General features: G+C 64.1%; 51 protein-coding genes and 1 other RNA gene (2 of these 52 only partly in view). 37 read left to right on the forward strand and 15 right to left on the reverse strand.

Annotated elements, in window-relative coordinates:
• Window positions 1–231, reverse strand: partial view of a DMT family transporter gene (locus LB553_RS22105; RefSeq protein ID WP_224516422.1) — the start only. 690 nt of this gene lie to the left of the window's left edge; 231 of the gene's 921 nt are visible here — the first part of the coding sequence; it begins with the start codon at window positions 229–231; the stop codon falls past the left edge of the window.
• A 211-nt stretch (window positions 232–442) separates the two neighbouring features.
• On the opposite strand from LB553_RS22105, the gene LB553_RS22110 reads away from it, so the two are divergent.
• Window positions 443–1663, forward strand: coding sequence for an alanine racemase (locus tag LB553_RS22110; RefSeq protein ID WP_224516423.1), 1221 nt, complete (start codon window positions 443–445; stop codon window positions 1661–1663).
• Window positions 1664–1808: 145 nt separating this feature from the next.
• Here LB553_RS22110 and LB553_RS22115 read toward each other — a convergent pair whose 3' ends face one another.
• Together LB553_RS22115 and LB553_RS22120 are read right to left on the reverse strand one after the other, a co-directional pair.
• Complete coding sequence (locus LB553_RS22115) at window positions 1809–2987, reverse strand: lytic murein transglycosylase (RefSeq protein ID WP_224516424.1); 1179 nt, start codon at window positions 2985–2987, stop codon at window positions 1809–1811.
• Between the two features lie 183 nt (window positions 2988–3170).
• Window positions 3171–3962, reverse strand: a complete 792-nt coding sequence (locus LB553_RS22120; protein WP_224516425.1) for a GH25 family lysozyme — start codon at window positions 3960–3962, stop codon at window positions 3171–3173.
• Window positions 3963–4253: 291 nt separating this feature from the next.
• Here LB553_RS22120 and LB553_RS22125 point away from each other — a divergent pair, with 291 nt between their 5' ends.
• Complete coding sequence (locus LB553_RS22125; protein WP_224516426.1) at window positions 4254–5636, forward strand: serine hydrolase domain-containing protein; 1383 nt, start codon at window positions 4254–4256, stop codon at window positions 5634–5636.
• Between the two features lie 9 nt (window positions 5637–5645).
• On the opposite strand, the gene LB553_RS22130 is transcribed toward LB553_RS22125, so the two are convergent.
• From LB553_RS22130 to LB553_RS22140, 3 genes are read right to left on the reverse strand one after another with little or no spacing between them, the layout of a single operon-like run.
• Window positions 5646–6311, reverse strand: a complete 666-nt coding sequence (locus LB553_RS22130; RefSeq protein ID WP_224516427.1) for a class I SAM-dependent methyltransferase — start codon at window positions 6309–6311, stop codon at window positions 5646–5648.
• Window positions 6308–7606 (reverse strand): DUF3419 family protein, encoded by a 1299-nt coding sequence (locus LB553_RS22135; RefSeq protein WP_224516428.1) that lies wholly within the window; start codon window positions 7604–7606, stop codon window positions 6308–6310. The genes LB553_RS22130 and LB553_RS22135 overlap by 4 nt, the downstream gene beginning before the upstream one ends.
• Before the next feature lie 32 nt (window positions 7607–7638).
• Window positions 7639–11271: a hydantoinase B/oxoprolinase family protein gene (locus LB553_RS22140; RefSeq protein WP_224516429.1), complete on the reverse strand. Its 3633-nt coding sequence runs from the start codon at window positions 11269–11271 to the stop codon at window positions 7639–7641.
• A 177-nt stretch (window positions 11272–11448) separates the two neighbouring features.
• On the opposite strand from LB553_RS22140, the gene LB553_RS22145 reads away from it, so the two are divergent.
• The 7 genes from LB553_RS22145 to LB553_RS22175 all read left to right on the forward strand — a co-directional run bounded on the left by LB553_RS22145 (window position 11449) and on the right by LB553_RS22175 (window position 15407).
• Window positions 11449–11655, forward strand: a complete 207-nt coding sequence (locus tag LB553_RS22145; RefSeq protein WP_224516430.1) for a hypothetical protein — start codon at window positions 11449–11451, stop codon at window positions 11653–11655.
• A 132-nt stretch (window positions 11656–11787) separates the two neighbouring features.
• Window positions 11788–12507, forward strand: coding sequence for a J domain-containing protein (locus LB553_RS22150; protein WP_224516431.1), 720 nt, complete (start codon window positions 11788–11790; stop codon window positions 12505–12507).
• Entirely contained in the window at window positions 12504–13271 is a 768-nt protein-coding gene (locus LB553_RS22155; RefSeq protein ID WP_224516432.1) for an N-acetylmuramoyl-L-alanine amidase, read from the forward strand. Before LB553_RS22150 ends, LB553_RS22155 begins: the two co-directional genes overlap by 4 nt.
• 185 nt (window positions 13272–13456) lie before the next feature.
• Complete coding sequence (locus LB553_RS22160; RefSeq protein WP_224516433.1) at window positions 13457–14161, forward strand: lytic transglycosylase domain-containing protein; 705 nt, start codon at window positions 13457–13459, stop codon at window positions 14159–14161.
• Window positions 14162–14283: 122 nt separating this feature from the next.
• An RNA gene (gene rnpB / locus LB553_RS22165) (RNase P RNA component class A) lies at window positions 14284–14679 on the forward strand.
• 156 nt (window positions 14680–14835) lie between these two features.
• Window positions 14836–15120 (forward strand): type II toxin-antitoxin system ParD family antitoxin, encoded by a 285-nt coding sequence (locus tag LB553_RS22170; RefSeq protein WP_140839687.1) that lies wholly within the window; start codon window positions 14836–14838, stop codon window positions 15118–15120.
• Window positions 15117–15407 (forward strand): type II toxin-antitoxin system RelE/ParE family toxin, encoded by a 291-nt coding sequence (locus LB553_RS22175; protein WP_224516434.1) that lies wholly within the window; start codon window positions 15117–15119, stop codon window positions 15405–15407. Before LB553_RS22170 ends, LB553_RS22175 begins: the two co-directional genes overlap by 4 nt.
• Window positions 15408–15411: 4 nt before the next feature.
• Here LB553_RS22175 and LB553_RS22180 read toward each other — a convergent pair whose 3' ends face one another.
• Window positions 15412–16527 (reverse strand): cystathionine gamma-lyase, encoded by a 1116-nt coding sequence (locus LB553_RS22180; RefSeq protein WP_224516435.1) that lies wholly within the window; start codon window positions 16525–16527, stop codon window positions 15412–15414.
• A 391-nt stretch (window positions 16528–16918) separates the two neighbouring features.
• Here LB553_RS22180 and mraZ point away from each other — a divergent pair, with 391 nt between their 5' ends.
• The 23 genes from mraZ to LB553_RS22295 all read left to right on the forward strand — a co-directional run bounded on the left by mraZ (window position 16919) and on the right by LB553_RS22295 (window position 44016).
• Window positions 16919–17377: a division/cell wall cluster transcriptional repressor MraZ gene (mraZ, locus tag LB553_RS22185; protein ID WP_224516436.1), complete on the forward strand. Its 459-nt coding sequence runs from the start codon at window positions 16919–16921 to the stop codon at window positions 17375–17377.
• Window positions 17374–18390, forward strand: a complete 1017-nt coding sequence (rsmH, locus tag LB553_RS22190) for a 16S rRNA (cytosine(1402)-N(4))-methyltransferase RsmH (RefSeq protein WP_224516437.1) — start codon at window positions 17374–17376, stop codon at window positions 18388–18390. Before mraZ ends, rsmH begins: the two co-directional genes overlap by 4 nt.
• Before the next feature lie 4 nt (window positions 18391–18394).
• Window positions 18395–18790, forward strand: coding sequence for a hypothetical protein (locus tag LB553_RS22195; protein ID WP_224516438.1), 396 nt, complete (start codon window positions 18395–18397; stop codon window positions 18788–18790).
• Entirely contained in the window at window positions 18787–20511 is a 1725-nt protein-coding gene (locus LB553_RS22200) for a peptidoglycan D,D-transpeptidase FtsI family protein (protein ID WP_224516439.1), read from the forward strand. Before LB553_RS22195 ends, LB553_RS22200 begins: the two co-directional genes overlap by 4 nt.
• 54 nt (window positions 20512–20565) lie before the next feature.
• Window positions 20566–22020, forward strand: coding sequence for a UDP-N-acetylmuramoyl-L-alanyl-D-glutamate--2,6-diaminopimelate ligase (locus LB553_RS22205; protein ID WP_224516440.1), 1455 nt, complete (start codon window positions 20566–20568; stop codon window positions 22018–22020).
• A complete protein-coding gene (locus LB553_RS22210; RefSeq protein ID WP_224516441.1) occupies window positions 22017–23450 on the forward strand; it encodes a UDP-N-acetylmuramoylalanyl-D-glutamyl-2,6-diaminopimelate--D-alanyl-D-alanine ligase in 1434 nt (477 codons plus the stop codon). The genes LB553_RS22205 and LB553_RS22210 overlap by 4 nt, the downstream gene beginning before the upstream one ends.
• A 24-nt stretch (window positions 23451–23474) precedes the next feature.
• Window positions 23475–24557 (forward strand): phospho-N-acetylmuramoyl-pentapeptide-transferase, encoded by a 1083-nt coding sequence (gene mraY / locus LB553_RS22215; RefSeq protein WP_224516442.1) that lies wholly within the window; start codon window positions 23475–23477, stop codon window positions 24555–24557.
• 9 nt (window positions 24558–24566) lie between these two features.
• Complete coding sequence (gene murD, locus LB553_RS22220; protein WP_224516443.1) at window positions 24567–25970, forward strand: UDP-N-acetylmuramoyl-L-alanine--D-glutamate ligase; 1404 nt, start codon at window positions 24567–24569, stop codon at window positions 25968–25970.
• Window positions 25970–27121, forward strand: a complete 1152-nt coding sequence (ftsW, locus tag LB553_RS22225; RefSeq protein ID WP_224516444.1) for a putative lipid II flippase FtsW — start codon at window positions 25970–25972, stop codon at window positions 27119–27121. The genes murD and ftsW overlap by 1 nt, the downstream gene beginning before the upstream one ends.
• A 6-nt stretch (window positions 27122–27127) precedes the next feature.
• On the forward strand, window positions 27128–28252 hold the full coding sequence (murG, locus tag LB553_RS22230; RefSeq protein WP_224516445.1) for an undecaprenyldiphospho-muramoylpentapeptide beta-N-acetylglucosaminyltransferase: 1125 nt from the start codon (window positions 27128–27130) through the stop codon (window positions 28250–28252).
• A complete protein-coding gene (gene murC, locus LB553_RS22235; RefSeq protein WP_224516446.1) occupies window positions 28249–29655 on the forward strand; it encodes a UDP-N-acetylmuramate--L-alanine ligase in 1407 nt (468 codons plus the stop codon). Before murG ends, murC begins: the two co-directional genes overlap by 4 nt.
• Complete coding sequence (gene murB, locus LB553_RS22240; protein ID WP_224516447.1) at window positions 29652–30617, forward strand: UDP-N-acetylmuramate dehydrogenase; 966 nt, start codon at window positions 29652–29654, stop codon at window positions 30615–30617. The genes murC and murB overlap by 4 nt, the downstream gene beginning before the upstream one ends.
• A gap of 311 nt (window positions 30618–30928) precedes the next feature.
• Window positions 30929–31855, forward strand: a complete 927-nt coding sequence (locus LB553_RS22245) for a D-alanine--D-alanine ligase (RefSeq protein ID WP_224516448.1) — start codon at window positions 30929–30931, stop codon at window positions 31853–31855.
• Window positions 31843–32787, forward strand: a complete 945-nt coding sequence (locus tag LB553_RS22250) for a cell division protein FtsQ/DivIB (protein ID WP_224516449.1) — start codon at window positions 31843–31845, stop codon at window positions 32785–32787. The genes LB553_RS22245 and LB553_RS22250 overlap by 13 nt, the downstream gene beginning before the upstream one ends.
• Window positions 32784–34091, forward strand: a complete 1308-nt coding sequence (gene ftsA, locus LB553_RS22255; RefSeq protein ID WP_224516450.1) for a cell division protein FtsA — start codon at window positions 32784–32786, stop codon at window positions 34089–34091. The genes LB553_RS22250 and ftsA overlap by 4 nt, the downstream gene beginning before the upstream one ends.
• Window positions 34092–34158: 67 nt before the next feature.
• Window positions 34159–35811, forward strand: a complete 1653-nt coding sequence (ftsZ, locus tag LB553_RS22260) for a cell division protein FtsZ (RefSeq protein WP_224516451.1) — start codon at window positions 34159–34161, stop codon at window positions 35809–35811.
• A gap of 353 nt (window positions 35812–36164) precedes the next feature.
• Window positions 36165–37112, forward strand: coding sequence for a UDP-3-O-acyl-N-acetylglucosamine deacetylase (gene lpxC / locus LB553_RS22265; protein ID WP_224516452.1), 948 nt, complete (start codon window positions 36165–36167; stop codon window positions 37110–37112).
• Between the two features lie 201 nt (window positions 37113–37313).
• Complete coding sequence (locus LB553_RS22270; RefSeq protein WP_224516453.1) at window positions 37314–38183, forward strand: outer membrane protein assembly factor BamD; 870 nt, start codon at window positions 37314–37316, stop codon at window positions 38181–38183.
• 8 nt (window positions 38184–38191) lie between these two features.
• Window positions 38192–39865 (forward strand): DNA repair protein RecN, encoded by a 1674-nt coding sequence (gene recN / locus LB553_RS22275; RefSeq protein ID WP_224516454.1) that lies wholly within the window; start codon window positions 38192–38194, stop codon window positions 39863–39865.
• 134 nt (window positions 39866–39999) lie between these two features.
• Entirely contained in the window at window positions 40000–42207 is a 2208-nt protein-coding gene (gene ligA, locus LB553_RS22280; protein ID WP_224516455.1) for an NAD-dependent DNA ligase LigA, read from the forward strand.
• Complete coding sequence (locus LB553_RS22285) at window positions 42207–42899, forward strand: DUF2461 domain-containing protein (protein WP_224516456.1); 693 nt, start codon at window positions 42207–42209, stop codon at window positions 42897–42899. Before ligA ends, LB553_RS22285 begins: the two co-directional genes overlap by 1 nt.
• Window positions 42900–42994: 95 nt before the next feature.
• The gene (locus LB553_RS22290) at window positions 42995–43723 is read left to right on the forward strand and encodes an AzlC family ABC transporter permease (RefSeq protein ID WP_224516457.1); all 729 of its coding nucleotides are present in this window, start codon (window positions 42995–42997) and stop codon (window positions 43721–43723) included.
• Complete coding sequence (locus tag LB553_RS22295) at window positions 43720–44016, forward strand: AzlD family protein (RefSeq protein ID WP_224516458.1); 297 nt, start codon at window positions 43720–43722, stop codon at window positions 44014–44016. The genes LB553_RS22290 and LB553_RS22295 overlap by 4 nt, the downstream gene beginning before the upstream one ends.
• Before the next feature lie 69 nt (window positions 44017–44085).
• On the opposite strand, the gene LB553_RS22300 is transcribed toward LB553_RS22295, so the two are convergent.
• The 3 genes from LB553_RS22300 to LB553_RS22310 form a co-directional block, all read right to left on the reverse strand.
• The gene (locus LB553_RS22300; protein WP_224516459.1) at window positions 44086–45930 is read right to left on the reverse strand and encodes an aminopeptidase P family protein; all 1845 of its coding nucleotides are present in this window, start codon (window positions 45928–45930) and stop codon (window positions 44086–44088) included.
• Window positions 45931–46030: 100 nt separating this feature from the next.
• On the reverse strand, window positions 46031–46903 hold the full coding sequence (locus tag LB553_RS22305) for a 50S ribosomal protein L11 methyltransferase (protein WP_224516460.1): 873 nt from the start codon (window positions 46901–46903) through the stop codon (window positions 46031–46033).
• Window positions 46904–46982: 79 nt separating this feature from the next.
• Window positions 46983–47567, reverse strand: a complete 585-nt coding sequence (locus LB553_RS22310) for an SCO family protein (RefSeq protein WP_318011517.1) — start codon at window positions 47565–47567, stop codon at window positions 46983–46985.
• Window positions 47568–47745: 178 nt separating this feature from the next.
• On the opposite strand from LB553_RS22310, the gene LB553_RS22315 reads away from it, so the two are divergent.
• From LB553_RS22315 to LB553_RS22325, 3 genes are all read left to right on the forward strand, one after another.
• Window positions 47746–48231, forward strand: coding sequence for a CreA family protein (locus tag LB553_RS22315; protein WP_224516461.1), 486 nt, complete (start codon window positions 47746–47748; stop codon window positions 48229–48231).
• Window positions 48232–48298: 67 nt separating this feature from the next.
• On the forward strand, window positions 48299–48967 hold the full coding sequence (locus tag LB553_RS22320) for a DapH/DapD/GlmU-related protein (RefSeq protein ID WP_224516462.1): 669 nt from the start codon (window positions 48299–48301) through the stop codon (window positions 48965–48967).
• Window positions 48968–49264: 297 nt separating this feature from the next.
• The gene (locus LB553_RS22325) at window positions 49265–49759 is read left to right on the forward strand and encodes a low affinity iron permease family protein (protein WP_224516463.1); all 495 of its coding nucleotides are present in this window, start codon (window positions 49265–49267) and stop codon (window positions 49757–49759) included.
• 8 nt (window positions 49760–49767) lie between these two features.
• Here LB553_RS22325 and LB553_RS22330 read toward each other — a convergent pair whose 3' ends face one another.
• Window positions 49768–50634 carry an SDR family NAD(P)-dependent oxidoreductase gene (locus LB553_RS22330; protein ID WP_224516464.1) on the reverse strand — a complete coding sequence of 289 codons (867 nt, stop codon included), beginning with the start codon at window positions 50632–50634 and terminating at the stop codon, window positions 49768–49770.
• 187 nt (window positions 50635–50821) lie between these two features.
• On the opposite strand from LB553_RS22330, the gene LB553_RS22335 reads away from it, so the two are divergent.
• Window positions 50822–51103 (forward strand): hypothetical protein, encoded by a 282-nt coding sequence (locus tag LB553_RS22335; RefSeq protein ID WP_224516465.1) that lies wholly within the window; start codon window positions 50822–50824, stop codon window positions 51101–51103.
• 3 nt (window positions 51104–51106) lie between these two features.
• Here the strand turns inward: LB553_RS22335 and LB553_RS22340 are convergent, their stop codons facing one another.
• Window positions 51107–51682, reverse strand: coding sequence for a TMEM175 family protein (locus LB553_RS22340; protein WP_224516466.1), 576 nt, complete (start codon window positions 51680–51682; stop codon window positions 51107–51109).
• 135 nt (window positions 51683–51817) lie between these two features.
• On the opposite strand from LB553_RS22340, the gene LB553_RS22345 reads away from it, so the two are divergent.
• Entirely contained in the window at window positions 51818–53026 is a 1209-nt protein-coding gene (locus LB553_RS22345; RefSeq protein WP_224516467.1) for an MFS transporter, read from the forward strand.
• Window positions 53027–53057: 31 nt separating this feature from the next.
• Here LB553_RS22345 and LB553_RS22350 read toward each other — a convergent pair whose 3' ends face one another.
• The 3 genes from LB553_RS22350 to LB553_RS22360 all read right to left on the reverse strand — a co-directional run.
• The gene (locus LB553_RS22350; RefSeq protein WP_224516468.1) at window positions 53058–54530 is read right to left on the reverse strand and encodes an MATE family efflux transporter; all 1473 of its coding nucleotides are present in this window, start codon (window positions 54528–54530) and stop codon (window positions 53058–53060) included.
• A 119-nt stretch (window positions 54531–54649) separates the two neighbouring features.
• A complete protein-coding gene (locus LB553_RS22355) occupies window positions 54650–56074 on the reverse strand; it encodes an esterase-like activity of phytase family protein (protein ID WP_224516478.1) in 1425 nt (474 codons plus the stop codon).
• Between the two features lie 331 nt (window positions 56075–56405).
• On the reverse strand, window positions 56406–57153 hold the 3' portion of the coding sequence (locus LB553_RS22360) for a LacI family DNA-binding transcriptional regulator (protein ID WP_224516469.1). It continues 278 nt past the right edge of the window; 748 of the gene's 1026 nt are visible here — the last part of the coding sequence; the start codon falls outside the window, past its right edge — the gene reads right to left on this strand; its stop codon occupies window positions 56406–56408.

Below are 57153 nucleotides of genomic sequence, written 5' to 3' on the forward strand. Positions count from 1 at the left end.
ATGCGGGAAGGCGAGCCGGAACGAGGGGCCGCGGACCGCCAGATAGAGCTGGAGTGCGATCGCGGCGATGGCGACGCGAAACAGCACCAGCGCCAGCGGGTGGATTTCGGAAACGGCAATGCGGGCAAAGAAGAACGAGCCGCCCCAGATCGCGCCGAGCAAGAGAAGCTGCGCCCAATCCTTGAGCGTCATCGGTCCGCGCGTCGGCGCGGCGGCGGCCGTAATGGACATGTCCTGTTCCTCCCCGGGCCGATTTCAATTTCAGCCGTTACACCTCACCAACCGATATCGCGTCCGCAGGCAAGGGCCACCCGAAACCTGACTGGTGGTTTAGCGTCGCCAAAATGTGCAACAGGCCGCTCCGGGTCGCCAGACACAGAACTGTTTTCTTTGGCGGTTAGCTAGGATTAATTGTGCGCGCTCCAGACCTGAGGATTCGTCGATGCAGCGATTCGGAAATGCCCGTGATGCGGCACTGGCGCTTCGTCCCGACGATCCGGTCTATTGTTTTCGCCCGCAGGTGCTGAAGGAGGATGCCCTGCAGTTCATGGGCATGTTTCCCGGCAAGACCGCTTATGCGGTCAAGACCAATGGCGAGCAGATCGTGCTGAAGACGCTGGTCGAGGCCGGCGTCGGCACATTCGACGTCGCGTCACCCGGCGAGTTCGCCGCCGTGCGCGCGGTCTCGGCGGATGCCGAGATGCTCTACATGCATCCGGTCAAGGCGCAGTCGGACATCAAGCTGGCCCTGGAGAAATACGGCATCCGGGTGATCTCGCTCGACCATGAGGACGAGATCACCAAGCTGACGCGGGTGGTGCGGGCGCTCGATATCGACCCGGGCGCCATCACCGTCTTCGTCCGCATTCAGACCAAGGGCCATGCGGCTTACGAATTGTCGAAGAAATTCGGCGCCGGGCCGGCCAATGCGGTCGAGCTTGCCGAGCGGCTGAACCGCACCGGCTACAAGGTAGGGCTCTGCTTCCACGTCGGCAGCCAGATCGAGGATCCCGACACCTATGAGAGGGCGCTGGCCTCGGCCGACTGGGTGCGCAACCGTCTGACCTTCGACATTGCCGGGCTGGATGTCGGCGGCGGCTTTCCCGCCGAATATGGTCACGACCCCAACCGCAGGCAGGTCGAGATGCCTTCGCTCGGCCAGCTTATGTCGCGGCTGGCCGGCGACCTGAAAGAATATCAGTTCGACCAGATGCCGCTGGTGGCCGAGCCCGGCCGGGTGATCGTGGCGCGGTGCCTGTCGCTGATCGTGCGGGTGCTGTTGCGCAAGGGCAAGCGGCTCTACATCAATGACGGCATCTGGGCGTCGCTGTCGGATTCATGGACCGGCAAGATCACGCTGCCGGCACGCTTCATCCCCGATCCCGCGATCCGCACGCGCAACGGCGACGAGAAGACCATCGTGCCGTTCAAGGTCTGCGGCGCGACCTGCGATTCCGTCGATATCCTGTCCAGACCGTTCTGGCTGCCGGAAACGGTCGACACCGGCGACTGGATCGAGATCGGCCATATCGGCGCCTACTCGCTGTCGCTGAGGACCCGCTTCAACGGCTTCTTTCCCGACACATTCGTCGAGGTGACGACGCCCTTCGACGAAGGCGACGCGCCGCAAGGGTTGGCCAGCCTGGAGACGATGGCGGATTGAGCTCCCCTTCTCCCCTTGTGGGTGTCGCCGAAGACGACCGATGAGGGGTGCTCCAGGGAAAGCCAACGTCTCACTCCGCTGGAACATCCGTCTCGGCGCTTGCGCGCCGATCCACCTTCCCCCGCAAGGGGAGAAGGGAAGGGCGCTACAGCTTCGCCAAAAGCTCCGGCGTCGGCCAGCCATCGACCGGCAACCCGAGCCGCGTCTGCTCCTTGCGGACCGCTTCGCGCGTGTTGGTGCCGAGGATGCCGTCGACCGTGCCGACGTCGTAGCCCTTGGCTTCGAGCTTGGTCTGCAAGGCCTTCATCTGGTCGCCGCTCAGGCCTTGCTCGGGCGTGCGCGGATCGAATTGCGGCGCGCCGGCAAGGCGGGTCGCAAGCACGGCCGCCGTCAGCGCGTAGGTGAAGGACTGATTCCATTCCAGATAGACGTCGAAATTGTCGTAGGTCAGGAAGGCGGGACCCTTGCGACCCATCGGCAGCGCCAGACCAGCCCTGAGACCATTGTCGATAAGCGGGTTGCCGTTGGGTTCGGTGACACCCCATTGCGCCCATTGCGACAGCGGCAGCTTGTTGGTGCGGCCGGTCTGGTCCCATGGCATCTCGTCGGGAACGCGCACTTCCTGGACCCAGGGCTGATCGCGCTTCCAGCCGCGCGACATGATCTTATTGGCCGTGGTCATGATGACGTCCGGCACGCTGTTCCTGAGGTCGACCTTGCCGTCGCCGTCGCCGTCCAGGCCCTTGGCAAGATAGTCGGTCGGCAGGATCTGCGTCTGGCCGATCTCGCCGGCCCAGGCGCCTTTGACGTCGGCCGGCAGCACGCCGCGGTCGATCAAGATGAGCAGCGGCACCAATTGCTGCCGGAAGAGCTGAGGGCGGCGGCAATCATGCGAAAGCGTCACCAGCGCATTCAGCGTATGGAAGTCGCCCTGGACGGCGCCGAAGTCGGTCTCCAGGCCCCAAAAAGCAGCGATGATGGCCGGCTGAACGCCGAACTCCTTGTCGGCGCGGGCGAAAACATCGGCATATTTCTTTAGATTGGCCGCGCCCTGCTTCAGGCGGTAGGCCGAGATCATGCGATTGGCGAATTCGGTGAAGGTCTGGGTGAACACGCCCTGGGCACGGTCGCGCGCCAGCGCCCGCTGGTCGATGGTGGCGTCCTCCAGCGCGTCGAGCCCGACGGCGCCGACGCCGGCCGCCTTGGCTTCGGCCGCGACGCCCTGCTTCCAGGCCTCGAAATCGCCGCCGCATTCCTGTGCCGCGGCAGGCAGCGCAAACACGCCGACAAAGAGCGCCGCCAGGATTTCAACGCGCAATCGCATCGCTTTCCTTTCGAGACCGACGCATGACACCATCGCGATCCGGACCGGGATCGGAAAGGCGCATGCGAGGATTTCAAAGTTCGGGAGCCGCGCCAGGCACTCGCACGAGTGCGCCGCTCCGGATTACCAGCGGTTGCATGTTTCGCCGCCCGCCGTGTCGAAAAGCAGGCGGGACGGCCGATGTCAACGGGTGTTCTGCCGCAGCCACTTCTTCCAGGCGGCTTCCGAGCCGTTGAAGACGTTGATGTCGGACTTGCCGATCATGCCGGGCACGATGCCGGTGCCGGTGTACTGCCAGAAGGTGAAGGGGTGGCTGCCGTATTTCTCGCGCGGATGGCCGGCGACCGAGCGCAGCCAATAGGGATAGCCGCGGAAGGTCGCCAACTGGTTGTCGTCGAAGAAATCGACCGAGGTGTAGATGATCGGCTTCTTGCCGTAGTAGCGCTCGACCATTTGGAGGAAGACGGTCATTTCGCTGCGCACGGTGGCCGGATCGGGGCGCAGCCTGCAGGTCGGCGATTTCGGGTTCCATTCCATGTCGAGCACCGGCGGCAGCGCCGACGGGTCTCGCGGGACATTGGCGATGAACCAGCGCGCCTGGGTTTCCGCCGGGGTGCAGAAATAGAAGAAATGATAGGCGGCGCGCGGAACTCCGGCCGCTCTTGTGCGCGCCCAGTGCTCGTTGAAATAGTCGTCGAAACGGTCGCCGCCCTCGGTCGCCTTGATGAAGGCGAAGGAGATGCCGCTGGCCTTGGCGGTCGGCCAGTCGACCGAGGTCTGGTATTTGGAAACATCGGTGCCGTGGATGGCGTATGTCCACGGCGCGCCGCTGTCCCACTCATGCGGATTGGAGTCCTCGAATTTGGGTGCGCGCACGGCAACGGTCTGCGACGACGGCGACAATGGTGAGAGGTCCTCCACGGTCGAGCAGGCGCCCAGCAGCGTAAGCATCAGGATGGCCGCAAAACGGCGCATGATATCCCCCGAGCCGGGTTCAGCCGGCCGCTGGTGGGTCCTTTAATGATGGCGGTCGCTTACGCAGGCCCCCTCCGGACGATCGCCCCACATGACCGTCCTAAGTCTCGTTTGTCTGTCCATGTCGTTGTCCCAAAACCGCTGCGCACTTTTGGGCGACATGGAGCATTTGATCGCCGAACATGGTTGATAATCCATTGACGGCGCTCGACGATGCCGGCGATTTTGCGGAAGCAATGGCGGCAAATCGATGACATAAATCGAGCCGGCGAATCCGAAAGGCGGGGGACGATGCGGGCTGTGGTGAAGTTCATCAAATGGCTGCTTGGGCTTGTGGTCCTGGCGGTGGCGGCACTCTTCGCCTGGCTCTATCTCGCGCCACCGGAGCTGATCCGCGTCGGCTCCGGCTATGCGGCCAAGATCGTCTGCTCGAATGTCTTCATCGCCGGCCGCGACGCCAAAGAGGTTCTTGCCGTCGACGTGCAGGCGCCCGGCCATCCGTTGCTCAAGCTGATGAAGGTCTCCGTCGACAAGGAAAGAGGACTCGTTTCGGCGGGCTTGCTTGGGTTTTTCGGCAAGAGCGTTGCCGTCGAGCGCGATGGCGTCGGCTGCGCGTCGGTTCCGGACGGCGACACCGGCAAGGCAAGGCAGATATCGCTGCGTGCCGCGCCGCCGGCGGCGGCGCAGCCCGACGCGCTCTGGCCCGATGGTGAGCGTGTGGATGCTTCGCAGAACCCCGAAGTCGCGAAGATCGTCGACGATGCCGCTATGGCCGGCATTGGCATGCGCGCCATCGTGGTCGTGAAGAACGGCCGCATCGTCGCCGAGCGTTATGGCGAGGGCTTTTCGGCCAAGACGCCGCTGCTCGGCTGGTCGATGACCAAGACGGTGAATGCCGCGATCGTCGGCACGCTGATCAAGGACGGCAAGCTGGCGCTCGACAACAAGGGCCTGTTCAAGCCGTGGAAGGCCGACGGACGCGCCGCCGTCAGCCTTGCCGACATGATGGCAATGTCGAGCGGGCTGGCGTTCAACGAGGACTATGGCGACGTCGCCGACGTGACGCGCATGCTTTATCTCGAGCCGGACATGGCTCGCTTCGCCGAGGCTCAACCGCTGACCGGCGAGGTGGGAAAAGTGTTTTCCTATTCGAGCGGCACGGCGGTGATGCTGTCGCGGCTGTGGCAGGACGCGATCGGCGACAAGGCGAAGGCGCTGGCATGGCCGCGCACGGCGCTGTTCGAGCCGCTCGGTATGCACAGCGCGGTGCTCGAGACCGACGAGCAAGGCACGTTCGTCGGCTCCTCCTACCTCTATGCCACGGCGCATGACTGGGCGCGCTTCGGTCAATTCCTGCTGCAGGGCGGCGTCTGGAACGGAAACCAGATACTGCCTGCCGGTTTCGTCGACTGGATGCGCGAGCCCGTGCCGGCCTCGAAGGTCTACGGCAAGGGACAAGTCTGGATTGAAGGCCCGGGCGATGAGGAAAATCCCGGCGCAGGCGTCGCTGCAGGCCTGCCCAAAGACACCTACTGGATGGAGGGCCATGACGGCCAGACGGTGGCAATCATTCCGTCGGAGCAGTTGGTGGTGGTGCGGCTTGGGCTGACGCCGGGCAAGTTCGGATATCGACCACAGAGGATGGTTGGGGCGCTGGTGAAGGCGCTGCACTGATCGCGTTTGCTATTTGCAGGATCCGATCACGGCCAGCCAGGCATAGCCGCGATAAAGCGTTCTGAAACGGAAGGTTGCGCCGGTGCGCTGCGATTCCGATTCAAGCACGTCGCGCAGTGAAGCGCGCGGCGCGACATGGAATTTCCGCAGCCAGCCGCGCAGCAGGGCGCGGAACCAGGGCGGCAGGCCTTCCTGCTGGCCGAAATCGACGACATGCAGCGAGCCGCCAGAGGCGAGCGCGGCAAGGGCGGCCGATACGGTCTTTTCCCAGCCGGGGATCATCGACAGCGAATAGGAGATGAAGACGCGGTCGAAGCGTTCGAGGCCGAAGAGAGCCTTGGCGTCGAAATTGGTGGCGTCGCCGCGCGCCAGGCTCACTTTGCCGGACAGACCTTCACGCGCGATGGCCGCGTTTGCCGTCTCCAGCATCTCGGCCGAGATGTCGAGGCCGAAGAAACGGGCCTCCGGATAGCGGCAGGCGGCAAGGGCGATGTTGCGGCCGGTGCCGCAGCCGAGCTCCAGAACGGTGCCGCCCTGCGGCACGTCCAGCCCGTCGATCAGCCGGTCTCGGCCAAGCAGATAGTATTTGCGGGTCAGGTCATAGATATGGCGCTGCCAGCGGTAGACGCCGTCCATCAGTTCGGCATGGCTGGCCGGCAGCTCCGTCGTGCTCATGCTGCGCGCTTCACATAGAGGTGGAAGCCGCCATAGATCGCCGAGCGGTCTTTTGCCGAGAATTCGCGCGAGGCGTCGGCCTCGTAGATCCATTGGTCGAGCAGCGAACCGGAGACACGGCCGGGAAGGAGGCTTGGTTCGGCCGCGGTGCGGAAGATGACGCGGGCGCCCACCGAAGCGGTGCGGGTGATCTCGGTCCACAGCGCGTTGAGCAGGTCGTCGGTCATCCAGTCCTGCGCGTCGAGCAGGACGAAGCGGTCGACGCTGCCCGCATCCTTGGCGGCAAGGAATTTGATCAGGTTGGCGTGGTGGATGGCGACGCGATCGATGTTGTTGCGGATCGTCTTGTAGTTGCGCTCTTCCAGATAAGCAGGCAGCGCCGCTTCGCCGGGTTGCGGATAGCGGCGGGCAAAGGCCTGCCAGGCGAAGTAATTGTTCTTGAGCGGGAAATCGCAAGCGAGCTTTTCCAGCCGCGCCTTGAGCACGCTCGCCATCGAACCGTCGCCGGAGGTAATCAGCGAGTCATACTGCGCCGGCGGAATGCCGAGGCCGAACAGCGAAGCCTTGCGCGAGGTCGCCCAGCGCAAGAGCTTCTTGTCGAAGACCGGCGCCAGTTCCTCGTTGAAGAAGCGGCGCTGCTCACCGATGTTTTCCGCCTTCATGATGCAGGCCGGATCGACGCCGAACAGTTTTGCGACGCGATGACCCATGGCGATGAAGAGGCCGAGCAGGCCGTTCTGGTAGAAGTTGCGGTCGAAGACCGAGATGCGGCGGCGGCCGCGCCAATTGCGGCGCTCCCAGTAATGGCGGCTGACCGGATCGAGATGCGGCGCGATGAAGCGATCATAGGCGTCCGAATTGTGGCTGGTGCCGGCTGCGCCGAAGAAGCGGAACAGGTCGCGCTGCGACGGCAGGTGGCGCACCGCTTCCACCTTCATGCGGTTCAGCGCGACATGCGCGGCGTTGAGATCGACGGCGTCGATCCGGGCCGGCGAGCGGGTGAGATAGGCCAGAATGTTGCAGCCGCCCGAGGCGATCGTGACGACCCGGTGCCCCGCGCCAAGCTGCATGGCCTCCATGTCGACCTCGGGGTCTTCCCAGATCTGCGGATAGACGAGGCCGGAGAACAGGAAGGCGAAGAGCCGCTCGGAAACGCCGTCCTTCGACAGTGCCCGGTTCTGGTAGACCGCCTTTCCGACTTCCTTGCCTCGACGATAAACGAGTTCTCCGGATACGTCCGACATGGAAAGGTGATTCCCCGTTTGCGTTGGCGCAAGCGGGTAGCGCAGCGGCATGACAGCCAGGTGACAGCCTGTTGACGCCGTTCTTACGCCTTTCCGAACGCTCCGGGTGTCGGCGTGGTGACGATGACGGCCTCGCCGGCATAGAGCGTGGTTTGGTCGCAGGCCTTCAGGACGTCGACCGATCCGTCATTGCGCCTGACCTTGGTCGAGCCGGCCTCGCCGTCGCCGCCGCCTTCGAGGCCCTGGGGCGGCCGGTTGCGGTGCGAGGACAGGATCGCGCATTCCATCTTTTCGAGGAAGCGGATGGTGCGCCTGGTGCCGTCGCCGGCGTTCCACTTGCCCTTGCCGCCGGAGCCTTCGCGGATATGGAAGTCTTCCAGCACGACGGGGAAGCGCAGTTCCAGCACCTCGGGGTCGGTAAGGCGCGAATTGGTCATGTGGGTATGGACGCCGGACGTTCCGGCGAAGCCGCGCCCGGAATTCATCCGGCCCGCCGGCGAGCCGGAGCAGATCGTCTCGTAATACTGGTATTTCCTGTTGCCGAAGGTTAGGTTGTTCATCGTGCCTTGGGCGTTGGCCATCGCGCCCATCGCGCCGAACAGCGCGTTGGTGACATGCTGCGAGGTCTCGACATTGCCAGCGACGACCGCCGCCGGATAGGACGGTTTGAGCATGCAGCCATCCGGAATAACGATGTTGATCGGCCTGAGGCACCCGGCATTCATCGGGATCATGTCCTCGACCATGACGCGGAAGGCATAAAGCACCGCGGCGCGGGCGACGGGCTCCGGCGCGTTGAAATTGTTCTTCATGACAGGCGAGGTGCCGGTGAAATCGACCGTCGCCTCGCGCTTTTGGCGGTCGACGGTGATCTTCACCTTGATCACCTGGCCGGTGTCGGTGGGGTATTCATAAGCCGCGCTGTCGGGGAGCCGCTCGATCACGCGGCGCACGCTTTCGGCGGCATTGTCCTGGACATGGCCCATATAGGCCTCGACCACATCGAGGCCGAAATGCGCGACCATCTTGCGCAGCTCCGCCACGCCCTTTTCGTTGGCGGCGATCTGCGCCTTGAGGTCGGCGATGTTCTGGACGGGATTGCGCGCCGGATAAGGATGGTCGGTAAGCAGCGTCTCCAACTCCTTCTCACGGAAGCGGCCGCGGTCGACGATGCGGAAATTGTCGAACAGCACGCCTTCCTCATCGACCGTTGTCGCCCGCGGCGTCATCGAGCCGGGCGCGGTGCCGCCGACATCGGCGTGATGGCCGCGCGATGCCGCCCAGAACAGGATCTCGTTTCGCGCGTCGTTGAAGACAGGCGTCACCACCGTGATGTCGGGCAGATGCGTGCCGCCATTGTAAGGGGCATTGAGCGCAAACACGTCGCCGGGATGGATGTCGCCGGAATTCAGGCGGATGATGGTTTCGACGGAACGGTCCATGGAACCCAGATGCACCGGCATGTGCGGCGCGTTGGCGACCAGCGCGCCGTGGCGGTCGAACACGGCGCAGGAGAAATCGAGCCGTTCCTTGATGTTGACCGAATAGGCGGTGTTCTGCAGCGTCACGCCCATCTGTTCGGCGATCGACATGAAGAGGTTGTTGAAGACTTCCAGCATCACCGGATCGGCTTCGGTGCCGAGCGCCGCGGCACGCGCCTTTCTTTCTGTCCGGCGTATCACGACGTGATCGAGACGGGTGATTTCAGCGCGCCAGCCCGGCTCGACGACGATGGTCTGGTTCGGCTCGATGATCAGCGCGGGCCCGGCGACCCTGTGGGATGGCCGCAGGTTTTCACGGCGGTAGACGCCAGCGGCGTGCCAGCGGCCTTCGGTGTAGATGCGCCGAATTTCCGAAGGCTTGACCTCAACTCCTTTCGGTCCGGCAGGAGCGTAGGTCTCAGCCTTGTCCTGTCGAGCGGCTTCCGAGCCTTCGACGGCGACCGTCTCGACGACGATCGGCTTGTCGTGATAGACGAAACCGAACTGCGCCTTATGCGCCGTCTCGAAATCGCTCCTGGCGCGGAAGATCGAGCCATGCTCGAAATTCACCGGCAGCGCCGTGTCGGTACCGTCATATCGGATGTGCAGGACAGGTCTCGTTGAAACTGCGTCCTCGGCAATGCCTTGCTCGCCAAGCTCGGCAATGACGCCGCCGCGCAGCGCCGTGATCAGTGCCTCGATCGCCGAGCGGGATTCTTCGGCAAGCGGCTGCAGCAGACCCTGTTGGCGCGAGGCGAAGACCGACGAGAGGCCGATGCCGTAAGCCGAAAGCAGGCCCGAGAAGGGATGGATCAGCACCGCTTCCATGCCGAGCGCATCGGCGACCAGGCAGGCGTGCTGGCCGCCGGCGCCGCCAAAACAGTTCAAGAGATATTCGGTGACGTCGTAGCCGCGCTGCACCGAGATCTTCTTGATGGCGTTGGCCATGTTCTCGACGGCGATGGTGACAAAGCCTTCGGCGACCGCCTCGGGCGTCCGGCCGTCGCCGATTTCGGCGGCAAGTGCCGCGAATTTTTCGCCAACCCTTCCGATGTCGAGCGGCTGGTCCTGGCCGGGCCCAAAAATCGCCGGAAAGAAATCGGGCTGCAATTTGCCGAGCATGACATTAGCGTCGGTGACGGCGAGCGGGCCGCCGCGCCGGTAGGCGGCAGGGCCGGGATTGGCGCCGGCCGAATCCGGGCCGACGCGGAAGCGGCCTGCTTCGTAATGCAGGATCGAGCCGCCGCCGGCGGCGACGGTGTGGATGCGCATCATCGGCGCGCGGATGCGCACGCCGGCGACCTCGGTGTCGAAGGCGCGCTCGTATTCGCCGTCATAATGGGCGACGTCGGTAGAGGTGCCGCCCATATCGAAGCCGATGACTTTTTCGAAGCCGGCGAGCTTCGCCGTCTCGACCATGCCGACGACCCCGCCAGCCGGGCCGGAGAGCAGCGCGTCCTTGCCCTGGAACAGGTCGGCAGCGGTCAACCCGCCCGACGACATCATGAACATCAGGCGCGGCCCGGCGCCCAGTTCTCCCGCCACCCGCCGCACATAGCGCGACAGGATCGGCGACAGATAAGCATCCACCACGGTGGTGTCGCCGCGGCCGACCAGCTTGATGAGCGGCGAGACCTCGTGGCTCACGGAAATCTGGCTGAAGCCGATCTTGCGGCAGACTTTCGCGACGGCCTTTTCGTGCTCCGGATACTTCCAGGCATGCATGAAAACAATGGCGACCGCGTCGATGCCGTCGGCCTTGGCCTGTTCGATTGCCGGGCGGCAGGCCGCGATATCGAGCAGGCGCTCGACGCAGCCGTCGGCGCGCACGCGCTCGTCGATCTCGATAACGCGCTCATAGAGCTGCTCCGGCAAGATGATCTCCTTGGCGAAGATGTCCGGCCTCGCCTGATAGGCGATGCGCAATGCGTCGCGAAAACCCTTGGTGATGAGCAGCAGCACGCGGTCGCCCTTGCGCTCGAGCAGCGCATTGGTGGCAACGGTCGTGCCCATTTTGACGTCGCCGATAGCGTCGGCGGAGATGGCGGTGCCCGCTTTCAGACCCAACAGGTCGCGGATGCCCTGAATAGCGGCATCTGCATAGGCCTCGGGATTTTCGGACAGGAGCTTTCGGGAGTGCAACCGGCCCTGCGGATCACGGCCGATGACGTCGGTAAAGGTGCCGCCGCGGTCGATCCAGAAGTCCCATTTCCCAGTTCCTGCGGCTGCCGGCATTCTGCTTATCCATTCATGTCTTCGAGCGCATGTTCTGCTGGTTTGGGATTTTCGGCGCCAGCAATCATAGGTTGATATTACACCTCGAAATGCAACGTTACGAAACCGGCAGCCTGCTGATGCATTTCCCCTGCGACCGCTCACCGAAATGTGAGCGTCTGCTGAAGGAGAGATAGCATGAAGAAGCTCATTCTGGCGTCGGTCTCGGCGCTCGCCCTGCTGGGGGTCGCGGCTTGCAGCGACAATAGCACCGACAAGACCACAACCCAGAGCACCAATTCGCCGGCCAACGAGCAGCCCATGAAGCCGGCTTCGCCCGACGCTTCGAAGCCTGCCGAACCGGCTCCGGCAACAAAGCCGGCTCCTGCCGCGCCTGCGCAGTAAGGGCCGATCCACAATCTCGATGAAGGCCGGCATTGCCGGCCTCCTCTTTGCGCCGTCGGTCGGCACATCGCCAGTCACCTGCGGCATCGTCCCGGCTTGATAGAACCGCCCGGTTCGCACTATGAAGCCGGCATGTCGATTTGGGACCGCCTTGGCGACTTCATCGCTCGTGTTTCGTCGTCGGCGTCCTCGGGCGTCGCGGATGTCGTGGAAGCCGTGCGCACCGTGTTTTCCGGCGATCCGGATCTGCGTCGGCGCGTTGCCTTCTCGGTGGCGATGATCGCGCTTTCGGCCAAGATGGCCAAGGCCGACGGCATCGTCACGCAGGACGAGGTGCGCGCCTTCCAGGAAATCTTCGAAGTGCCGCCGAGCGAGACACGCAACGTGGCGCGGCTTTACGATATCGCCAAGCAGGACGTCGCCGGCTTCGAGACCTATGCCCAGCGCATGGCGCAGCTCTGCGGTTCCGGCCATGCCAACTGCATGATGCTGGAAGATATACTCGACGGCCTCTTCCACATCGCCAAGGCGGATGGGCTCATCCATGAGCGGGAAGGGCAGTTCCTGCACCGGATCGCCGAGATCTTTCGGGTCGACGAGATGCATTACGAGGCGATCCTGTCCAGGCATGTCAATCTCGGCGCCGCCGATCCTTACGTCGTTCTGGGCATTGAGCGCGGCAAGCCGTTCGAGGAGGTCAGGAAACGCTATCGCAAGCTGATCTCCGACAATCACCCGGACAGGTTGATCGCGCGCGGTCTGCCGCAGGAATTCATCAAGATCGCCACGACCCGGGTCGCGGCGATCAATGCCGCCTATGAGATGATCGAGCGGGGCTTCAGGCACGTATGAGCGGCTTCCTGCCCGACCAGCCAGGTGCCGAGGTCCGGGTGTCGCCGAATTTCGGTCCGCGCCGCGAGACGCCCCGGCCCGACATGATCGTGCTGCATTATACCGGCATGGCAAGCGGCGCCGGCGCCGAGGCGTGGCTGTGCGACCCGGCGAGCGAAGTCTCCTCGCATTATCTTGTTCATGAAGATGGCCGCATCGTCCAGATGGTGCGCGAGAGCGATCGCGCCTGGCATGCCGGCAAAAGTTCCTGGCTCGGGTGTACCGACATAAACTCCTGTTCGGTCGGCATCGAGATCGTCAATCCCGGGCATTCGCTGGGCTACAAGGCTTTCCCGAAGCGGCAGATTGGCGCCTTGATCGAGTTGTGCGCAGGTATTGTGGGCCGTTATTCGATCCCTGCGGTAAGGGTGCTCGCGCATTCGGACGTGGCTCCGGGTCGCAAGATCGATCCTGGCGAAAAATTTCCCTGGAAGGCGCTGTTCGCGGCCGGTGTCGGCCATCTGGTGCCAGCGGCGGCGATAGAGCCCGGCGCCGCACTGAAAGCCGGCGACACCGGCGCCGAGGTCGAGGCGTTGCAGTCGATGCTGGCCCTCTACGGCTATGACGTTGAGATATCTTGTGTCTACGACCGGCAGACGGAGATCGTGGTGGCGGCTTTCCAGCGACATTTCCGGCGGCGGCTGGTGGATGGCGTGGCGGATAAATCGACGATCCGCACGCTGGAAAGACTCCTGGCTTCCGTAAAGGCAGCCTCGCTCGAATAGCAACGACAAGTTGCTTAAATTACAACCTGTCACTTAAAGTGAATTGCGCCGCCTTTATTGCCGCCAATTCCGCCTCCAAATGCCTCTCCCGCAAGTCGTCGGGCGTCTATCCCCCCGGATGATCCGATGTTGAATTGGCATAGCTGCGTGAAATTCTTCGCGCGGTTCTAACAGAACAGGACTACATGCAAAAATTGACCGTCGTAGCGGCAGCTGTTGCTGCCGGAGTGATAAGCTTTGCGTTCAACCAGGCCAACAGTTCCCCGCTGAGCCCCAGGGCAGACAATGGCTTCGCAGCCGCTCCTGCGACGCCCAAGGGCGCCGTGAGCGCCAAAACATCCGGAACCGCGAGGGCTGCTCCGGCCAAGATGCAGAAGGCGGCCGCAACCAGGGTGACGAAATCGACAGCCAAACGAGTCAAGCGCAACAGGCAGACCATCGACTTGACCCCGACAGCTTTCATCCATCCTGAGAAGCCGGCTTTGTCGTCCTCTGCGACGGGCGGCGGCCAGTATTCGGCGATCGTTGCCCGTTATGCCGCAAGCTATGGCGTGCCGGTGTCGTTGGCCACGGCCGTCATCAAGATCGAAAGCAACTACAGGCCGAACATGGTCGGCAGCGCCGGCGAGATCGGCCTGATGCAGATCAAGCCGGCCACGGCGCGCATGATGGGTTACACCGGTTCGGCCAAGGGGCTGTTCGATCCGGACACCAACATCAAATATGGCATGAAATACCTTGCCATGGCGCAAGGTCTCGGCGGCGGCACCACCTGCGGCACGATCCTCAAATACAATGCCGGCCATGGCGCGACGCGGATGAATCCGATTTCGGCCGCCTATTGCAGCAAGGTGAAGGTGCAGATGGCGGCCTTGGGCTCGCCGGCTTAAGCCGAAATGGATTTGGGCAACGCGTGTCGTCCAGGCATGTCGTTGCCCAGATTCACTGCCTTGGGTGCCTCCCCAGCTTTTTCGTTTGCGTTTTCAGGCGGGAATCCCTTTATACGCGCTTGCCAGCTGGCCGGGCGGCCGCGCCCGCGAGAACCGAAAGGTTGCGGGTGAGGAAAGTCCGGGCTCCATGGAGACACGGTGCCGGCTAACGGCCGGCGGGGGCGACCCCAGGGAAAGTGCCACAGAAAGCAAACCGCCGCGGCATTGCCGCGGCAAGGGTGAAAGGGTGGGGTAAGAGCCCACCGCGCGACTGGCAACAGGAGCGGCAGGGCAAACCCCACCGGGAGCAAAACCGAATAGGGGCGGTACGAGGGGAAACCTTCGAGGGCTGTTTCCGGCCCACCGTCCGGGTAGGTTGCGTGAGGCGCGTGGCAACATGCGCCCAAGATGAATGGCCGCCACGTTCTCGCCGTGAGGCGAGGGCCATACAGAACCCGGCTTACAGGCCAGCTGGCATTTTTCGCAGCGATAGCTGAATGGGATCAGGAGGTTAGGCCGACAGGCGAATCTCCTGATTCAAGCATTCTCCAAGACAGCCTCCGCGGCCTGGTCAAACCTATGCTTGAAGCTGGTGCGATTAAATCGTACCTTTGGGGAAGAGCAGGAGTGCATCAATGGGCCAGGTCGATAAACGCAGCATCACGCTTTCGCCGGAACTTGCGGCTGCGGTCGACAATGTCGTCGCTGCTGGCGAATACGCCTCGGCCAGTGAAGTCATCCGCGATGCACTCAGGCAATGGAAGGAGCGGCGCGACCTGCTCGGCTATACCGTCGAGGAATTGCGGGAACTGGTGCAGGAAGGCATCGACAGCGGACCTGCCCTGGACGGCCCTCCCTTAATGGAGCGATTGCGCGCCAAATATGCGAAGATGGCGGAAGCCAAAGGCGCTGACGAGTGAAGTACCGCCTGCTTCCACAGGCATTGGTAGACCTCGAAACTATCGGCGACTACATCGCTGCCCGCAACCCAAACGCCGCAGTCCGTTTTGTGGAAGCTCTTCAGAGGCGATGGGATTTGCTGACCCTTCATCCCCGATCAGGCGCGCCGCGCGATGATATTCTGCCGGGCATCCGCCACCTCGTTGTCGGGGAGTATCTTACGTTTTATCGGATTGGCAACGACGCGATCGAAGTCCTTCGCGTCCTGCATGGCCGGCGCAAAATCGAGGCTGACGACCTGATATAGCGGACTAGGCGCCGAGCTTGTCCAGCGACGCCTCGATTGCCTTCCAGAGTTCCTCGACCGGTTCGCAGCCGATCGCGAGACGAACGAAGCCCGGCGGCACCGCGTCGCCCCGTTTCGAGCGCCGCTCGGCCGACGTGTGCACGCCGCCGAAGGAGGTTGCCGATTCAATCAGCGCGCAACCGTCGATGAACGCCTCGGCCTGTTCTTCGGAGGCCAGTTCGAAGGAAATCAGGAAACCGAAGCGCTCCATCTGGGCACGCGCCAGATTATGCGAGGCATCGCCCACGAGCCCGGGAAAGCGCAGGCCGCTGACGGCGCGATGGTCCTTCAGCCGCCGAGCGATAGTTTCGGCCGACGAGCACATGCGGTCGAGGCGCACTTCCAACGTTTCGAGGCCGCGATGCACCAGCCATGCCTCGAACGGTCCGGGGATGCCGCCGGCCGTCTCGCGCCAATCCTTCACCCTGGCGACAATGTCGGGATCGCGGCTGGCGACATGGCCGAAGAGAACGTCCGAATGGCCGTTGATCGCCTTGGTGTCGGCCGAGACCACGATGTCGGCGCCGAGATCGAGCGGACGCTGGCCGAAGGGCGTCATCGTCGTGTTGTCCACGATCAGGGTTCCGCCTTGCGCGTGGACGGCCTTGGCGGCCGCGGTGATGTCGCAGATGTCCAGCCGCGGGTTGGACGGACTTTCGACGAAAACCGCCCGGTAACCCGCGAAACCGCCGTCGAGCATGCTTGCCGTCGGCCGCACGTCATAGGCGACGCTGAGTGGTTTCAGAAAACGCTCAGCCAAGGCCCGCGTCGTATGATAGCCGTCCGACGGCAAGAGGATGCGGTCGCCCGATTTGACGAGTGCGAAGAAAGCCGCGGAAATCGCGGCCATTCCCGACGGAAAAATAACGCATTGCGCGTCTTCCAGATGGCCGAGCGCATGCTCGACGGCATGCCAGGTCGGGTTGCTGAAGCGGCCGTATTGATCGAAGCCCGTCGCGTCGCCAGGCGCGTGGAAAATCGAGGCCATGGTCAGCGACAAGGGGATGGGATCGCCCTTGGCGAAATCGGCGCTGCGCAGATGGGCAAGTGTCGCGGCGCGTGACTTCGCAGTGTCCGACATCGGCTCGATCCTTCAGCAGAAAACTTCCACCGACGCTATGCGCGCCGGCTGTGCGCAGCAAGCTGGGTCTTTTTGGGCCAGAGGGCTCTAAACGCTTCGTTAGGCTTAATAGACGATAAAGACGAGACGTGCCTTCAACCTGCGCTTTCTGGTTGTGGCGTGCATGTTTGTGATGCCTGTTCCCGTTGACGCCCATAGTGCCCCATGATATCCCATTTAAACCAAGCTTTCGTTCCGCGTCAGGGTGAAGCGTACGCCAATCGGGCAGCCGCGGCGGCTGTGCGTTTGCCGGTTTTTGCCTCGGTGAATGAAGCCATTTGCCGCGAATGCGGCGAGGGCGCGGAGAACAACATGAGGGGTGCAGCGGCAACAACAGCGGCTGTAGCGTTTATTGGACCGGTTTCTGTCAAACACCGTGAGCAGGATCGATGCGAAAGGGCGGGTGTCCGTTCCGGCGCATTTCCGCGCCGTGGTGCAGAAACGCGGCTATGCGGAACTCTACGCGCTGCGCTGCCTGGACCTGCCGGCCATGGATGTGGGCGGCCTCGACCTGCTCGACCGCTACGAGCAGCGGATCGCGCTGGAAGACCCATTCCTGCAGACGGCGGACGACATGTCGTTCTTCTGCCATGGAGACGGGACATTTCTAAAGCTGGACCAGGACGGCCGCATCACCATGACCGATTTCATCCGCGAGCATACGGGCATCTCGAACGAGGTGGCCTTTGTCGGTCGCGGCAATTTCTTCCAAATATGGGAGCCGGGACGGCTTGCCACCTATGGGGCGCAGGCGCGGGCCAGGCTTTTGCAGCTTCGGCAGGGGACGAAGCCCGGGGAGCGATCGGAATGATGGCTGGCCACGGCGATGACCATCACGCCGTTGGCGGACTGGCCCGTCACATTCCGGTCCTCCTTGCCGAGGTGCTCGACGCGCTCGCGCCTAAGGCCGGCGAGACGATTGTCGATGGGACATTTGGCGCCGGCGGCTACACCAGCGCCATCCTCGATCGCGGCGCTTCGGTTGTCGCCATCGACCGCGACCCGGACGCGATCGCCGCGGGCAGGGCGCTCGAAGAGCAGGCCGGCGGCCGGCTGAGGCTGGTCCAGGCGCCGTTCTCGACGTTGGACGAGCATGTCGAAAGCGCCGATGGCGTGGTGCTCGATATCGGCGTCTCGTCAATGCAGCTCGACCAGGCCGAGCGCGGATTTTCGTTTCGGGCCGACGGGCCGCTCGACATGCGCATGGCGCAGGCGGGTCTCTCCGCCGCCGACGTCGTCAACACTTTCAAGGCCGGGAACCTTGCCCGCATCTTCGGTTTTCTCGGCGAGGAACGTCATGCCGGCCGCATCGCGCGCATGATCGAGAGCCGGCGCGAGAAGAAGCCTTTCGAGCGCACGCTCGATCTCGCCGACGCCATCCAAACGCATATCGGACGGGGGCCGAAGGACAAGATCCATCCGGCCACGCGCGTCTTCCAGGCGCTGCGCATCTTCGTCAATGACGAGCTTGGCGAGCTCGCAAGGGCGCTGATCGCCGCGGAACGGGCATTGAAGCCCGGCGGACGGCTTGCCGTGGTGACGTTCCATTCCCTGGAAGACCGCATCGTCAAGCGCTTCATCGCCGACCGTTCCGAAGCCGCCGCCGGCTCAAGGCATATGCCCGATGCGCCGGCGCGCATCGCGACCTTCCGCAAGGCCGGCGGCGGCGTGGTGCCGGGAGAGGCCGAGCTGGACGCCAATCCGCGCGCGCGCTCGGCCAGGCTGCGCGCGGCGATCCGCACGGATGCGCCGGCGCGCGCTGACGATTTTTCGATTTTCGGCCTTCCAAAGCTTCCCGCCGTCGAACGGCCGGGGGAGAGGTGAGCACGTGTTTCGTACCAGCGACATAGTCCTGATCGCCGTCATGGTCTCAGCCGCGGCCCTGACCTACAAGACGAAGCGGGAAGCCGAAGAGCAACTGGCGGCGGTGCAGAAGATCCAGGCGCAGATCCACTACGAGGAAGAAACGATCGACCTCCTCAAGGCGGACTGGAGCCTGCTCACGCAGCCGTCGCGACTGCAGAAGCTTGCCGATGTCTATAAGAGCCAACTCGGACTCGAACCGGTCAACGCGCACCAGATCGGCAGCCTCGACGACATTCCGGTGAAACCCCTGACCATCGAGGACCTCTCCTCGCAGCGCCTTGGCGGCATGGCCGACAATTCGGGGAAGGAGCCAGCGGACGGCAAGGATCCAGTGGTCACCGGGAGCACCGTTCAATGATCAGCAGCCTTCCAAGGATCGGTGACCTGCTGAAGCGCCGAAAGAAGCAGGCTGAGGCCGGCTCGATCGTCGTCGACGCCGCCCGCAAGACGACGGGCGGCAAGGCAAAGACACGCATCGTCATGACCATGGCGGTGTTCTTCACCATCTATTCGACCATTGCCGGCCGGCTCGTCTATCTCGGCATGCAGAACCCGGATCTTTCGGGCGGTCCGGAGAGCCGGGTCACGGCTTCACGTCCGGATATCGTCGATCGTAACGGCGAGGTGCTGGCGACCGACATCAAGACGGCGTCGCTGTTCGCCGAGCCGCGCCGCATCGTCGACGCCGACGAAGCGATCGAGAAATTGTCGACCGTGCTGCCCGAGATCGACTACGAGCAGACCTACCGCAAGCTCAAGAGCGGGGCCGGCTTCGTCTGGCTGCAGCGCCAGCTGACGCCGAAGCAGCAGGCCGACATCTTGGCGCTGGGCGTCCCCGGCCTCGGCTTCCGCACCGAAAAGCGGCGCTTTTATCCGAGCGGCGAGACCTCGTCCTACATCGTCGGCCTCACCAACATCGACAACCAGGGCATCTCCGGCATGGAGAAGTATATCGACGAGCAGGGGCTGAGCGACCTGCAGGCGTCGGGGCTCGCCGTGGCCAAGGATCTCAAGCCGGTCAAGCTGTCGATCGATCTGCGCGTCCAGCATGTGGTGCGCGACGAAATCGCCGCCGGCCTGGAGCGCTATCGCGCATTGGGCGCCGGCGCCGTCGTGCTGAACATCAAGACGGGCGAAGTGATGGCCATGGCCTCGGTGCCGGACTTCGATCCGAACAATCCGTATAATGCGCAGGAAAAGGATCGACTGAACCGCATGTCGGCGGGTCTCTACGAGATGGGATCGACTTTCAAGAGCTTCACCTCGGCCATGGCGCTCGATTCCGGCAAGGCGACAATGAACAGCCGCTTCGACGCTTCGCATCCGATCCGGGTCGGCCATCAGGCCATCCACGATTTCCATGGCAAGAACCGTGTGCTGTCATTGCCGGAGGTGTTCCTCTATTCGTCCAACATCGGGTCGGCCAGGGAGGCCGAGCTGGTCGGCATCGAGGGGCATCGCGAATTCCTGCACCGCCTCGGCATTCTGGACAGGATGCAGACCGAACTGCCGGAGGTCGCGCGTCCGACCGAACCGAAGGTCTGGAAACAGGTCAATTCGTTCACCATCGCCTTCGGCCATGGCGTGTCGACGACGCCGCTGCAGGCAGCCGTCGGCTGCGCGGCGCTGATGCAGGGCTATCTGATCGAGCCGACATTCCTGGTGCGCAGCGAGCAGGAGGCAATGGCGGTGGCCAAGAAAGTGGTCAGCGACAAGACGGTCGAAGGCATGCGCTACCTCTATACGCTCAACGCCGAAAAGGGTTCGGCCAGAAACGCGAGGGCCCCCGGCTACCGCGTTGGCGGCAAGACCGGAACAGCGGAGAAGGTTATCAACGGCCGCTACTCCAAGGACCTGAATTTCAACACCTTCGTCGCCGCCTTCCCGATGGACGATCCGCAATTTCTGGTGTTCACGATCGCTGACGCTCCCCATCCGGAAAAGCCCGGCATGACCGACGTCGCCGCCAACAATGCGGGGGTTATGGCCGGCAATATCATCCGGCGTTCTGCGGCCATGCTTGGCGTGAAGCCAGATTTCAGCCATGAAAATGGTGCAACGCTGGTTTCCTATCAGTGATTCTTGCGGCGCGCCGGCAACTGCGCGCTATTTTGTTGCGGTGAACGGGACTCAATGCATCTAAAAGATCTAGCCGGCATCCTGCCTGTCGAGGGGACAGCTTCCCCCGATCTGGAGGTGACCGGACTTTCCTCGGATTCCCGCGCGATCAAGACCGGCGTCGTCTTCTTCGCGCTTGCCGGCAGCAGGGCCGACGGCTCGACCTATGCGGCCGATGCCGCGGCCCGCGGCGCTGCGGCGATCGTCACCGGCAGGGGCACGACCGTCTCCGGCCTGTCGATCCCGGTTCTCGCCGTCGATGATCCGCGCCTGGCGCTGGCGCTCAGCGCGGCGCGCTTCTTCGGCCGCCAGCCGGAAACCATGGTCGCCGTCACCGGCACCGCCGGCAAGACATCTGTCGCCGCCTTCACCCGCCAGATCTGGGAGCAGGCGGGTTTTGCCGCCGCCTCGATCGGCACGACCGGTGTCGTGGCGCCCGGCCGCAACGAATATGGCTCACTGACGACGCCCGATCCGGTGGCACTGCACCGATTGCTCAAGGAACTGGCGGATGCCGGCGTCACCCACGCCTCGATGGAAGCCTCCAGCCACGGTCTCGACCAGCGCCGCCTCGACGGGGTGAAGCTGGCCGCCGGCGCCTTCACCAATCTCGGCCGCGACCACATGGATTACCATCCGACGGTCGAGGATTATCACCGCGCCAAGCTGCGCCTGTTCGATACGCTGCTGCCGAAGGGCGCGCCCGCGATCGTCTTTGCCGATGATCCGTGGTCGGAGCCGACCATCAAAGCCGCGAAGGCGGCGGGGCTGAAAGTGCTGACCGTCGGCCGCCATGGCGATTTCCTGACGCTGAAGCGGGTCGAGCATGAGCGCCATCGCCAGCGCGCCGAAATCGTGGCGGACGGCGTGCTGCACGAGGTCGACCTGCCTTTGGCCGGCGATTTCCAGATCGCCAACGCGCTGGTCTCAGCCGGGCTTGCCATCGCGACTGGAACACCCGCGGGCAAGGCCTTGGCGGCATTGGAGAAATTGAAGGGCGCGCCGGGCAGGCTCGACCTCGTCGGCACCACCGCCGCGGGCGCTCCCGTTTATGTCGATTATGCCCACAAGCCCGATGCGCTGGAGAATGTGCTGACCTCGGTGCGGCCTTTCACCACTGGCCGCGTCGTCGTAGTGTTCGGCTGCGGCGGCGACCGGGACCGGGGGAAAAGGCCGATCATGGGCGAGATCGCGACGCGGCTCGCCGATATCGTCATCGTCACCGACGACAATCCGCGCACGGAAGTGCCCGAGACCATCCGCGCCGCGATCCTTGCCGCCGCGCCCGACGCCATCGAGATCGGCGACCGCCGCAAGGCGATCCACGAGGCGGTGGCGATGCTTCGCGCCGGCGACACGCTCATCGTCGCCGGCAAGGGGCATGAGGAAGGCCAGACCATCGGCTCCGAAACCTTCCACTTCTCAGACCATGAGGAAGTGCGCGAGGCGCTCAAGGAGCGCGCCGCATGAACCTGCTGTGGACGTCGGAAGCGCTCGTCGAAGCCATGGGCGGCAGGCCGATCGGCTCGCTGCCGGAGAGCATCACCGGCATTTCGATCGACAGCCGCAGCCTGGAGCCTGGAGACGCCTTCTTCGCCATCAAGGGCGAGGCGATGGACGGCCATGATTTCGCGACAGCGGCGGTCAAGGCCGGAGCGGCCGTGCTGGTCGTCGCGGAGGGCAAACTGCCCTCGCTCGGCCGGCTGACGGCGCCGATGATCGTCGTGCAGGATGTGCTTGCAGCGCTTGAGAAACTCGGTGTTGCGGCCCGTGCCCGCTCGAAGGCCAGGATCATCGCGGTCACGGGCTCGGCCGGCAAGACGACCACCAAGGAAGCGCTGCGCCATGTGCTGTCGGCGGTCGGCAAGGTGCACGCCTCCGCGCAGTCGTTCAACAACCATTGGGGCGTGCCGCTGACGCTGGCGCGCATGCCGCAGGACTGCGACTACGCGGTCTTCGAGATCGGCATGAACCATTCGGGCGAGATCAGGCCGCTGGTCAAGATGGTCAGGCCGCATGTCGCGATCGTGACGATCATTGCCGCCGCCCATCTCGGCTTCTTCAAGAATCTCGACGAGATCGCCATGGCCAAGGCCGAGATTTTCGAAGGGATCGAGCCTGGTGGCGCCGCGCTGCTCAACCGCGACGATCCACGCTGGAAGCTGCTCGGGAAAATGGCGAAAGAGGCAGGCGTCGCGCATGTCTTCGGCTTCGGCGAAAATGCCCGCTCGGCCTTCCGCCTTGTCGGATGCGAGCTTCATGCCGACCATTCCGACATCGCCGTCAAGATCGGCAAGAAGGATGTGACGGCTCGTGTCGGGGCGCCCGGCCGCCATATCGTGCAGAACGTTCTGGCGGTGCTTGGCGCCGCGCAACTGGTCGGCGCCGATGTCGAAAAGGTCGCGGCCGCGCTTGCGGACCTTTCGGCCGAGCGCGGGCGCGGCCGGCGCCACGTCCTGCATCATCCCAACGGGCCGATCACGCTGATCGATGAGAGCTACAACGCCAATCCGGCGTCGATGGCGGCGGCGATGGCGCTGCTCAACGCTACGCCGGTCTCGGGCGAGGGTCGACGCATCGCGGTGCTCGGCGACATGCTGGAGCTTGGCAGCCATTCGGCCAAGCTCCACGCAGCGCTCGCCGAACTGATCGTCGGCACGGGCACCCGCAACGTCTTTCTCGGCGGGCCGGAAATGCAGGCGCTGGCCGCGGTTTTGCCGGCCGATATCCAGACGGAATATCGGGCGGGAGCCGAAGAGCTGAAGCCGATCGTGATCTCCGCGCTCAGGCCCGGCGACGTGGTGATGGTCAAATCGTCGAAAGGCATCGGGTTTTCAAAGCTGGTCGAGGCATTGCTCGGCAAATTTCCGGCGGAAGCCACAAACATTAAGCCGGCCTAGGTCGGGTCCGGGGACGGAAGAACCATGTTCACACTGCTCGTCGATTTCGCGGATAAGATCTCACTCTTCAACGTCTTCCGCTACATCACTTTTCGCACCGGCGGCGCGCTGATCACCTCGGCGCTGATCGTTTTCATCTTCGGGCCGACAATCATCAATTCGCTGCGTCTGCGGCAAGGCAAGGGCCAGCCGATCCGCGCCGATGGTCCGCAGACGCATTTCAAGAAAGCGGGAACGCCGACCATGGGCGGGCTGATGATCCTGTCCGGCATCATCGGCTCGTCGCTCTTATGGGCGAACCTGTCCAGCATCTATGTCTGGGTGGTGCTTTTGGTCACCGTCGGCTTCGGCTCGATCGGCTTTTACGACGACTATCTCAAGGTCACCAAGCAGTCGCATCTGGGCTTTTCCGGCAAGGCGAGGCTGGCGATCGAGTTCATCATCGCCGCCATCGCAGCGTGGGTGATCATGCATAATGGCCAGGCGCCGTTCTCATCGTCGCTGACCTTTCCTTTCGCCAAGGAATTCCTGATCAATCTCGGCTGGTTCTTCGTGCCGTTCTCCTGCTTCGTCATCGTCGGCGCGGGGAATGCGGTGAACCTGACCGATGGTCTCGACGGCCTGGCGATCGTGCCGATCATGATCGCGGCAGCGTCGTTCGGCGTCATCGCCTATCTGTCGGGCAACGCGGTGTTCGCCGAATATCTGCAGATCCATTTCGTGCCCGGCACCGGTGAGCTCGCCGTCGTGCTCGGCGCGGTGATCGGCGCGGGCCTGGGCTTCCTCTGGTTCAATGCGCCGCCGGCCGCGATCTTCATGGGCGACACCGGCTCACTGGCGATGGGCGGGCTGATCGGCACCATCGCCGTCGCCACCAAGCACGAGATCGTGCTGGTCATCGTCGGCGGCCTGTTCGTGGTCGAGATCCTGTCGGTCATCATCCAGGTCGGCTATTTCAAGATGACTGGCAAACGCGTCTTCCTGATGGCGCCGATCCATCACCATTTCGAAAAGCTCGGCTGGACCGAAAGCCAGGTGGTGATCCGCTTCTGGATCATCGCCGTCATCCTCGCGCTGGTCGGCCTCTCCACCCTCAAGCTCAGATAGGACGCCTGCTTGATCCCCGCCGCTTCCTTTTCCGGCAAACGCGTTTCGCTCTTCGGGCTTGGCGGCTCGGGGATCGCCACCGCGCATGCGCTGATCGCAGGGGGCGCCGAGGTGCTGGCCTGGGACGACAATCCAGACAGCGTCGCCAAGGCCGCCGACGCAGGCATTGCGACCGGCGACCTGCGTGGAGCCGACTGGCCGCGTTTCGCTGCCTTCGTGCTGTCGCCAGGCGTGCCGCTGACGCATCCGAAGCCGCATTGGACGGTGGAGCTCGCACGCGGCGCCGGCGTCGAGGTGATCGGCGATATCGAGCTGTTCTGCCGCGAGCGCAACAGCCGCGCGCCGGCAGCACCCTTCATCGCGATCACCGGCACCAACGGCAAGTCCACGACGACGGCACTGACGGCGCATATCTTGAAGTCGGCGGGACGTGACATGCAGATGGGCGGCAATATAGGCCGCGCAATCATGACGCTCGATCCGCCCGAGCCTCAGCGGCACTATGTGGTCGAGTGCTCGTCTTATCAGATCGATCTGGCGCCCTCGATCAACCCGACCGCCGGCATCCTGCTCAACCTTACGCCCGACCATCTCGACCGGCACGGCACGATGGCGCATTACGCCTCGATCAAGGAGCGGCTGGTCGCCGGCAGCGACACCGCGATCATCGGCGTCGACGATTCCTGGTGCGCCCAGATCGCCGACCGTCTGGAGAGGGCCGGCCGGCCGGTCGTTCGTATTTCCAAGCGCTTGCCTTTGACCGATGGCTATTTCGCCGATGGCACCAATCTGATGGAAGCCGTTCATGGCCGCTACAGCCGCGTCGCCTTCCTCGAAGGCATCGGCTCGCTGCGCGGCCAGCACAATGCGCAGAATGCGCTGGCCGCCGTCGTCGCCTGTCTGAAAGTCGGGCTCGAACTCGGCGAAATCCAGGCCGGGCTGGAAAGCTTCCCGGGGCTTGCGCACCGCATGGAGCAGGTCGGCCGCAAGGACCATGTGCTGTTCGTCAACGATTCCAAGGCAACCAATGCCGATGCGGCCGCACCCGCGCTGTCGAGCTTCGCCAACCGCATCTACTGGATCGCCGGTGGCCTGCCGAAGGAAGGCGGCATCGAGCCGCTGCGCGGCTTCTTCCCGCGCATCGCCAAGGCCTATCTGATCGGCGAGGCGGCGCCCGCCTTCGCGGCGACGCTGGGCGAAGCGGTGCCATACGAGATATCGGGAACGCTTGCGGCGGCGGTCGAGCATGCCGCCCATGACGCGGCAAACGACACCGGCGGCGAAGCCGTGGTGCTGCTTTCGCCGGCCTGCGCCAGTTTCGACCAGTTCAAGAATTTCGAGGTTCGCGGCGAAGCCTTCAGGCAAGCTGCGACTGCTATTGATGGCGTCAAACCCATCGGAGGGCCACGTTGATGCAAAGCCGTCTCGACAAAAGTCCTGTTGCCACCTGGTGGTGGACCATCGATCGCTGGTTCCTGGCCGCGTTCCTGTCCCTCATGGGACTGGGCATCATTTTGTCCTTCGCGGCGAGCCCCGCTGTGGCCGAGCGTATCGGCCTCGACAGCTTTCACTTTGCCACCCGGCAGGTCATCTTCACCATCCCGGCGCTCATCGTCATGCTTGCGGTCTCCTTCCTGGAGGCGCGGCAGATAAGGCGCATGTCGCTGGTGATGCTCTGCATCATGCTGGTGCTGATGGTGGCGGTGCTCTACATCGGCGTCGAGGTGAAAGGCGCGCGGCGCTGGGTGTCACTCGCCGGCCTCTCCATCCAGCCTTCCGAATTCCTGAAACCCGCCTTCGTCATCATCTGCGCGTGGCTGTTTGCCGAGCACAAGCGCCAGCCCGATATTCCCGGCAATCTGTTCGCCATGCTTTTGCTTGCGCTGGTCATCTCGCTTCTGCTGGCGCAGCCCGACCTCGGCCAGACCATGCTGGTGACCGGCACCTGGGGCGTCATGTTCTTCATGGCCGGCCTGCCGTGGCTGTGGATCGTGGCTCTCGGCATGGTCGGGGCAAGCGGTCTGTTCGCAGCCTATTCGGTGTTCCCGCACGTTGCCTTGCGCATCGACAAATTTCTGACCGGCGAAGGCGATACGTTCCAAGTCGACATGGGCCGCGAGGCGCTGATCAACGGCAGTTGGTTCGGTGTTGGGCCGGGCGAAGGAACCGTCAAGCGCATTGTTCCGGATGCTCATACCGACTTCGTCTTCTCGGTCGCCGGCGAGGAGTTCGGGCTGATCATGTGCTTCTTCATCATGTCGATCTTTGCTTTCATCGTGCTGCGCGGCTTGAGCATCGCGCTCAAGGAACACGATGATTTCACCCGCTATGCGGTCGGCGGCCTCGTCACCGTCTTCGGTCTGCAGTCGGCCATTAACATGTGCGTGAACCTGCAATTGATGCCGGCCAAGGGCATGACGCTGCCCTTCATCTCCTATGGCGGCTCCTCGCAGATCGCCATCGCCGTCTCGATGGGCATGGTGCTCGCATTGACGCGCAAGCGTCCGGAAAAACGCAAGCAGATGGGCTTCGTCCTGTCGCAGCGCGCAATGCCGGCGGAATGAGGCGGGATGGCGAAGGGTGTTATCCTGCTTGCGGCTGGTGGAACGGGCGGACATCTGTTTCCGGCCGAGGCGCTGGCGCATGAGCTGATCGAGCGCGGCTGGAAGGTGCATCTCGCCACCGACCATCGCGCCGAGCGCTATTCCCGCCATTTCCCGGCAGCCGACATTCACACGATCTCCTCCGCGACGCTGGGTTCGAAGAACCCGGTCGCCATGCTCTCGGCCTTCTGGAAAATCTGGCAGGGCGTGCGAGAGACCAGCCGGGTGATCGCCAGGATCAAGCCGGAGGCGGTCGTCGGCTTCGGCGGCTATCCGACGCTGCCGCCGCTCTATGCGGCGACAAGGCGAAGAGTGCCGACGCTGATCCATGAGCAGAACGCCGTCATGGGCCGCGCCAACAAGGCGCTCGCCCGCCGCGTCGACGCGATAGCCGGCGGCTTCCTGCCGGAAGGAGCGAGCGCCGTCGGCGCAAAGACCGTGACCACCGGCAATCCGGTCAGGCCGCAGATCCTCGAAGCAGCGAAGACGCCGTATCAGGCGTCCAACGAGGGCGAGCCGTTCCGCTTCCTGGTGTTTGGCGGCAGCCAGGGCGCGCAGTTCTTTTCCGATGCCGTGCCTGCGGCGATCGCGCTGCTGCCGCAAGAGCTGCGCAAGCGGCTGGTCATCACCCAGCAGGCGCGCGCCGAGGATGTGGCGCGGGTGAAGGCGGCCTATGCCGATCTCGGCGTCGACGCCCAGGTTTCGCCCTTCTTCACCGACATGGCGGCGCGCATCGGGGCGGCGCATCTGGTGATGTCGCGTTCCGGCGCCTCGACGGTTTCGGAAATCGCCGTCATCGGCCGGCCGGCGCTGCTGGTACCTTACCCGCACGCGCTCGATCACGACCAGGCGGCGAATGCCGCAGCCCTTGCCGCCGCCGGCGGCGCCGAGCTTCATCCGCAGTCGACGCTGTCGGCGGCACGCATCGCCGAGATGGTCGGCGGACTGGTCAAGGACCCGAACCGGCTAACGACCATGGCCGCCGCCGCCCGCTCGGCCGGGAAACCGAACGCGGCGCGGTTGCTCGCCGATCTGACAGAGGCTATTGCGTCCGGCAAAACGGTTTCGGACTACAGGAGGACGCGCCCATGAAGATGCCGCAGACGATCGGCCTTGTGCATTTCATCGGCATCGGCGGCATCGGCATGAGCGGTATCGCCGAGGTGCTGCACAATCTGGGCTACAAGGTGCAGGGGTCCGACCAGGCCGACGGCGCCAATGTGCAGCGGCTGCGCGAAAAGGGCATAGAATGCTTCGTCGGCCACAAGGCCGAGAATGTCGGCGACGCCGAAGTCGTGGTCGTTTCGACCGCGATCAAGAAATCCAACCCTGAGCTCAAGGCTGCGCGCGAGAAGCTTTTGCCGATCGTGCGCCGGGCCGAGATGCTGGCCGAACTGATGCGTTTCCGCCAGGCAGTCGCCATCGGCGGCACGCATGGCAAGACCACGACCACCTCGATGGTGGCGACGCTGCTCGAGGCCGGCGGGCTCGACCCGACCGTCATCAATGGCGGCATCATCAACGCTTACGGCACCAATGCCCGCATGGGCGATGGCGAGTGGATGGTGGTCGAAGCCGACGAGAGCGACGGCACCTTCCTGAAACTGCCGGCCGACATCGCCGTCGTCACCAACATCGATCCCGAGCATCTCGACCACTATGGCAGCTTCGACAAGGTGCGCGAAGCGTTCCGTCAGTTCGTCGAGAACGTACCGTTCTACGGCTTCGGCGTGATGTGCACCGACCATCCGGAAGTGCAGGCGCTGGTCGGCCGCATCGAGGACCGGCGCGTCATCACCTATGGCGAGAACGCGCAGGCCGACGTGCGCTTCACCAACCATCGCATGCAGGGCGCGATCTCCGAATTCGATGTCGTCATCCGCGACCGCAAGGGACGGGGCACGACGTCGATAAACGACCTGCGCCTGCCGATGCCCGGCCGGCACAACGTTTCCAACGCGACGGCGGCGATCGCGGTGGCGCATGAGCTCGGCCTCTCGGCCGAGGCGATCAAGAAGGGCCTTTCGTCCTTCGCCGGCGTCAAGCGGCGCTTCACCCGTACGGGCTCGTGGAACGGCGTGGAGGTGTTCGACGACTACGGCCACCACCCGGTCGAGATCGCGGCGGTGCTGAAGGCCGCCCGCAGCGCGACCAAGGGGCGGGTGATCGCCATTGCGCAGCCGCATCGTTTCACCCGGCTGCACGACCTCTTCGAGGAATTCTCGGTCTGCTTCAACGACGCCGACACGGTCATGGTGGCGCCGGTCTACGCGGCCGGCGAGGAACCCATCGAAGGCGTGACTTCCGACGCATTGGTGTCGCGCATCCGCTCCGGCGGGCACCGAGACGCGCGCTATATCGAGGGTCAGGCGGCAATCGCGCCCGCCATTCGCGAGCTTGCCAAGCCCGGCGATTTCGTCGTCTTCCTCGGCGCCGGCAACATCACGCAATGGGCCTATGCGCTGCCCAAGGAACTTGGTGGGACGCCGTCATGATGCGCGGCCAGGACCTGATCGATAAACTCGGCGACAAGCTTTCCGGCCTGCGCGGCCGCGTCACGCCGAACGCCGAGATGGACAAGATCACCTGGTTCCGGGCCGGCGGCCTGGCGGAGGCGCTGTTCCAGCCGGCCGACGAGGAAGACCTCGCCGCCTTCCTGCGCGCCGTGCCGGAAGAGATAACGGTCACTGTGGTCGGTGTCGGCTCCAACCTTCTGGTGCGCGACGGCGGCATTCTTGGTTTCGTCGTCAGGCTCTCGGCCAAAGGTTTTGGCGAGGCCGAGGCCACCGGGCCAACCACGATCAAGGCAGGAGCGGCAACGCCGGACAAGCGCCTCGCAGCGGTGGCCTATGAGGCCGGCATCGGCGGCTTTCATTTCTATCACGGCATCCCGGGCGCCGTTGGCGGCGCGCTCAGGATGAATGCCGGCGCCAACGGCGTCGAGACCCGCGAGCGGGTCGTCGAGGTGAGGGCGCTGGACCGCAAGGGCAATCTCCATACGCTGAGCAATGCCGATATGGGCTATGCCTATCGCCATTCGTCGGCGCCCGCCGGCCTGATCTTCACCTCGGCCATTTTCGAAGGGTTTGCGGAGGACAAGGCGGCGATCAAGGCGGCGATGGATGCAGTGCAGAACCATCGCGAGACGGTGCAGCCGATCAGAGAGAAGACCGGCGGCTCGACCTTCAAGAATCCGGAAGGCACCTCGGCCTGGAAGGAGATCGACAAGGCCGGCTGCCGCGGGCTGATGATCGGCGGCGCGCAGATGTCGCCGATGCATTGCAACTTCATGATCAACACCGGCACGGCGACCGGCTACGACCTCGAATATCTCGGCGAGACGGTGCGGGCGCGCGTGCTCGAAAATTCCGGCATCCGGTTGCACTGGGAGATCAAGCGCCTCGGCAATTTCAGGCCTGACCATGCGGTGCAGGAGTTTCTTGGCCAGCTCCTTTAGCTTAGGCTTAAGTTCATGTGATGCTTGAACTTCCGGCGGTCTGAAACGGCCGCAAAACCGTTGCCTTAAAGACTCACAAATCACTTTTTGCGGCCGTTTTCGCGGAAAGTGAATCTCTCGGAATCTTAGGTACTTGCCAGCGAATCAACTCTCTGATTCTCTGCCCTAAAGCGTTTCCTGATTTGAGTCGTTCGACGCGTTCAGCCGCGTTTTCCGTCTGGGGGGCAACCTGCCGGAAGACTCGGACTTAGTGCTCGGAGATGCGATGTGGAATATCGGTGGCAGGCCCGGCGTGAGAGGGGATGGCGGGAATGAAGAAGAAGCATGTGGCTGTCCTCCTGGGTGGATTCTCCTCGGAGCGGCCCGTGTCTCTGTCCTCGGGGAAGGCGTGTGCGGATGCGCTCGAGAGTGAAGGCTATCAGGTCACCCGTGTCGATGTTTCGCGCGATGTTGGGGCTGTGCTTTCCGAGCTCAAGCCCGATGTCGCCTTCAATGCGCTGCATGGTCCGTTCGGCGAGGACGGCACCATCCAGGGAATTCTCGAATATCTCGCAATTCCCTACACCCATTCGGGTGTGCTCGCTTCGGCGCTCGCCATGAACAAGGAACAGGCCAAGAAGATTGCCAAGGCGTCCGGCATTCCGGTCGCGGAATCGAAGGTGGTCAACCGCTTCGCCGTCCAGAACAGGCATCCGATGAAGCCGCCTTATGTGGTTAAGCCGGTCAATGAGGGATCGAGCTTCGGCGTGGTCATCGTGCATGAGGGGCAGTCGCATCCGCCGCAGGTGATCGGCTCGACCGAATGGCAATATGGCGAGATCGTCATGGTCGAGCGCTACATCCATGGGCGCGAACTGACCTGCGCGGTGATGGGCGATGTGGCGCTTGGCGTCTGCGAGATCATCCCGACTGGGCATTCCTTCTACGATTACGATTCAAAATACGTTCCCGGCGGATCAAAACACGAAATCCCTGCTAAAATTTCACCGAATATTTACCAAAAAATACAGACACTGGCCCTCAAGGCTCATCTTGCCATTGGTTGCCGGGGCGTTTCCCGATCGGACTTCCGTTACGACGACCGTCACTCCGAAAACGGCGAGGTTGTCTGGCTCGAGGTCAACACTCAGCCGGGCATGACGCCGACGTCTCTGGTGCCTGAAATCGCCGCCCAAGCGGGACACTCGTTCGGCGATTTGTTGAGTTGGATGGTGGAGGACGCTTCGTGTCTGCGTTGAGGTGGGGACAGGGTAATGGCGGCGGCGCGGCTGGTCTCGCGCTGTTCGGCGTGTCGCTGTCATTCGACCGTTTCGTGTTGCCGCGTCAACTCCGCCGGCCGATGCGCGTGCTGGCGCGCCTGTGCGGCGGTGAATATGAGGCGCCGCGCTTTTCGGCGGCGATCCTTTCCGCCGCGCTGATCACATCGAGCAGCGCCTATGGCGCCTATCTCGGCGGCTACGGCGACAGCATCGTGCAAGGCATCACGGCGCGCACCGGCTTTGCCGTCGACCAGATCAAGGTGGTCGGCAACCGCCAGACCTCCGAGATCGATGTGCTGGACCGGCTCGGCCTCGACGGCTGGACCTCGCTGATCGGCTTCGATGCCGAGGCCGCGCGCGAGCGCATCGCGACGCTGCCCTGGGTCGAGGGCGCGGCGGTCCGCAAAATCTACCCGCACACGCTGGAAGTGCGCATCGAAGAACGCGAGCCCTTCGCGCTCTGGCAGCAGGGCACTTCGGTTTCGGTCATCGAGCGGTCGGGCGAGGTGATCGCTCCGTTCTCGGGCGGCAGGCAGGCGCTGCTTCCGCTGATCATCGGCGCGGGCGCGCCGGCGATGGCGCCGGCCTTTCTCGAGAAGATCAAGCGCTATCCCGATCTCGCGGCGCGGGTAAAAGGCTACATCCGTGTCGGCGAGCGCCGCTGGGACCTGAGGCTTGAGAACGGCATCACGGTCAAGCTGCCGGAAGATGACGAAGACCGGGCGATCGCCGAACTCGTCAAGATCGATCATGACAACGGGCTTTTGACGCGCGATATCGCCGCCGTCGACATGCGGCTCTCCGACCGGCTGGTCGTGGAGCTCTCGCCGGAAGCGGCGACGCAGCGCGAAGCCGCGCTCAGCGACAAGCCGAAGAACCTGGCCAAGCGCAAGGCGGAGACGAAGATATGAGCTGGCTTGGCGGCAGCGGTGATGCTTCTTCGCGCCGGTCGGGCACGCTCACGGTGCTCGATGTCGGCTCCAGCAAGGTTTGCTGCGTTGTGGCGAAGCTCAAGCCGAACGAGGACGGCAAGCTTCTGCGCGGGCGTTCGCATCGCATCCAGGTGATCGGCATCGGCCACCAGAAATCGCAAGGCGTGAAGTCGGGTGTGGTGGTGGATCTCGATCGCGCCGAGCATGCCATCCGGCTTGCCGTCGATGCGGCCGAGCGCATGGCAGGGCTTACGGTCGATTCCCTCATCGTCAACATGACGGCGGGCCGGCTGAAGAGCGAAGCCTTCTCGGCGACGATCAATCTCGGCGGTCATCAGGTCGAGGAAGTCGACATCAAGCGCGTGCTCGCCGCCGGCGCCAAGCAGGCGCTGCGGGCCGAGCGCGAGGTGGTCCATTCGCTGCCGGTCGGTTTCTCGCTCGACGCCGAGCGCGGCATGCGCGATCCGCGCGGCATGGTGGGCGATGCGCTTGGCGTCGACATGCATGTGCTGACGGGCGACGCAGCGCCGATGCGCAACCTCGAGCTTTGCATCAACCGCTCGCATCTGTCGGTCGAGCGCATGGTGGCGACACCCTATGCCAGCGGGCTTGCCTCGCTCGTCGATGACGAGCTCGAGATGGGCGCCGCCTGTATCGACATGGGCGGCGGCACGACGACCATCTCGGTCTTCTCGGAAGGCAAGTTCGTGCATGGCGACGCCATCGCCATCGGCGGCAACCACGTGACGCTCGATATGGCCAAGGGCTTGTCGACCTCGCTCGATGCCGCGGAGCGGCTGAAGGTGATGCATGGCTCGGCGCTGCCCGGCAGCGCCGACGACCGCGACCTCGTCTCGATCCAGCCGATCGGCGAGGAGGGCGATGTACCGTTGCAGATCCCGCGCTCGATGATGACGCGCATCATCCGCGCTCGCATCGACGAGACGCTGGAGCTTCTGCGCGACCGGCTGAACAAGTCCGGCTACGGCAATGCCGTCGGCAAGCGCGTCGTGCTCACCGGCGGCGCCAGCCAGCTTGCCGGCCTGCCGGAAGCGGCGCGCCGCATTCTCGGGCGCAATGTGCGCATCGGCCGGCCACTGGGCGTCGCAGGCCTGCCGGAAGCGGCCAAGGGCCCGGCGTTCTCGACCTCGGTCGGACTGATGATCTATCCGCAGATGGCGAGCTTCGAGAGCCATTCGGCGAAAGGACTTTCCGGTTTCAGGATGACCGGAACAGGCGGAAAACTGCATCGCATGAGTCAGTGGTTGAGAGACAGTTTTTAATTTGACGGGGACAGCCCCATAGGCGGCCGCAGCGGCGAGGCGGCGGGAAAGGTAAAGGACGGAGACAATGACCATCAATCTGCAGAAGCCGGACATCACCGAGCTCAAGCCCCGCATCACCGTGTTCGGTGTCGGCGGCGGCGGCGGCAATGCCGTGAACAACATGATCACAGCCGGCCTGCGCGGCGTCGAGTTCGTGGTGGCCAACACCGACGCGCAGGCGCTGACGATGTCGAAGGCCGAGCGGCTGATCCAGCTCGGCGCGCATGTCACCGAAGGCCTCGGCGCCGGCTCGCAGCCGGAAGTCGGCCGCGCGGCGGCGGAAGAGTGCATCGACGAGATCATCGATCACCTCTCCAACACCCATATGTGCTTCGTCACCGCCGGCATGGGCGGCGGCACCGGCACGGGCGCTGCTCCGGTCGTTGCCCGCGCGGCGCGCGAGAAGGGCATCCTCACCGTCGGCGTCGTCACCAAGCCGTTCCATTTTGAGGGCCAGCGCCGCATGAAGACGGCCGACATGGGCATCGAGGAACTGCAAAAATGCGTCGACACGCTGATCGTCATCCCGAACCAGAACCTGTTCCGGCTGGCCAATGACAAGACCACCTTCGCCGACGCCTTCGCAATGGCAGACCAGGTGCTCTACTCGGGCGTTGCCTGCATCACCGACCTGATGGTGAAGGAAGGCCTGATCAACCTCGACTTCGCCGACGTCCGCTCGGTGATGCGCGAGATGGGCAAGGCGATGATGGGCACGGGCGAGGCTTCGGGCGAGGGCCGCGCGATGGCCGCCGCTGAAGCCGCCATCGCCAACCCGCTGCTCGACGAAACGTCGATGAAGGGCGCCAAGGGCCTGCTGATCTCGATCACCGGCGGCCGCGACCTGACCCTGTTCGAGGTGGATGAGGCAGCCACCCGCATCCGCGAGGAGGTCGACCAGGACGCCAACATCATCCTGGGCGCTACCTTCGACGAGGAACTGGAAGGCGTGATCCGCGTGTCGGTCGTCGCCACCGGCATCGACAAGTCGGCGGCCGAAATCGCGGCTGCGCCGATCTCGATCCGCGCGCCGCAGAAGCCGGCCGCCCGTCCGGCGGTGGCTCCGGTTGCCGAAATCCGCCCCGCTCCGGTTCAGCCGCAGGCCTATGAGCCGCGCGCGGCCGATCCGGTCGCGGAAGCGATCCAGCTTGCCGAGGCCAACGCCGCCATGGCGCAGCCGCGCCCCGCGCCGGTCGACGACTTCCGGCCGCAGAGCAAGATCTTCCAGGCCCCGCCGGCCCAGCCGCAGCCCGTGGTGCCGCAGCAGGTCATGCAGCAGCCCGCGCCGCAGCGCGAGATGCCCCAGCCGGTGGCCGCGGCCCCGCAGCGCATGCCGCGCGTGGAAGACTTTCCGCCGGTGGTAAGGGCCGAAGTCGAAGCCAAGAGCCGGCCCGCGGACCATGAGAACAGTGGTCCGATGGGGCTGATCAAGCGGTTGACCAACGGTCTTACCCGCCGCGAGGAAGAGCCGGCCCGGCTTCAGCCGGCGCAGCCGCGCGAGCCGAAGCTGCGCCAGGCCGCGCCCGAGATGCGCCGTCTCGCCAGCCAGGACCCGCAGCTCTACGCGCCGCGCCGCGGCCAGCTCGACGACCAGGGCCGGCTGACACCGCAGGCCCGCACGGTCCAGGAAGACGACCAGCTGGAAATCCCGGCCTTCCTGCGCCGCCAGGCCAACTGATCGATACGGCGGCGGCCGATCGTTAACGACATATAACGGTTGTTAACAGGCAGGCGAGAAATCGTCTGCCTGTTGCTTTTACAAAACTGTTGAAAAACAATGGTTTATGAGTCGCTTTTGACACTGTCCCGCAGTTACACAGGGTAAGAAACCGTGATTTGGAGTCTCCAAGGCGGGCCATTATCTTCGCCACGGACTAAAGTCGGTTTGCCGGGATTCGGGGGTAGCCCTGCCTGCCGATCACACAGAGCCGCACGCTCTTGCTTATTTTGCCGCATCCTATGCGAGCGCCAGGCCATCACCTGGCTGCAAGATACCCAAGGCCGATAGAGCGGACGCAGGCATTTGGGGCTATGGGGTTACTCTTGCACGACTATCAGACGACAGTGAAATCGCGCGCGACGCTGGCTGGCATTGGCGTCCATAGCGGCAAAACCGTCACCGTTCATTTCCTGCCGGCCGATGCTGACACGGGCATCGTCTTCCATCTTTCGAATGGCGGCCAGCCTCGCGAGTTCCGTGCCCTGGTCGCGGAAGTCGGCGCCACCGATCTTTGCACCATGCTTGGCGATCCGGCTGGTGAGCATATCGGCACGGTCGAGCATCTGATGGCGACGGTGTTCGGCCTCGGCATCGACAATCTCATCATCGAGATCGACGGTCCGGAAGTCCCGATACTCGACGGCAGCGCCACGGCTTTCGTCGAAGCCATCGACCAGGCCGGCATCGAGACGCTGGCGGTGAAGCGCCGCTATATCCGCATCGTCAAGCCGGTGCGCGTGGAAGCCGGCGCATCCTGGGCGGAATTCCGCCCCTATGACGGCACGCGATTCGAGGTCGAGATCGATTTCGAAAGCCCGGCGATCGGCCGCCAGCAATTCGCCTCCGACATCAATCCCGACATCTTCCGCCGCGACATCGCGCGGGCCCGCACTTTCGGCTTCATGAAGGATGTCGAACGGCTTTGGGCCGCCGGCTACGCGCTCGGCTCGTCGCTGGAAAACTCGCTGGTCATCGGCGACGACAACCGCGTCATCAATGTCGGCGGGCTGCGCTACCCCAATGAATTCGCCCGCCACAAGACGCTCGATGCGATGGGCGACCTCGCACTGGCCGGCGCGCGCTTCATCGGCTGTTTCCGTTCCTATCGCGGCGGCCACCGGATGAATGCGTCTGCGTTGCGCCGGCTGCTTTCCGACCACACGGCCTTTGAGATCGTCGAGACGAGGCGCCGCGAGCGCGGCCGCGTCGCCGAGATGATCGCCGTCAGCCGGCCGGTCTACGCACCTTGGGTGATCTGATTTTTAACCGTTTTCTGGTTTTATAGGTCGGCTTGTGTTGCATGATTGCATCACGAATCGCTGAAATTGCACAATCTCCGGCGTAGCGTCAGCCGGCCACAAAAATGTGCGATTGGCCGGACATAGCGTTGCCGGGCAAGGGGATAATGGTTTATGGCTTCGGCCCGGACCGAAACGACGCCGAAGGGGCGGAATCCAAACATGTTTTTTTCGCGAGTTGGTCAATCGGTAGCGCCGCGTCGGGGTGTTTTGCTGGCGCTGTCGGTGGTTGCTCCCGCGCTCGTGCTGTCGGCCTGCATGTCCTCCGAGAAGGATGTCAACCTGGCGACCTATGTCGACCAGACCGAACCGGCCGACGTTCTCTACAATCAGGGCCTGGCCAATATGAATGCCGGCCGCCTCGATGAGGCCAGCAAGAAGTTCGACGCCGTCGATCGCCAGCATCCCTATTCGGAATTCGCGCGCAAATCGATGGTGATGGGCGCTTTCGCCGATTATCGCGCCGGCAATTACGACGAGGCGATCGGAACCGCGAAGCGCTATTTGACGCTTTATCCGTCGACCGACGACGCCGCCTACGCGCAATACATCATCGGCTTGAGCTACTACCGGCAGATCAAGGACGTCACCCAGGATCAGAAGGAGGCGCGCCAGACCATTCAGACCATGCAGGATCTGGTGACGCGCTGGCCGAACTCCGAATATGTCCCGGACGCCAAGGACAAGATCCGCTTCGCCAACGACCAGCTTGCCGGCAAGGAGATGCAGATCGGCCGCTACTACCTGGAGCGCCGCGAATACATCGCCGCCGTAAAGCGGTTCCGCGCCGTGGTCGAAAACTATTCCAACACCCGCCATGTCGAGGAGGCGCTCGCGCGCCTGACCGAGTCCTATTATGCGATGGGCCTGACCTCGGAAGCGCAGACGGCCGCGGCGGTGCTTGGTCACAATTATCCGGACAGCCCGTGGTACAAGGACTCCTACAAGCTCCTGCAGAGCAACGGGCTTGAGCCGCGCGAAAATGCCGGATCGTGGATCTCCAAGGCCGGGAAGCTGATCACCGGCGCCTGAAGCTTGCGATGCTGTCCAGACTGTCGATCCGCGATATCGTCCTGATCGAGAAGCTGGACATCGACTTCCTGCCTGGACTTTCGGTGCTGACGGGCGAAACCGGCGCCGGCAAATCCATCCTGCTCGACGCATTGTCGCTGGCGCTCGGCGCGCGCGGCGATGCATCGCTCGTCCGCCACGGCGCCGCGCAAGGCCAGGTCATTGCCGTGTTCGACGTGCCGCGCAACCATCCGGCGCGTGCGCTGCTCGCCGACAATGACATCGAGGACGATGGCGACATCATCCTGCGCCGCGTGCAGACGGCCGACGGCCGCACGCGCGTCTTCGTCAACGACCAGCCCTCCAGCGTCACGCTGATGCGCGATGTCGGCCGCGCGCTGGTCGAGATCCACGGCCAGCATGACGAGCGCGCCCTGGTTGATCCCGGCGCGCATCGCGAATTGCTGGACAGTTTCGGCGGCCATCTGGGCGCCGTGCGCGGCACGGGCGAGGCCTGGCGCTACTGGCGCAACTGCGAGCAGGAGCTTTCCCGGCATCGCGCCAGGGTCGAGGCGGCGGCGCGCGAGGCCGATTTTCTGCGCGCTTCCGTCGCCGAGCTTGCGAAACTCGATCCGCAGCCGGGCGAGGAGACTGAGCTTGCGGAACTGCGCGCGATCATGATGCGCGTGGAAAAGATCGCCGCCGAGATCCATGACGCGCAGGACGTGCTGTCGGGACCGTCCTCGCCGCTGCCACAGCTTGCCAGCCTGCTGCGGCGGTTGCAGCGCAAGTCCAGCGAAGCGCCCGGCCTGCTCGACGACGTGGTGAAATCGCTGGACGAGGCGATGATCTCGCTCGATGCGGCGCAATCGGGCGTGGACGCTGCGCTTCGCGCCACTGAATATGATCCGCAGCGGCTGGAGAAGGCGGAGGAGCGGTTGTTTGCGCTGCGCGCCGCCTCGCGCAAGCACAATGTTGCGGTCGACGACCTGGCGCAGCTGCGCGACACGATGGTGGCCGATCTTGCCGATCTCGATGCCGGCGAGGAGCGGCTGCATGCGCTGGAAAAGCAGGCCGCCGCCGGACGTGAAGCCTATGATATCTCCGCCGCGCAGCTGTCATCGCTGCGCCACGCCGCAGCGGCGGGGCTGACCGAGGCGGTGATGGCGGAACTGCCGGCGCTCAAGCTCGAACGGGCCGAGTTCATCGTCGAGATGAAAAGCGATGCCGAAAACCGCATGGAAGAAGGCATCGACCAGGTCGAATTCTGGGTGCGGACCAATCCGGGCACCAGGCCGGGCCCGATGATGAAGGTCGCCTCCGGCGGCGAGCTCTCGCGCTTCCTTCTGGCGCTGAAGGTGGCGCTGGCTGACCGCGGCTCGGCGCCGACCCTGGTGTTCGACGAAATCGATACCGGCGTCGGCGGCGCGGTGGCCGACGCTATAGGCCAGCGGCTGGCGCGGCTGTCCAAGCGGGTGCAGGTGCTTTCGGTTACCCATGCGCCGCAGGTTGCGGCGCGCGCCGCGACGCATTTCCTGATCTCCAAATCCGGCGGCAAGGATCGCGTCGCCACCGGCATCGCCGAAATGGACCGCGCCGCGCGCCAGGAGGAAATCGCGCGCATGCTGGCCGGCGCCGTCATCACCGATGAAGCGCGCGCCGCTGCCGAGAGGTTGCTGCGCGAGAACACTGCCGCAGCTTAAGATTTTCGGACGCTGGCAGGCCGAGTCAGCAGATGGCTGCATCCCGCTGTTCAACAATGATTTCTTCGCAATCCGACTCCCCCGCACCGAATCCTGATTTATAGTGGCCCGCCATAATTCGAGGACCGCGTTTCATGTCGGAAAAACCAGTCGAATCGCTGAGCGAAGGCGAGGCCGCGGAGGAGCTGAAGCGGCTCGCGGCGGAGATCGCCGAGCACGACCGGCGCTATCACACCGAGGACGCGCCGACGATCTCGGACGCCGAATATGACGCGCTGGCAAGACGCAACCTCGCCATCGAAGAGCGCTTTCCCGATCTCGTGCGCGAGGATTCGCCGTCGCGCCGGGTCGGGGCGCCGCCGGCAGAAGGCTTTGCCAAGGTGCGGCACGCGGTGCCGATGCTCAGCCTCGCCAAGGCCTATACCGACCAGGACGTCGCCGATTTCATCGAACGCGGAAGGCGTTTCTTCGACCGCGACAAGGACCTCGACATCGCCTTCACGGCCGAGCCGAAGATCGACGGGCTGTCAGCCTCGCTGCGCTATGAGAACGGCGTCTTCGTGCAGGGCGCGACGCGCGGCGACGGCACGGTCGGCGAGGACATCACCGCCAATCTGAAAACCATCGCCGATATCCCGAAGAAGTTGCAAGGTTCGGGCTGGCCGGAAATCATCGAGATCCGCGGCGAGGTCTACATGACTTATGCCGAATTCGAAGCGCTGAAACAGCGCTCGGCGGCTGTCGGCGGCCAAGATTATGTCAATCCGCGCAATACGGCGGCCGGCTCGCTGCGCCAGAAGGATCCGTCGGTCACCGCCAGCCGCAACCTGAAATTCTTTGCCTATGCCTGGGGCTACACGACAGCGGACCCCGCGCCGACGCAGTATGATTCAGTGCAGAAGTTCAAGGAATGGGGCTTCAAGGTCAGCCCGCTGATGGTGCGGGCGAAGTCGATCGACGAACTCATCGCGCACTACCACCGGATCGAGGAGCAGCGCTCCTCGCTGGGCTACGACATAGACGGCGTCGTCTACAAGGTCGACCAGCTCGAGTTGCAGCGCCGCTGGGGCTTCGTCACCGGCGAGCCGCGCTGGGCAATCGCTCACAAATTCCCGGCCGAACAGGCGATGACCACGGTCGAGAGAATCGACATCCAGGTCGGCCGCACCGGCACCCTGGCGCCGGTGGCGCGGCTGGCGCCGGTCACGGTCGGCGGCGTGGTGGTCGAGAACGTCACGCTGCACAATGAAGACTATATCAAAGGCTTCGACAGCAACGGCCAGCCGATCCGCGACGGCATCGACGTGCGCATCGGCGACACGGTGGTGATCCAGCGGGCGGGGGATGTCATCCCGCAGATCGTCAGCGTCGTCATCGACAAGCGGCCGGCCAATGCCGTGCCTTACGAATTCCCGCATACCTGTCCGGTCTGCGGCTCGCCGGCGACGCGCGAGATCAACGAGAAGACGGGCAAGGAGGATTCGCGGCGGCGCTGCACCGGTGAAATGATCTGCGCCGCGCAGGCGGTCGAAAGGCTGCGCCACTTCGTGTCGCGCGGTGCGCTCGATATCGAGGGCCTCGGCGCGGAGAATATCGACCTGTTCTTCAATTCGGGGCTGGTGAAGACCGCGGCCGATATCTTCACGCTGAAGGATCGCCGCCCGGCGGTCATGAGGGCGCTGGCGGAGCGGCGCGAGGAGCAGGCGAAGCTGCGCGAGGAAGCCTCGGGCAAGACCCGCAAGAACGTGCGCAGCGTCGAGGAGCGCAATTATGAGGGCCTCGACAAATTGTTCGCCGCCATCGACGCGCGCCGCGAGCCGGAGCTCGACCGCTTCATCTTCGCGCTCGGCATCCGACATATCGGCGAGACGACGGCGGCGGTGCTTGCCCGGCAGTTCTCGACCATCGAGGAACTGATCCGTGTCGGCAAGGAGATGGCAAAGGCGGAGAATCCGCACAGCGTGTTCCCATCGATCAACGGCATCGGCGACACGGTGATCAACGCGCTGCGCGATTTCTTCGGCAATGAGCGCAATGACGACGTGCTCGACGCCTTGCTCGCGCAGGTTCATCCGAAACCCTATGTCGTGGAAATCTCAGCCGGCAGCGAAGTCTCCGGCAAGACGGTGGTGTTCACCGGCTCGCTGGAAAAGATGACGCGTTCGGAAGCCAAGGCGATGGCGGAGCGGCTCGGGGCCAAGGTGGCGGGCTCGGTTTCGGCCAAGACCGACCTTGTGGTGGCGGGTCCGGGCGCCGGCTCGAAGCTGAAAGTTGCGAGCGACCTCGGCATCGAGGTGATCGACGAGGACACCTGGCTGCAGCGCATCGGCAGGGGCGGCTGATGGCGGGCGCGTTCAAGGGGTTCGGGCAGAAAGCCATCCCATTCCTGAAGGCGCTCGACTTCCACCAAAGCCGCGAGTGGTTCCAGGAGAACCGCGACCTTTACGACAGCGAGCTGCACGGGCCGTTCTGCGATCTGGTCGAGACGCTCAGTGAGCGTTTCGAAGCGGCCAAGCTTGGTCTGCGCGGCGACCGCAAGAGGTCGCTGTTCCGCATCAATCGCGACGTGCGCTTTTCCAAGGATAAACGGCCCTACAACCGGCATCTCTCGGCGATCCTCTCGCCCGACGGCACTAAGATGGAGCAGGGCGTCTTCTATGTGCATATCGGGCTCGAGCGCTGCTTTGCCGGTGTCGCATGGTGGCAGCCCGCGCCTGAATTGCTGCAGGCGATGCGCAAAGCGATCGTGACCAAGCCAGCCGCGTTCCGAGCCATGGTCGCATCGCTCAAGAAGGCCGGCCTGGAGCTCGATGCGGAAGACCGCCTGAAGCGGGCGCCCCGCGGGTTCGAGGATGTCGGCGACGAGGATCTCGCCCAGGCGGTGCGGAGCCGGCATTTCGTGGTGCGGCACGACATTGATCCGGCGACAATCCATTCGCCGGCGCTGGTCGACGATCTCGTCGAGTTCACGTTTGGCGCCAAGCCGCTGCTCGACTGGGGCAGGGCGATCCAAGGGACGGTTGTCAAGGCCTAACCCCCGGCGATCAGTTCCGCTGATCGCTGAGTCAAGCGAATTGGTGTGACATTGAAGGCGACGCTCCCTAAATGAAGCCGCTCAAGGAGCGGCGGATGGCGGCGGAAGCAATCTCTGAGGGCAGAACGGGCAGCGATTTCTGGGACGGCGTGCGGCTTTCTATGCCGGTCGTCGTCGCCTCGGCGCCGTTCGCAATCTTGTTCGGCACGATCGCCGTCGACAATGGGGTTTCCGTCCTCGAAGCCTTCCTGATGAGCGCGATGATCTATGGCGGCGCGAGCCAAATGGTCGGCATCGAGCTGTTTGGCCAGCATGTCGCGCCATGGCTGATCGTGCTGTCGATCTTCGCTGTGAATTTCCGCCATGTGCTCTATTCGGCCGGCATCGGAAGGCGCATTGCGCATTGGCCGCTACTGCAGCAGGCGCTCGGCTATTTCATCCTGACGGATCCGCAATTCGCCATCGCCGAGGCAAGGGCCGAGTCCGGCCGTCCCGTCGGCTTCGTCTGGTATCTGGGGCTCGGCCTGCCGGTCTATGTGTTCTGGGTGATCGAAAGCGGGCTAGGGGCTGTGTTCGGCAAGATGATCCCGGACACGCATGCGCTGGGCATCGATTTCCTTTTGCCGATCTATTTCCTCGGCCTGGTGCTCGGCTTCCGCAAGCGGCCGCTGTGGGCGCCCGTCGTCGCCGCCAGCGCCGTCGCCTCGATCATCGCCTATCGAACAGTCGGCTCGCCCTGGCATGTTTCGATCGGCGCGCTTGCCGGCGTTCTCCTGGCGGTGATCCTGCCGCCGCATCACAGCGGCGTGGGCAAGCGGCCATGAGCACGACCTTCTGGATCATCCTGGCCGGCGCCGTCGCCACCTATCTGACCCGAATCGGCGGCCACCTCGTCATCTCTCGCTTCGAGACGATCCATCCGCGCGTCGAGGCCGGCCTCAACGCCGTGCCGGCCGCGGTGCTGACGGCGCTCGTCGCGCCGGAGCTGCTGCATGCCGGACCGGCCGAATGGGCGGCGCTGATCGTCACTGTGCTGGTATCGCTGCGCGGCGGCCTGATGGCGATGTTCTTGGCCGGCGCGGCGGTGCTGATCGTCGCGCGCCAGTTCATGGGTTAGCTTTCCATCTTCAATGGTCGGCGCTGCCCCTCATTGCCCTGCCCGTAAACGGGCAGCAAGACGCTCAACTCAGATTTTTGCGTCGTGCGGCAGCGGCGCTGTAGCCTTTTCCAGCCAAGCCAGCGTTTCGCCGTCGACCATCGGGCCGATCTCGGCGAGCACCCGGGCATGATAGCGGTCGAGCCACTGCAACTCGTCCCGATGCAGCAGATCGGTCCGGATGAGCCGCTTGTCAATCGGCGCCAGCGTCAGCGTCTCGAAGCCGTGCATCGCGATGTCGCCGCCTTCGATCTGCTCCGCCGGCGTGACCAGGATCAGGTTTTCGATGCGTATGCCGTAGGCGCCTTCCTTATAGTAGCCCGGCTCGTTCGACAGCATCATGCCGGCCAGCAGTTTTTCGGTGCCGGTGCGGGCGATGCGCTGCGGCCCTTCATGCACGGCGAGATAGGAGCCGACGCCGTGGCCGGTTCCGTGGGCGAAGTCGCAGCCATGCTTCCACAGCGCCACGCGGGCAACAGCGTCGATCTCCGAACCGCGCGTGCCGGCGGGGAAACGCAACGTCGAGATGGCGATCATGCCCTTCAGCACAAGGGTGAAGCGCTCGCGCATCTCCTCGGTCGGCTGGCCGATCGGCACGGTGCGGGTGATGTCGGTGGTGCCGTCCTGATACTGGCCGCCGGAATCGAGCAGGAACAACTCGCCGCTCTCAAGCTTGCGGCTGGTGGCGCGCGAGACGCGATAGTGCATGATCGCGCCGTTCGGGCCGGCGCCCGAAATGGTGTCGAAGGAAACGTCGCGCAGCGGCATCTGCGTTTCCTCGCCGGTCTGGCGGCGCACCTCCTCGAGCTTGGTGACGACGGCGATCTCGTCGAGTGTGCCGGGCTTCTGGCGGTCGAGCCAGCACAGCAGCCTGGCGACCGCGGCACCGTCGCGGCGATGCGCGGCGCGGCTGCCGGCGATCTCGGCCTGGTTCTTGGTCGCGCGCGGAATACGTGCCGGGTCAGCCGCCAGAACGACCTTGCCGCCATTGTCCTTGACCAGCATGCGGAGCTTCTCCGCAGCCAGCACCGGATCCAGCGTGATTTTCGCACCACCCTTGGCGAGTTCAATGATCGCGGCTTCGAATTCACCTGGATCATGCGGATCGGCAAGCTGGGTGAGGTAGGCAGCGACCTGGCGCGGGAATTTGCGCTGGTCCATGAACAGCTGATGCTTGCCGTCGGCGGCGAGGATAGCAAAGCCGAGCGCCAGCGGCGTGTGCGGCACGTCGCCGCCACGAATGTTGAAGGCCCAGGCGATCGAGGACGGATCGGTCAGCACGGCGTGGGTGGCGCCATCCTTTTCGATCGCGCCGGCCAGCCGCGCCAGCTTGTCCTTCGCAAGCTCGCCGGCAAGGTTTTGCGGATGGATCTCGATGGGCGCGCGCGGCGGTTCCGGCTGGTCCGTCCAGATGATGTCGATGGGATTCCTGTCGAGCGGCACCAACGTCGCGCCGGACTGCTCGGCCGACGCCTTCAGCGCCTTCATCTCGCCGATCGTATGCAGCCAGGGGTCGAAGCCGAGCCTTGCGCCCTTGCCGAGGTTGTCCTTGATCCAGGAGGCCGGCGGATTGTCGATGAGGCTTTCGACGGTGAAGATCGAAAGATCGACCTCACCTCGCACCTGCAGCGTGTAGCGGCCGTCGACGAAGATGAAGGCGCGGTCGCGCAGGATGATGGCGACGCCGGCCGAGCCCGAAAAGCCGGTCAGCCACTTCAGCCGCGCCGAGCGGTCGGCGACATATTCGCCCTGGTGCTCGTCCGCGCGCGGCACCACGAAGCCATCCAGGCCATTCTCAGCCAGCCATTGCCGCAGCAGCGCAACGCGCGGCTTGCCGACGGCCGGATCACCAGCGGAATCAAAGGTCTGGAACATTTTTCTGGCTCCCTCGAATGGCTTGTGGCGACCGTAGCGCATGATCTTGAAAACCGGAATCGATTTCGGCAGGGCCAGATCGGCCGGATGCAATCCGGCCTCAGCGCTTGAGATGGATGGTCGCCCAACCCTCGCGATGCAAGGTACGCACGTGGCGGAAGGCTTGGCCGACATAGGCCGAGATCACCGCGTCGCGCTGCCGGTCGAGGATGCCGGAAAGCACCAGTGAACCGCCGAGCCTGATGTGCTTGGCCATTTCGGGCGCGAGCCGCATCAGCGGCCGGGCCAGGATGTTGGCGATGATGAGGTCGAAAGGCGCGCGCCGGGCGAAGATCGGATGATGGAAGCCGGGCGCCGTCACCGTCTCGACCAGCGCCTTGACGTGGTTGAGGCGGGCATTGGCGGCGGCGACGCGGATGGCGACCGGATCGATGTCGGTCGCCAGCACAGGGACATGCGCGAGCTTGGCCAGCGCAATCGCAAGCACGGCGCTGCCGGTGCCGAGGTCGAGCGCGTTGCGCGGCCGTTCGCGCAACGCCACCTGCTCCAGCATTTCGAGGCAGCCGGCAGTGGTGCCGTGATGGCCAGTGCCGAATGCCAAACCGGCCTCGATCTCGATGGCGAGGTCGCCGCTGCGGCGCTTGGCGCGGTCATGCGAACCATGGACGAGGAAGCGGCCGGCGCGGACCGGCTTCAAGCCTTCCAGCGAGCGCGACACCCAGTCGACGTCGGGAAGGACCTCGCGCTCGATCGCGTTCGGCAGGCCGAGACCGGCGAGGATATCCCGGACCCGCGCCTCGACGGGATCGACGTCGCCATCGGCATAGAGCGACACTTCGTGGATATCCTTTTCCTCGTCGAGCTCCAACACAGCGATCGGCAGGCCGTCATCCTCGAACGCCGCGTCCAGCGCCGCGAAGATGCGGTCGGCTTCAATCTTGTTGGCGGTAAGATGGAGTCTGGTTTGCCCCATCAGAAAGATGCTTGTTTGAACATGATCTTTTCCGAAAACGGGTTCCCACTTTTTGCGTTCGCTGACCTTCGGTTCGGGATCATGTTTGCCCACCGGCAGCCAGCCGCTTCAGCTTGGCTATCGCCGTGTCGGCGCTCTCGCCGTAGGCGATGGTGCCGGCGAAATCGCCCTTGGCGTTGAGCAGCAGCACCGAGGCCGTGTGGTCCATCGTATAGTCGCCGTCGCCGGTGTCGACCTTCTTCCAATAGATGCCGAAGGCCTTGGCCATGGCGTGCACCCTTTCCGGATCGCCGGTGATGCCGGTGATGCGATCGGAGAAATTGCTGACATAGGTGTTCATCGTCTCCGGCGTGTCACGCTCCGGATCGACGGTGACGAAATAGGCGTTGAGATTCTTGCCGCTGTCGCCCATCGTCTTCAGCCAGCCGGCCAGCTCGAACAGGGTGGTCGGGCAGACTTCCGGACAATGGGTGAAGCCGAAGAACACCACGCTCGGATGGCCCCTGAAGGCGGCTTCGGTGATCGGCGCGCCTTTCTGGTCGACCAGCGTGAAGGGCGCGCCGAAGGGCTCGCCGCCATAGTGGCCCCGATACCAGTCGAATGTCAGCCAGCCAATGCCCGCCGCCATCAGAACGAGAATGCCGATCAGGATTGAACGCATCATCAGTGAATGTCCGTCGCCATTGCTTTGGCCAGAAGCCAGTTTGGCGACAGTCTTAACGGGTCGGTGCCGGGCGCGCAAAGATGTCGCGTTGCCGCAAGCGGCCATGCAGGTCGATCGGCTTGCAAACGCCACGATCCTGTCCCACCTGACATCGGCAACGTGAACCGAGGAGGCTTCCTTGCGAAAACTGATCGGCTTGTTCGCCGCCTGTCTTGCCCTGAGCGCCGGCGCGGCCACGGCTGACGAAGTGGGTAAAGTGGGTGTCGACTGGGTCGGCAACGACATCATGGTCGACGCGATCAAGGATCCGAAGGTCGACGGCGTCACCTGCCATGTCGCCTATTTCGACCGCAGCATCATCGACCGGCTGCACAAGGGCAACTGGTTCGAGGATCCTTCCGATTCGTCGATCTCCTGCCGCCAGACCGGGCCGATCACCATCGGCGATATCGACATGGGCGAGGGTGGCGAGGAGGTGTTCAAACAGGGCCTCAGCCTGATCTGGAAAAAGCAGGTGGTGAACCGCATCTACGACAAGAAGAACGAGACGCTGATCTATCTGTCGCATTCGCGCCAGGTGCAGAACGGCTCGGCGAAGATGTCGGTCACGACTGTGCCGCTTTACGGCCAGAACGTGGTGTGGACCAAAGGCAAGCCGCAATAGGCTCCGACAGGCTTGCCGGGGGCAGGTCACGCTTGCGGGCAGTCCCCCGCCGGCGTAAAGCCGCTTCATGGATCGTCCTGAAAACCTCATCCTCAAGGACCCCGAGCCGCGCATCCATCCGACCGCGGAGCTGAAGGCATGCAAGCTGGGCCGCTATGCCTCGATCGGCGAGCGGGTGATCCTGCGCGAGGTGAGCGTCGGCGATTTTTCCTATTTCGAACGCCATTGCGAGGCGATCTACACGACGATCGGCAAATTCTGCTCGATCGCCGCCAACAGCCGCATCAATGCGCTCGAGCATCCGATCGAGCGGCTGACGCAGCACAAGGTCAGCTACCGGCCGAACGAGTATTTCCGCTGGCTGGGCGTCGACACCGAATTTCGTGCGCGCCGGCAGGCAAAATCGGTCAGTGTCGGCCACGATGTCTGGATCGGCCATGGCGCGGTCATCATGCCGGGCGTCGCGATCGGCAACGGCGCCGTCATCGGCGCCAATGCCGTTGTGACGCATGACGTCGCGCCCTATACGATCGTCGCCGGAGTCCCGGCAAAGCCGCTGCGCCGGCGATTCTCCGCCGCAGTCGCGGCGCGCATCGAAGCCCTCGCCTGGTGGGACTGGACGCCCGAGAAACTGGCGAGCGCAATTCCCGACATGCAGGCTATGCCGATCGAAGCCTTTCTCGATCGCTGGGAAGAAACGCTCGCTGACACGGGCAGAACGCCGTCGAGCACTTGACCGGCACTGACTGACCGGTGCCCTCCACGCTCGGAAATAAATGCCCCTTCCGCCATGCGGGGGTGGTGCAGCGGAAGGGACTGGAGGTAAACCGCCGTGAAGCGGAAGAACAGGCTTTCGGCCTGCACCGGCACTATTACAAACAAACGGATAAGGTGTTTTTTCGCGAAGCTGCGCTTTCTGCGTGTAGTCGATTGCGGCCGCGTGTCGGCACGAAAATTCGATCCCGCGGAACCGGAGCGGGCGGCAGCCTGTTTCTTCGCAAATGCCTGCGCATCCAGGGTTCGAGGGACTTGCATGATCGAGAAAGTTTTTACGCGCATAGCCAACCAGGTGGCACATCTGGCGGGCCTGCCGGCCACCTTCGCCATCTGTATGGCGATCGTGGTTGTATGGGCGTTGAGTGGACCGTTCTTCGGATTCTCGGATACCTGGCAATTGGTCATCAACACCGGCACCACCATCATCACCTTTCTGATGGTGTTCCTGATCCAGAACACGCAGAATCGCGACGGCGCGGCGATCCAGGCCAAGCTGGACGAACTGATCAGGGTCAGCCGCGCCCACAATCATTTCATCGGCATCGAACACCTGACGGAATCCGAGGTCGAGGAGATCCGCTCGAAATGCGAGGCGGCAGCAAAACGGCATGACAGCGAGATCGCCGAAAAGGCGGCCAAGAAGGCGGTCGCCGGAAAGAACGGTACCAAGCATGCGCCGAAGACCACCGGCGCGGCCACAAAGAAGACCGCGGCCGGGAAGAACGCCGCCAAGAAGAAAGCCGCGGCTTGAGAGGGCCGTCAGCGGTTCATGAAGGCCGCGAAGGCATCCTTGTGATCGGGATGCCAGCGCGACAGGGCAGGGCGGTTTTCGATGATGTCTCCCATCGCCCAGGCCATCCGCTTTTCGTCGATCGGCCGCGTCACTTCGTTGTCCGGGCACAGTATATAGAAGTCGTCGTTCATCAGCGATGTCAGCATGAAGCCGATCACCTGCTCGCCGCTCCAGGCGCCAGCGGGCTTTTCCGTCGCACCTTCGGTCAGACCGGTATAGGTGAAGCCGGGGATCAGCAGATGCGCCGACACTTTCGCGCCAGGCTCGTTGCGCAGCGCATGCGCCAGCCCTTCGGTAAAAGTCTTCACACCGGCCTTGGAGACGTTGTATGCGAGATTGCCGGGCGGCGTCGTGATGCCCTGCTTGGAGCCTGTGTTGATGATGAGACCCGGCTTTCCGGCGGCGAGCATGCGCGGCGCGAAGGCCTCGACGCCGTGCACGACGCCCCAGAAATTGATGTCCAGCAGCCGCTTCCAGGCGTCGCGGTTCTCCCAGGGCTTGCCCGGATTGTTGCCGATGCCGGCATTGTTCATCAGCACCGACACCGCACCGAAGGCGCCGTAAGCGAGGTCGGCCAGCCGGTCGACTTCTTCCGCCTTGGAAACATCGGTCGGGATTGGGAGGACGGCGTCCTCGCCGGCGATCGCGGCAACCGCCTGCTTCGCCTGGTCGAGGCGCATGCCGCCGATGTCGGCAAGCACCACCTTCATGCCCATCGCCGCGTACCGTTTCGCGGCGGCAAGGCCGATGCCGCTGGCGCCGCCGGTGATGACGGAGACATTGCCAGCGGCGAAAGCGGGCAGTGCGGTCTGGATTTCGGTGTCGCTGGTCATGGTTTCCATCCTTGTTCGGTCGGGTCGAACTTAACGCCGGGCGCGGCCGAGGCAAGGCTGGTTCGTCAGGCGACCGCGACAGCTGTAATGTGACGGCGATAGCCGCAACGGGTCGACGGCGATAGCCGCAACGGGTTGACCATGGCGGTGCCTGCCGCGCATGTTGTCCTGAAAAGGAGTTCGGCATTTGAGCGACTGGATCGAAATTCTGAAGGAGCAGACCGCCGACGGCGATCAGATGAGTCGCGAGGTGCCGGAGATGCTTGCCAACCCGGATATCAGCGAGGCGCAGGTGAAAACACTGTTTGCAGCACTGGAGAAGCAGGCGGATTTCGCCGAGAAGCTGCGGCTCGCGCTGGAGAAGTTCGGCCACGACTTCCCAATCATCAAAGCAGCCGAGCGCCTGGAGGAACGCTATGCCGACCTTGCCGCCTCAGTGGCGGAAAAGCTGAAGGCGATGCGGAAGTAAATTCTATTTTTCGATCAGTCTCTCGAAGCGCTTGTCGGGTGCAAACCAGATGGTCGCTACAAGCACGTAAATCGCGACGCTGATCCACTGGTTGATGAAGCTGAGCAGGACTGCGGCGATGTAGAGCGCCAGCGAGATCTTGCCCTTCCTGTCCTGCCCGATAGCTTTGGCAAAGGTCGTGTCGGCGCCGTGCAGATGGCGCAGCTTGAAGACCAGGATGGTGTAGGCGACGGCGCAGAGGGCGAGGTCCGCGCCATACACGGCGACCGGCGCAGGCGCGAAATGGTTCTCTCCCATGAACGCCGTGGTTACCGGCATCAGCGATAGCCAGAACAAGAGATTCAGGTTGGCCCACAGCACGCGTCCATCGACGCGCTGCACGGTGTGGAACATGTTGTGCAGATTGTTCCAGTAGATGCCGACATTGATGAAGGACAGCACATAGCAGAAGAAGACAGGCCACAGCGGCACAAGCGCCGAGAAGTCCTCGCCGTGCGGCACTTTTAGCTCCAGCACCATGATGGTGATGATGATGGCGACGACGCCATCGGTGAATGCCTCGACCCGTCCCTTGCCCATGGTTCCTCCTCGTCGGCTGACGAAGCTACGCGAGGATTTCGCACAAGACCATCCTGTCAGGATTGTCAGGAGGGCGTCCGGTGGCTGGAACAGCGCCATTACATAGGCGTTGGGCTTGCAACCCTGGAGATCGCCATGACCAGCTACGCTCAAACGATGACGCGTGACCATGAGCTTGGCGGGGGCGCCGCGATGACCGCCGTCGCCGCCATGATCGCAGCACTTTTTGCCGGCAGCACCGCGCTGACCCCGCTTTATGTGATCTACAAGCAAGCCTTCGGCTTCTCGCAGGTCACGCTGACGCTGGTCTATGCCGTCTACGTCGTCGGCAATCTGGCGGCGCTGCTGTTTTTCGGCCGGGTCTCGGACGTCGTCGGCCGCCGTCCTGCCGCGCTCGCCGCGATGGGTATTGCCGTGGTCAGCGCGCTCTTCTTCCTGTTCGCCGAAAACCTCGCCTGGCTCGACATTGCCCGCATTCTGAGCGGCCTCGGCATCGGCGTCGGCGCGGGGGCCGGCACCGCCTGGCTTGCCGAGCTGATCGAAGGCAAGGACAAGTCGCGCGCCGCCGTCATCGCCACCAGCACCAACTTCATCGGTCTCGGGGCCGGCGCGCTCATGGCGGGGCTGCTCGCCCAATATGCGCCCTGGCCGCTCAGGCTGACATTTGCGATCTATTTGGTGCTGCTTGCGCTGGTAACCGTGCTGATCTGGCGCACGCAGGAAACGGTTTCCAATCCCGGACGCTTCTCGGATGTCTCGCTGCGGCCAAGGCTTTCGGTGCCCGACAATATCCGCGCACAATTCGTGGCGCCGGCGGTGACCGGCTTCGGCGCGATGGCGCTGGTCGGTTTCTACGCGGCGCTGGCGCCAAGCATACTGGCGCAGCAACTGCATGTCGCCAATCACGCCGAGGCCGGTGGCTTGTTCTTCGAACTGTCGATTGTGGCAGCAGTGACCATTGTCGGCACCGCATGGCTGTCCGCCCGCTCCACCATGCTCGCGGCGCTGGCGCTGATGATCCCGGCCGTGGCGCTGGTCGTCGCCGCGCAGGTCTATGCTTCGATGGCGCTGATGATCGCCGCGACGGCGGTCTGCGGCGTCGCGGCGGCGCTCGGCTATCGCGGCGGTCTGCAGGTGGTGAATCAGATCGCGCCGGCCGACCGCCGCGCCGAGGTGGTCTCGGCCTTCTTCATCTGCTGCTTCTGCGGCAACGCGCTCCCGGTGATCGGCATCGGCGTGCTGTCGAGCCTGGCCAACGCCACTGTGGCAAGCCTGGCCTTTGCCGGCATGATTATCGTCTTCTCGCTGGTGGCGCTTGGCTTCGGCGCCAAATACGCGCGGTAGAGTATTTCACCCTTTCCCGTCCTCGCGGATTTCAGCTGTTCGGCGTCTCCGCCAGGAGCTGCGCGCGCTGGCGGGGCACGCCGAGGCCGGTGTCGGGCGGCTCGCCGGCCGCCGGCCGGTCCTCGATCATATGCATCGTGCGCCAGCGGCCGAAACGATAATAAGCGGCGGCGAGCACCAGCGAGGCGATCGAGCCCGCCGGAAAGCTCCACCACAGCGCCTCCTGGCCGATGACGCTGCGCATGGAATAGGCAAAGCCGGTACGAATGATCAACACCGAGATGATCAGGATGATGAGCGGCGGCATGACGGCGCCGGTGGCGCGCACCGTGGCGAAGAGCACGATCGTGATGCCGAACAGGATGAACGACCAGGAGGCCACCCTGTTGATATGGGCGGCAATATCGATCGCGGTGCTGTCGTTGCTGAGGAAAAGGCTGAGCACAGCGCGGTCGAAGACGAAAAGCAGCGCCACCAGCGCGCCGGTCAGCACCAGGTTGAAGCCGACGCCTGAGGCCGCGACCTTGCCGATGCGGTCCCAGCGCCCGGCGCCGACATTCTGGGCGGCCATCGAGGAGACGGCGGCGCCGATCGCGAGAGCCGGCATCTGGATATAGGTCCAGAGCTGCGCGGCGATGCCGTAAGCGGCGGCAACCTGCGATCCATAGGAGTTGACGATGCCCATCACGGTGAGCGCGGCGGCCGAGATGACGATCATCTGCAGGCCCATCGGGATGCCCTTGAAGACGACGATGCGCAGCAGCGCCGGATCGGGCCGAAGCAAGGCGAGGTCGCTGCCCGCCAGCCGCAGCGGGTGTTTGCGCACATAAAGCACGATCAGGATGGCGATGACGCTCACGGTCTGGCCTATCAGCGTCGATGTCGCCGAGCCGGCGATGCCGAGCTCGGGGAAGGGGCCGATGCCGCGGATCAGCAGTGGATTGAGCACGACGTCGAGCACGACCGCCAGCGCCATGAAGACGAACGGGGTTCGCGAGTCGCCGGCGCCGCGCAGCACGGTCATGACGAAGGACAAGAGGTTCATCATCGGCACGGCGACGAAGATGATGCGTAAGTAGGCGCGCGCCAAAGGCAAGGCATCGGCCGGCGTGCCGAGGCCGGTGAGAATGGCGTCGACTGAGATCCAGCCGCAGACGGCGAACACCACCGAGACGAGGAAGAAGAAGGTGGCGCTGGTGCCGACGATGCGCTTCGCCTCGGGCAGGTCGCGGGCGCCGACGGATTGCGCCACCAGGATGGTCGCCGCCATGCCGATACCGAAGACGGTGCCGAGGATGAGGAACAGCACCAGATTGGCGTTGGAGGTCGCCGTCAGCGCCGCCTCGCCGAGGAAGCGGCCGACCCAGACCGCGTTGATCGAGCCGTTGAGCGACTGCAGCACGTTGGAGCCCAGCACGGGCAAGGCGAACAAAAGCAGCGTGCGCGGGATAGGGCCGCTGGTCAGGTCGTGAGTCCGCCGGCGGGCGGGCTTTTCGTCATCCATGGCAGCACCGAGAATGAATCAGGCCCGCGATGCTATCGCAGGCCTGATGCTCATGCATCCCTTCCGCGTGGACCAGATGCCAGAGGCATCCGCCCAGAGCGGAACTAGTTAGGGCAGAACTAGTTCGCGGCGAGGCTGTTCCCAGACAATCCGGGCAGGGTGACCTGATAGACCAGGAACATGGTGTCGACATCGGCGCCGTTCTCGGCCTTGTACGAAGCGCCGACCTGGAACCCGTCCTGGGTCAGGAAATCGTTGTCATTGGCGACGAACAGGAAATAGTCGTCGGGCAGCTTCGGATCGAGCACGGAGACCAGCGACATCGCTTCCCACTTCTCCGACAGGTTGTCCTTGTCGTTCGGCGCGCCATTGTGCAGGCCGAAGCGGCCAAGCTCGCCCTCGTCGTTGATATCGATGAACGGCGTCAGCTTGGCAGGCGTCACCGATGCATCGAGCACCCCCTTCGGCGCGACCGGCTTGTCGGCGGCGTCAAACGGGCCGTTGGCGATGTCGGTAGCTGCGGAGAGATCGACGATCTCGATCTTGCGGTAGAGCGACTCATCGCCCTTGAGTCCTTGGCCGTTGCCTGAGTCGCGCGCCAGCATCAGGAAGCTCTTGTCGGACAGCGCGACGATCTCGCTCTGCGCGGCCACCTTGGTCTTGCCTTTGGCATCCTTGAAGACCGGCAGCGGCACGACATATTCATGCGCCAGCTTGAGATGGGCGAGATCTGAGGCGTCATAGATCAGCGCGCGGATGTTCTGGCGGGTCGAACCGGAATCGCCGCCGTCCTGGCGGGGCGCCGACTGCAGCACGGCAATCAAGAACTTGCCGTCCGGCGTCATCGACATGCCTTCGAGGCCCTGGTTGTTCTGGCGGCCGGTCTCGGGATCCTTCGGATCGGGCTCGGCGGCGCCCGGGCCGGGGTTGTCGGAAGCGAAGTTCGGCTTGCCGTGGCGCATCGGCACCAGCGCCGCGGGCGGCTGGGTCGCCGACATCAGCCGGCCTTCGGCCGAGAAGCGGTAGATGTTGGGACCATATTCGTCGGAGATGAACATCGTGCCATCGGGCAGACGCACGATCGCCTCGTCGTCCAGCGCCAGCTTGCCGTTTTCGGCCTGCGGCAGGATCGGCATATCGCCGGCGGCCTCGCGCACGCCGTTCAGCGGATCGAGGCCGGTGGCATCGGCGCCCTTGTCGTCGGTCAAGAGCATGGTGTCGGCGAGCGTCGCCTTGACGCCGGTCTGTTCCTGTCCGGCGGCGGGCGCCGCCCCGGGAGCGGTCGGGGCCAGCTCGATCGAGATGGTGTTGATACGCGGGCGATAGTCGGCGGTGCCGACGACATTATAGCCGCGATCCGGCAGCAGCCAGAGCGAGCCCTTGTAGCCCGCGCCGTCGCGTACCCAACTTTTGGTGTCGATCGCCATGCCGGACCCCGAACCGAAAGTCTCGCCGAACTTGTCCCTCTGGTTGGCCGGAATGCGGCCGACGCCGACGAGCCCCTTGTTGACATAGGCGACGCCGTCGGCGAGCGCCGGCGTCATGGCGGTGAACAGGGCAAGCGCCGCGCCGAGCGCGACGGTTCGGTTGAGGTGTTTCATCGATATCCCCTTCTAGACGAGCAGAGCGGCCGTTGGCTCAAAAGGGCACGGCATCGACGATGCGGCCAGCCCTAGCCGTCGAGCGGTCTAGGACGTGAACGTGATGGTTGCATGACAGCTTCCTTCTCCCCTCGTGGAGAAGGTGGATCGGCGCGTAGCGCCGAGACGATGAGGCGTGCTCCAGCGGAGTGAGACGCTGGTGCCGTCTGGAACACCTCTCATCCGTCGCCTTCGGCGACACCTTCTCCCACAGGGGGAGAAGGGAAAGGGGTGCTCAATCGCTCTCTCTTGCAATCAGCTCCAGCGGCCAAACCTCGTGGATGATGCGTGTGCCTTCGGGACCGGCGAAGGCGGGAAGCGAGGCGAGCAGCATCTCGGCCAGCCTCCGGCCCATCGGCTCCAGCGATGGACGGAAGGCCGTCAGCGCCGGCGAGAAATAGCGGCAGAGCGGCGTGTCGACGATAACGGTTACGGCGATGTCGTGGCCGGGCCGGATGCCCATCTCGGCCAGCGCCTTGCAGCCGCCGAGCGCCATGGCGTCGTTGTTGAAGATGATGGCGGTCGGCCTGTCCTTCGCCAGCATTACGCGCGGCGTCACCTGGTAGCCGCCAGCCTCGTTGATGAAGCCGTCGGCGATCAGGCCGGGGTCAACCTCGATGCCGTGCCGCTTCAGCGCCTTGCGATAGCCGTCGAGGAAGAGATAACCGAAATTGAGATCGAGCGCCGGGCGGATGGCGGCGATGCGGCGGTGGCCGCGCGCCAGCAGCCGGTCGACCGCATCGCTGCCCGCCTTCTCGAAATCGAGATCGAGGGAAGGGTAGGAGCTGCCGCCCGAGCGGCTGCGGCCGAGCGTGGCGAAGGGAAAGCCTCGCTCGGTCAGGTAGTCGATGCGTTCGTCCTCGCGGCGCGTCCAGGCCAGCACCACCGCGTCGGCGCGGCGGGTCTCGACAACGCGGCGCAGGCGCTCCTGCTGGTAGTCTCCAGGCGCGCCCATCACCACGATCAGGTCGAGCCCGCTTTCG

The organism is Mesorhizobium sp. CA8 (assembly GCF_020164955.1).
In the GTDB taxonomy this organism is placed as follows: domain Bacteria; phylum Pseudomonadota; class Alphaproteobacteria; order Rhizobiales; family Rhizobiaceae; genus Mesorhizobium.

What these genes read in the sequence shown, in the direction of transcription:
- murG (WP_224516445.1), top strand. Translation starts at nt 27,128, where the DNA reads ATGGCGAAGGGTGTTATCCTGCTTGCGGCTGGTGGAACGGGCGGACAT.
- LB553_RS22210 (WP_224516441.1), top strand. Translation starts at nt 22,017, where the DNA reads ATGAACCTGCTGTGGACGTCGGAAGCGCTCGTCGAAGCCATGGGCGGC.
- LB553_RS22145 (WP_224516430.1), top strand. Translation starts at nt 11,449, where the DNA reads ATGAAGAAGCTCATTCTGGCGTCGGTCTCGGCGCTCGCCCTGCTGGGG.
- lpxC (WP_224516452.1), top strand. Translation starts at nt 36,165, where the DNA reads ATGGGGTTACTCTTGCACGACTATCAGACGACAGTGAAATCGCGCGCG.
- LB553_RS22245 (WP_224516448.1), top strand. Translation starts at nt 30,929, where the DNA reads ATGAAGAAGAAGCATGTGGCTGTCCTCCTGGGTGGATTCTCCTCGGAG.
- LB553_RS22300 (WP_224516459.1), bottom strand. Translation starts at nt 45,930, where the DNA reads ATGTTCCAGACCTTTGATTCCGCTGGTGATCCGGCCGTCGGCAAGCCG.
- LB553_RS22180 (WP_224516435.1), bottom strand. Translation starts at nt 16,527, where the DNA reads ATGTCGGACACTGCGAAGTCACGCGCCGCGACACTTGCCCATCTGCGC.
- LB553_RS22310 (WP_318011517.1), bottom strand. Translation starts at nt 47,567, where the DNA reads ATGATGCGTTCAATCCTGATCGGCATTCTCGTTCTGATGGCGGCGGGC.
- murB (WP_224516447.1), top strand. Translation starts at nt 29,652, where the DNA reads ATGATGCGCGGCCAGGACCTGATCGATAAACTCGGCGACAAGCTTTCC.
- rsmH (WP_224516437.1), top strand. Translation starts at nt 17,374, where the DNA reads ATGATGGCTGGCCACGGCGATGACCATCACGCCGTTGGCGGACTGGCC.
- LB553_RS22125 (WP_224516426.1), top strand. Translation starts at nt 4,254, where the DNA reads ATGCGGGCTGTGGTGAAGTTCATCAAATGGCTGCTTGGGCTTGTGGTC.
- LB553_RS22135 (WP_224516428.1), bottom strand. Translation starts at nt 7,606, where the DNA reads ATGCCGCTGCGCTACCCGCTTGCGCCAACGCAAACGGGGAATCACCTT.
- LB553_RS22355 (WP_224516478.1), bottom strand. Translation starts at nt 56,074, where the DNA reads ATGACGCCGGCGCTCGCCGACGGCGTCGCCTATGTCAACAAGGGGCTC.
- LB553_RS22205 (WP_224516440.1), top strand. Translation starts at nt 20,566, where the DNA reads ATGCATCTAAAAGATCTAGCCGGCATCCTGCCTGTCGAGGGGACAGCT.
- LB553_RS22285 (WP_224516456.1), top strand. Translation starts at nt 42,207, where the DNA reads ATGGCGGGCGCGTTCAAGGGGTTCGGGCAGAAAGCCATCCCATTCCTG.
- ftsZ (WP_224516451.1), top strand. Translation starts at nt 34,159, where the DNA reads ATGACCATCAATCTGCAGAAGCCGGACATCACCGAGCTCAAGCCCCGC.
- ftsW (WP_224516444.1), top strand. Translation starts at nt 25,970, where the DNA reads ATGCAAAGCCGTCTCGACAAAAGTCCTGTTGCCACCTGGTGGTGGACC.
- LB553_RS22340 (WP_224516466.1), bottom strand. Translation starts at nt 51,682, where the DNA reads ATGGGCAAGGGACGGGTCGAGGCATTCACCGATGGCGTCGTCGCCATC.
- LB553_RS22320 (WP_224516462.1), top strand. Translation starts at nt 48,299, where the DNA reads ATGGATCGTCCTGAAAACCTCATCCTCAAGGACCCCGAGCCGCGCATC.
- LB553_RS22120 (WP_224516425.1), bottom strand. Translation starts at nt 3,962, where the DNA reads ATGCGCCGTTTTGCGGCCATCCTGATGCTTACGCTGCTGGGCGCCTGC.
- LB553_RS22325 (WP_224516463.1), top strand. Translation starts at nt 49,265, where the DNA reads ATGATCGAGAAAGTTTTTACGCGCATAGCCAACCAGGTGGCACATCTG.
- recN (WP_224516454.1), top strand. Translation starts at nt 38,192, where the DNA reads ATGCTGTCCAGACTGTCGATCCGCGATATCGTCCTGATCGAGAAGCTG.
- LB553_RS22305 (WP_224516460.1), bottom strand. Translation starts at nt 46,903, where the DNA reads ATGGGGCAAACCAGACTCCATCTTACCGCCAACAAGATTGAAGCCGAC.
- mraY (WP_224516442.1), top strand. Translation starts at nt 23,475, where the DNA reads ATGTTCACACTGCTCGTCGATTTCGCGGATAAGATCTCACTCTTCAAC.
- LB553_RS22140 (WP_224516429.1), bottom strand. Translation starts at nt 11,271, where the DNA reads ATGCCGGCAGCCGCAGGAACTGGGAAATGGGACTTCTGGATCGACCGC.
- LB553_RS22155 (WP_224516432.1), top strand. Translation starts at nt 12,504, where the DNA reads ATGAGCGGCTTCCTGCCCGACCAGCCAGGTGCCGAGGTCCGGGTGTCG.
- LB553_RS22170 (WP_140839687.1), top strand. Translation starts at nt 14,836, where the DNA reads ATGGGCCAGGTCGATAAACGCAGCATCACGCTTTCGCCGGAACTTGCG.
- LB553_RS22115 (WP_224516424.1), bottom strand. Translation starts at nt 2,987, where the DNA reads ATGCGATTGCGCGTTGAAATCCTGGCGGCGCTCTTTGTCGGCGTGTTT.
- LB553_RS22290 (WP_224516457.1), top strand. Translation starts at nt 42,995, where the DNA reads ATGGCGGCGGAAGCAATCTCTGAGGGCAGAACGGGCAGCGATTTCTGG.
- murC (WP_224516446.1), top strand. Translation starts at nt 28,249, where the DNA reads ATGAAGATGCCGCAGACGATCGGCCTTGTGCATTTCATCGGCATCGGC.
- LB553_RS22200 (WP_224516439.1), top strand. Translation starts at nt 18,787, where the DNA reads ATGATCAGCAGCCTTCCAAGGATCGGTGACCTGCTGAAGCGCCGAAAG.
- LB553_RS22295 (WP_224516458.1), top strand. Translation starts at nt 43,720, where the DNA reads ATGAGCACGACCTTCTGGATCATCCTGGCCGGCGCCGTCGCCACCTAT.
- LB553_RS22160 (WP_224516433.1), top strand. Translation starts at nt 13,457, where the DNA reads ATGCAAAAATTGACCGTCGTAGCGGCAGCTGTTGCTGCCGGAGTGATA.
- ftsA (WP_224516450.1), top strand. Translation starts at nt 32,784, where the DNA reads ATGAGCTGGCTTGGCGGCAGCGGTGATGCTTCTTCGCGCCGGTCGGGC.
- LB553_RS22110 (WP_224516423.1), top strand. Translation starts at nt 443, where the DNA reads ATGCAGCGATTCGGAAATGCCCGTGATGCGGCACTGGCGCTTCGTCCC.
- LB553_RS22130 (WP_224516427.1), bottom strand. Translation starts at nt 6,311, where the DNA reads ATGAGCACGACGGAGCTGCCGGCCAGCCATGCCGAACTGATGGACGGC.
- ligA (WP_224516455.1), top strand. Translation starts at nt 40,000, where the DNA reads ATGTCGGAAAAACCAGTCGAATCGCTGAGCGAAGGCGAGGCCGCGGAG.
- LB553_RS22345 (WP_224516467.1), top strand. Translation starts at nt 51,818, where the DNA reads ATGACCAGCTACGCTCAAACGATGACGCGTGACCATGAGCTTGGCGGG.
- LB553_RS22330 (WP_224516464.1), bottom strand. Translation starts at nt 50,634, where the DNA reads ATGACCAGCGACACCGAAATCCAGACCGCACTGCCCGCTTTCGCCGCT.
- LB553_RS22150 (WP_224516431.1), top strand. Translation starts at nt 11,788, where the DNA reads ATGTCGATTTGGGACCGCCTTGGCGACTTCATCGCTCGTGTTTCGTCG.
- LB553_RS22270 (WP_224516453.1), top strand. Translation starts at nt 37,314, where the DNA reads ATGTTTTTTTCGCGAGTTGGTCAATCGGTAGCGCCGCGTCGGGGTGTT.
- LB553_RS22350 (WP_224516468.1), bottom strand. Translation starts at nt 54,530, where the DNA reads ATGGATGACGAAAAGCCCGCCCGCCGGCGGACTCACGACCTGACCAGC.